This is a genomic window from Paenibacillus sp. Root444D2 (assembly GCF_001426375.1).
Classification (GTDB): Bacteria; Bacillota; Bacilli; order Paenibacillales; family NBRC-103111; genus Paenibacillus_E.
In genome coordinates this window covers 1-45,910 of the sequence record NZ_LMEO01000028.1, presented here as the reverse complement: position 1 = coordinate 45,910, position 45,910 = coordinate 1, and the positions used below count along the sequence as shown (strand labels likewise).

The window sequence follows — 45,910 nt, the reverse complement described above, 5'->3', positions numbered from 1 at the left end:
AATCGAATTAATCAAGCCATGAATACCCCTCAACTTTCAGCTTAGTTTTTTAAAAAAGAACCTACTCAAATTGGTGAAGTAACTTCTCAAATAAATTACATTGTGAAACGTACTCCGAAAGGCTTCTATTTTGATCAAAAGGGATGAAAATAGAGAAATAGCAGTCTCTGGAGGCTCTTATTTCGCCGAAGGTGATATGGTGGAGTAAAGAAGTAGAAAAGCGGAGAAATTGGGTGGTACAAGAGGAAATGGAGAAGTAGAAGGATGGAGGGATGTAGCTGTACTAGAGAAGTGGAAAAGTAGTTGTGTGCAGAAATGTGTAGCTGCAGTGTGGGTTTAGAGAAGTAGAAGAGTGGAGCAATGGGTGGTACAAGAGGGGGTAGAGCTGTAGAGGATGGAGGGGTATAGCGGTATTAGTGAAGTTAAGAAATAGGGGTGCAGAAGTGAGTAGTTCAATGTAGAGAAGTAAAAGTGTGGAGGAATGAGCGGTATTGAGGAAGTAAGGAAGTAAGCAAGTAAAAGGCGGAAGAATGCAGCTGTACTAGAAAAGTGGAAAAGTAGTTATATGTGGAATTGAGTAGAGCATAATGAAGTAGAGCAGTGAAGTTTGGAAAAGGGGTGCTTAACGAGGTGGAGCAAAAAATGGGTTGTACAAATGTGGAAAATGGAGTAGCTAAAGCACTCATCTGGTCAAGGATTACAGCAGTATTCACTCAGCCTCATCAACCTAAAATCCCCAAAAAAGAGCTCTTCCTCGGTCTCATAGACCAGCAGGAAAAGCTCTTTTTGCAGTGCTTTATACTTATCTAACGATGTTAATTCTTAATCATCTAAAATGATTTGCAACGGATTACTCCTGTGAGGACGTTTCTTCATTAGCGCTGGAGTTTGTTGCTGTACCTTGAAGCAAGGAGTTTAATTCCTCCACTTTTTGTTTAGATTCGCTATCTTCCGCGTTGGCCTGTGCGGCATTAATGCCATGGCTCACCACATCATCACTGCTGTTGGTCGTTGACATTTGAAATCACCTCCTCTAAGTTTCAGTTGATTAGTAAGTATAAGTTAACGTTGAACTTAAACTTAAGGCATCAACCCTGATAAACGCACTCGTCCTAAAGGACAGCGTAAGCCGTTTATCTTTGACTAACTAAGTATGTCTCTATTTTCCAGTAAACATACAGGCAGTTTATTTGATATTAGAATGTAACCGCTATTAATCATAGGTAAAGACTATAAAGAATGTCTATTTTAACTATTTCACAAATATCGTAAGGGAGAGCATAATAGAAGAAAATGGAAAGGTGATGATTCGCGTATGGGGAAATCATTTGAAGCGCTGCTGCCGGAGCATGAAGCATTTATCGAGAAGCAGCACATCTTCTTTGTGGGATCGGCACCGCTATCGGCGGAAGGGCATGTTAATCTTTCTCCGAAGGGTCATGATGTGCTGCGTATTTTATCTGCGAATGAAGTGGCCTATTTGGACTTAACGGGGAGCGGGAATGAGACAAGCGCGCATCTGGAGGAGAATGGACGAATTACGTTGATGTTCACAGCCGTGGAAGGACCTCCGATGATACTGCGCCTGTATGGGAAGGGGCAAGTTGTTTTGCCAGGTACCCCAGAGTGGGAGAAACTGTCTCCGCGGTTTACGTTGCTGCCAGGAGCTCGGCAAATCATCGTCGTCCAAGTCCATGAGGTCAAAACATCATGCGGTTACAGTGTTCCCTTTTACACGTATGAAGGAGAGCGGAAAACCCTGCAGAATTGGGCGACGAAACAAGGCGAGCAAGGGTTGAATGACTATTGGCAAGCAAAAAACGTGACAAGCATGGACGGACTGCTGACGACACTCGGTCAAAAGTTATCCACAGACACTGTATAAGATCGCATTTTTTTAGTCAAAATGTTTCCGCAACGCCTCCGGCGCTTCTCGGCTTTTACGCGTCGCGCTATCCATCGTTACGCTGGTGACAAGGGCATCAGCACATAGCTCGCCTTGCTTGTTGAAAATCTCTTGCTTCAGCACATAGCTGGAGCGTCCCATTTTGTCAGGGCGGCAGGTGACCGTTAATTGATCTCCTTGTTTGCATTCTTTTTTATAATTGATGGTGATGTTCACGGTAACAGTTTGAATCCCCATCGCGCCAAAGGTTTCATAGGATAGCTGGGACTGCTCATACCATTCCTCGCGCCCCCATTCTAGGTACTCCAAATATTTGGCATTATTGACGTGTCCATTCACATCAATTTCCGTTGATCTGACGATAATATCAAGTTTGGATTCCATGAAAATGAGCTCCTTCTTTTACACCTGGCATGGGCAGGTGTTTTTGTTCATTATAGCTCTCCTACGGGTGTGAAAACCAGTAAAAGGCTCATACTGCTCCATAATGTGGGCAAACTATGCCTTGCGTGTTTGGTGATGTCAGTAGATTGGTTAACTTATTTTATCTGTATATAAAGCTAGGTTCAGGAGGCGGTGCAAAATGGCGCAAGATTATCGCGTTGAAAAGGATACGATGGGTGAAATCAGAGTACCTGTGGATAAGTTATGGGGGGCTCAGACACAGCGCAGCTATGAGAATTTTAAGATTGGCACGGAACGGATGCCGGTGCGGTTGATTGGGGCTTTTGCTTTGTTGAAAAAGGCCGCCGCGCAGGTGAACCGCGAGCTAGCCGGGTTATCTCCAGAGAAGGCGGAGGCGATTGCGCAGGCTGCCGATGAAATCGTGGAGGGCCGCTGGAACGACGAGTTCCCGCTCGTCGTCTGGCAGACGGGCAGCGGGACGCAGTCAAACATGAACGTCAATGAGGTGATTGCTCATCGAGGCAGCGAATTGCTGGGGGATGGGGGGGAACGCATTCATCCCAACGATGATGTGAATCGTTCGCAAAGTTCGAACGATACGTTCCCCACCGCGATGCATGTCGCTGGCGTCATCGCGGTGGAGGAAGAGCTTTTGCCTGCGATGGAGCTTCTGCAGGCTACGCTCCAGAGCAAGATGACGGCCTTCGCCGACATCGTGAAGATCGGCCGCACCCACCTGCAGGACGCCACCCCGCTGACACTGGGGCAGGAGATCAGCGGCTGGTGGGCGATGCTGGAGCAGACGGCGCGCATGGTGCGCAGCAGCGTCGATACGATGCGCGAGCTGGCTATCGGCGGCACCGCCGTCGGCACGGGGCTGAACGCGCATCCCGAGTTCGGCGCGCGCGTCGCCGAAGCTTTGTCTCGCGAGACGGGCACGCGCTTCGTCTCGGCCGCGAACAAGTATCATGCGCTGACCAGCCATGATCAGATCGTTTACGCCCACGGCGCGCTGAAGGCGCTGGCGGCGAACTTGATGAAGATAGCCAACGATGTGCGGTGGCTATCGAGCGGTCCCCGCTGCGGGATCGGTGAAATCACGATCCCGGAGAACGAGCCCGGCAGCTCGATCATGCCGGGCAAGGTCAACCCCACGCAGAGCGAAGCGATGACGATGGTCGTTTGCCAGGTGATGGGCAACGATGCGGCCATCGGCTTCGCCGCCAGCCAGGGCAACTTCGAGCTGAACGTGTTCAAGCCCGTAATTATTCACAACTTCCTGCAGTCCGTGCGGCTGCTGGCTGATAGTATGCGCTCGTTCAATGACAACTGTCTCGTTGGCATGGAGCCGAATCGCGAGGTCATTCAGCGCAATCTCGAGCAATCCCTTATGCTGGTTACAGCGCTCAACCCGTATATCGGGTATGAGAAAGCGGCCAGCATCGCGAAGCAAGCCCACAAAGAAGGGCTGACGCTGAAGGAGTCAGCCGTGCGCAGCGGCTACTTAACCGCTGAGCAGTTTGACAGCTACGTGCGTCCGGAAGACATGGTGCATCCGAAGGCAACGTGATGATGAGCTACGGGGGAGCGGAGGGAGTGTCTCCACCACAAAAGAGGTTGGGCCGCAGTTAAAGACTGCAGCTCAACCTCTTTTTGTGCAAGTCCCACCCGCACCCAACTGCAAAAAGTGCAGCAAATTCGAGTGAATTGCTCATACAATTAAGATGCAAAAAATACATCAAATTCAACCCAATTGGTCAACTTCGACTGTTTTCGGGTAAATATACTGTACTAAATGCATCAAAATCCTCAGCCGCAGGCTGCAGCAGATCTGATATTGTTCACAGGGTTTCAGCAATCTTCGAAATCGGCTTCCAATGTAGTTCACAGGTCCTAACCTGTCTATCGAAGACAGCTCCATCCTCCCCACCCACCTTTTCCCTTCACATGTAGTTATGCATGTTTAATTTTCGTTATATAACGGAATATAAGAATCAAGTACTCTTAGATATGTAAGCACATACATTTCAGATTACCTGGGAGGTCACATATCAGATGAAAAAATCATTGAAACAATGGGTCGGTGTTGGCACGACAGTTATTATGGCAGCAACGTTTGTTGCAGGATGCGGGAGCACGCCGGAGGCGGCGAAACAACCAGCAGCTTCAGCAGGAGCAACCGCAGCGAATGCAAAGCCTTTTGCAGGAAAGACGATCTCTTTAGTGGCAGCGAACCATCCTTGGGCTGAGGCGATTAAGCCTTTGCTTCCAGACTTCGAGAAGGAAACGGGCATCAAGGTCAACGTTGAGAGCTTCTTCGAGGATCAGCTGACACAAAAATTAACGGTACAATTTACATCCGGTTCTGCAACACCAGACGTTTTCATGTATCGTCCGCTTCAAGAGGGCAAATTATTCTATAAAAACGGTTGGCTTCAACCGCTCGATGATTACGCTCAAAAAGCAAAGAACTATGACTTTGCCGACTTTGCTAAATCCGCAGTTGGCTCCACAACGGTAGATGCGAAGCTAGCTGGTATTCCGATTATCACGGAACAAGAAATTTTGTACTACCGTAAAGATTTGCTGCAAAAAGCCGGCATTGCGGTACCTAAAACATTAGATGAACTGCAAGCTGCGGTGAAGAAGCTGCATGATCCTAAAAGCGAGATGTACGGCTTTGTGGCAAGGGGCCAACGTTCACCGCTAGTTACGCAAGTATCTTCCTACCTATATTCAGAAGGTGCTGACTTCACGAATGGCGATAAAGCGACGATTAACACGCCAGAAGCGATTAAAGCATTTACAACGTACGGCACGCTTCTTAAAGATTATGCGCCTCCAGGCGTACTTAATATGTCTTGGCCGCAAGCTTTCGGTATTTTCGCTCAAGGGAAAGTTGCTTTCCTAACGGATGCAAACTCACTGTACCAAAATGCGATAGATCCAGCGAAGTCCCAAGTCGCCGATAAAGTTGGTTTTGCCGTTATGCCAGGTGGTAAAGCTGGTTCTAAGCCTTATAGTATTACATCTTGGGGTCTAGCGATGAATGCCAAATCAGGTAACAAAGATGCGACTTGGGCATTCATTGAATGGGCAACAAGCAAAGATATCGTGCTGAAAACGCAGCAAAAAGGGAACCCAGGCGCCCGTACATCGGTTTGGGATAAACCAGAAGGTACGACAGGCTTCCCAGCTGATCTTGTTCCTATCATTAAAGAAAGCTCCAAAAACGGTGTTGACCACGACCGTCCGACGGTAATTAGTGTAGGTGAAGCTCGTGATGCCGTTGGTGAAATCGTACAAAAATTAATGACCGGTGAAACGAACATTCAGCCGGTAGCAGACAAAGCCAATGCAGCTTTGCAAGCGATTATGGATAAAGATAAAACGAAATAAATACAGCGTGAAAGCAATAAATGAGGGTCATCTCAAGTGGCCCTCTTCACCCTTTGCATAAGGGTACAATTTCATCAGGAAGGGTGAATGAAGTCATGCAATACAGTTGGTTTAACCGCAATCTCAAATGGATTTATACGCTTCCGGCGGTCATCTTCGTCTTGTTGATGATGTTGTTTCCAATCATCTATACATTCCGAATTAGCTTCTATGAGTGGAGCATGTCCGCAACAACTCCGCCACTCTTTGTAGGGTTGTCAAATTATATCGCCTTATTCAAAGATGAGCGCTTTTGGCATGCAACAGGTTCAACGTTCTATTTCACGATCATGGCCCTTGGGCTTGAAATTATCCTGGGGATCGCGATTGCCTTGCTGCTGTCTAGGGAATTCAAAGGCAAAAACCTCGTAAAAACGGTATTCTTGCTGCCCATGGTAGCAACACCGGTAGCTATGGGCTTGGTGTGGATGCTCATCTATGAGCCGACAATCGGGATAGCCAATATGATGCTCAAATCGATGGGATTAAAGCCTTTACTATGGCTAGCTTCACCTAATCAGGTTATACCTTCCCTTGTTATTGTAGATGTCTGGCAATGGACACCGATGATTGCTCTCATTATTATGGCAGGCTTAGCTACACTGCCAACGGATCCTTATGAGGCGGCAGATGTGGACGGAGCAACGGCATGGAGAAAATTCGTTTCCATAACGCTGCCCTTGCTGAAACCTACGATCATTGTAGCGGCGATGCTGCGCTTAATCGATGTGCTCAAAACGTTCGATATTATTTATGCGACAACACAAGGCGGACCGAATTTTGCTTCAGAGACATTGAACTTGTATGGCTATGTGCTCGGTTTCCAATACTTTAAGCTGGGTATGGCTTCATCGTTACTTGTAATCTTCTTTGCTCTGGTGATGGGACTAACTTTATTTATGATATGGATGCGCAAACGATTGGAGGGAACCTCATCATGAAGCCAAAGAAGGGCTTAAAATTTATACTAACGCTGCTAACGTTCCTAGTCCTAATCGCCTTTGGTTTTCCATTTATCTGGATGTTATTGGCTTCTTTTAAGACACAATCACAGATTTTATCGACGGGCAATATCTTCTTTTTCAAACCGACTTTTCATAACTATGTCAGTGTATTCAAAGAGTACAATTTCCTGAAGTTTATTTGGAATAGTTTCCTTGTTGCAGCTGGTTCAACGCTTTTATCTCTCATTCTAGGTCTTCCTGCAGCATATGCCATTGCAAGACATCACCTTCACAAGCTGGGGCTTCTCATCTTAGTTGCGAGAATTATTCCGGGAATCACATTCTTGATTCCTTGGTTCATCCTGTTCTCCAAGATCCATTTGGTGGACACGTATACAGCGTTAATTCTTAGTCATATGCTCGTTGGATTACCGTTTATTATTTGGATTATGATCTCCTTTTTTGAGGCGCTTCCTACGGAAATTGAAGAATCTGGTCTTATCGATGGATGTACGCATCATCAAGTGTTTCTACGCATTATTTTGCCTATCTCAGGACCAGGTGTCATCACTGCATCGCTGCTTTCCTTCATATTTTCGTGGAACAATTTTATGTTCTCCGTTATTTTGGCAGGGGACAAAACAAAAACATTGCCGATCGCTGTGTTTAACTTTATGTCCTATTCCGAAATCAACTGGGGTGCGCTGATGGCTGCGGCCTGCATCATTACACTTCCAGTTCTGATCATTGCTTTAGTGTCCCAACGCTACGTGGTAAGCGGACTTTCTGCTGGTGCAGTTAAAGGCTAATAACGAAGACATAACAATAAGAGGGTAGTCGTCGCCTTTTCTTTGGATGACTTCTCTCGTATAGTTAACTCTAAGTTAGAAAGCTTAGCAGAAGCATGGAAGGTGAACCCAGCGTGCCGTATAAACTTAATATTTTCAGCAAAATTCTCATCCTATTGGTCCTACTTCTTATCCCAATCGTGCTGCTCTACAGCTATACGAATCGGATAACGAATAACGTTGTTCAAGACCAGATTCAGTCATCGAATTTAAATCAACTGTCTTTCTTCATGCACCAACTGGATGTGGACGTGGAGCGATTAGCAATGTCACCGGTCATTCTCGGCAGCGATCCTTACATAAGGGAGTTTATCGACAGGAATGAGTCGCCCGATTATGACATGCTGAAAGAACAGTCACGTATTATACAAAAGCTTAGCCTCCAAAGTGTCTCCAGCGGATGGGTGAATGAACTTACTATTGCCATTCCACATGGGAAGCAAGTGTTATCTTCCAGTATTTTTGTGAATGGGACGGATGCTTGGCCTTGGGACAGCCCAATTAAGCGAACCTGGACGTATGAGGAACGCAAGGGCGACAATGGGATAGGGTCGTTCGTTAGGGAAATCAGTGAGCCGATTCGTGCCCAAATTGCCAGTCAAGCTAATGTGCTGTATCAAGTAAGGTTCAGCGTGCAGAATATGATTCAATTGTTGGATGTGTACAAACAAGATAAACGAAGCGATCCTTTTTTAATTGATGGACAGAATAGGGCGATTTTCAACAGCTCATCTAATCCGTCGATTACGCATACGATCCATGAAAGATTGGCTGGTCAAGGCTTACCGCTTACCGGCCAAGTTCAATTTGATATCGCGAATCAGCAATATTTGATCAGCATTGTCAAATCGGAACAGTTGGATTGGTACTTGGTTGATTATGTACCTGTACAGAAGATACTTTCTCCTATTACGATGACGCGTAAATTGTTTTACGTTTCTATTGCTCTGCTGCTTGTGATGAGTATTCTGGCTTCTTTCTTGCTGTATCGCAACGTGCAAATCCCGATTGGCAAGATGATTCAAAGTGTACAGCAAGTGAAACGAGGCGATTTATCGGCTCGGATCGCGTATAAAGCCAAAAATGAATTTGATTTTCTCATCCAGCGATTTAATGAGATGGCCGAGCAAATTCAAGTGCTTGTAGAGGATGTTTATGCGGAGAAAATACGTTCACGTGAAGCGACTCTGAAGCAGCTGCAATCGCAGATTCACCCGCATTTTCTGTATAATTCCTTGTTCTTCATTATCAATTCAGCAGAGATGGAAGACAAAGAATCGGTCGTAGCGATGTCGCAAAATTTAGCTGAGTTTTACCGTTACACCACTAGAGTGGAAAAACAAAGCGTACGGTTGCGAGAAGAGCTGGATTTGGTAGGCCATTATTTAACGATTCAGAATCTCCGTATACACCGGTTAAAATATGAGATATCTGTGCCGGAAGAGATGCTCAGCGAATGGGTTCCCCGACTTATCTTACAGCCGTTAGTAGAGAATGCCATTGTCCATGGGATTGAGCGCAGCGCAGAAGGTGATCGAATTACGATTACCGGTGAGCAAAAAGACGGCTGGAACCGACTGATTGTTGAAGATAACGGCGGAGGGTTGGATGAAGCGGGATTAGATAAGCTGCTAAAACAGCTAGAGGCTCCAATGTCCGATGAGATTGGCTGTGGAACATGGAATGTCCACCACCGTTTGTATTATCAATTCGGGGAAGGCTCCGGACTTACTTTTGAGCGATTAATTAACGGCGGTTTAAGGGCAGTGCTGACTTGGAAACATAATTCGCAGGAGAGTGATCTAGCCACAGAGGTGATAAAACGATGATTCAACTGTTGATTGTCGATGACGAAGCGCATGTCGTGGATCGGCTTCAGTCTACGATTGACTGGGCATCTATCGGGATTGAACAGGTTTTTAAGGCTTATTCCGGTAAAGAAGCGCTGGAGCTGCTCGAGCAAATGTCGATTGATATCGTGATTACGGACATTCAGATGCCAGGGATCTCCGGCTTGCAATTAATTGCTGAGATCAACCGTCGTTGGGCGAAGACCAAGTGTATTCTTTTATCCGGCTACTCCGATTTCAACTATGCCAAAGAAGCGATTCTACAGGGCTCGGAGGATTATTTGCTGAAGCCTGTCACTGAACAAGCTCTACTGGCTACTGTCAGCCGAGTGATGGAGAAGCTGCAGAAGGAATGGGAGGCCGTCATCTCTACGCAGCGTCTTACGTATACATTCAAGGAAAACCTCCCTTTACTTCGAGGAAACTTATTAAATGATTTACTTCAAGGGCACAAAATATCGGAGCAGTCACTTCGAGAGAAAATGCAGATTCTGGAGCTCCCTGATTATCATGAGCATGCATGCGTATTGATGATGGTTCGGTTGGAATCGAATTTCCTGGAATATGATACTGGTCATTTATCGTTAATGGAATATGCGATTAGCAATATGGCCCACGAACTATTTTCTGAAAAATTCGATAGCTGGCATACGAAGGATGCTCACGATTATTTGGTATTTGTGATGAAGCATAAGCAGGAAACACCTGACAAGGAAGATGCTGCATGGCTGGAACGTACGGCTTCTGTGCTTCAATCGGCCGTAAAGAATTATTTGAAAGGCAAGATATCCATCCTCCTGAGCAGTTGGGGCGAGTTCCCGGTCGAAATCAATGCGCTCTACAATAGCTCGCTTAGTGCCTTTCGCAAACGCATCGGGAGTGAGCACGAGCTGTTCATGCGGCTGGGTGATGAATCTGTTCAGGCCGAACTGTCAGCCCTGCAAAGGCTATATGAACCGCCAACGCTCAATCATTTGCTGGAAGCAGCAAGATGGGAAGATACGGAGGAGAAGCTGTCTCAGATTTTTGATGAAATGGAAGTCAGATTTTCCGAATCTCAGGAACATCTATTAGAGGTTTATTTCTCGATCGCATCCGCTTTTGCTTACATTGCGCATAAGAATGGCAGGCAGCTGCATCAGCTCATTGGCGGTGATTATGAACGGATGATGGAAGGTATACCGTTTCGTACGGTGAACCAGCTGCGCGAATGGTCGATCCGTTCTTTGAGGCGCATGAAGGAAGATATGGATCAAGAAAGGCAAGATAGCCGTGCAACGCTGATCAAGGATATCAGGTCTTTCATCGATCAGCATCTAGCTAGCGACGTCTCCTTACAATCGATTGCCGAGCATGTGTACATGCATCCGGTGTATGTATCGAAGATCTACAAACTTGAAACGGGTGAAAATTTAAGCGACTACGTCAATCATGCACGGATGGATAAAGCCGCTTATTTGCTGAAGAATGGTCAGGATAAGATTTATGAAATCGCGACACAGCTTGGCTATCAACGCCCGCATTCCTTTAACCATGCGTTCAAGAAGCATTATGGCATGACTCCGCAAGAGTACCGAGATCAATATTCGTAGAGAACAAATTAACCGCTGACGGGTGAGAGGAGTTTGGTCTTGCCCAGCGAATTCAACATGGGATAGAGGAGGACGATGATCATGAAAATTACGAAATTGGAACTGTTTAAGGTGCCGCCAAGATGGTTATTTCTGAAAATCGAAACGGATGAAGGCATTACGGGTTGGGGAGAGCCCGTTGTAGAGGGCAAGGCGGATACCGTTGCAGCCGCGGTGATGGAAATGAGCGACCATATCATTGGCAGGGATCCGATGCGGATCGAGGATATGTTCCAAGTGCTGTACCGCGGCGGCTTCTACCGCGGAGGACCGATCTTAACCAGCGCAATCTCAGGCATTGAGCAAGCGCTCTGGGACATTAAGGGCAAATTCTATAATGCGCCCGTCTATGATCTGCTTGGCGGCGCTTGCCGCGACAAGACGCGTGTCTATTCGTGGATCGGCGGGGACCGCCCGAGCGACGTAGGTCAAGCGGCCAAACAGCAGGTCGCGGCTGGATTTACGGCGGTGAAAATGAACGCTACGGAGGAAATGCACTACATCGACTCCATCAGCAAAGTCGATGAAGCTATTGTTCGCATTGCCGCGGTACGCGAAGCCGTCGGCAAAGACGTTGGCATCGGCATCGATTTCCACGGCCGTGTTCACAAGTCGATGGCCAAAATCATCGTCAAGGAACTAGAGCAGTACCGGCCTATGTTCATTGAAGAGCCTGTTTTGCCTGAAAATAATGAAGCGCTTAAAGAGATCGCTCGCTACACCTCGTGTCCGATTGCGACTGGTGAGCGGATGTATACGCGCTGGGGCTTCAAAGAGCTGCTTGCCCAAGGCATCGTGGACATTATCCAACCCGATCTTTCCCATGCCGGAGGCATCTTGGAAACACGCAAAATTGCCGCGATGGCGGAAGCTTACGATATTGCAATTGCACCGCACTGTCCGTTAGGTCCTATCGCTTTGGCAGCATGCTTACAGCTGGATACGTGCTCTCCGAATGCCTTCATTCAGGAGCAGAGTCTCGGCATTCACTACAATCAAGGCAGTGATTTGCTCGACTATTTGAAAGATCCTTCTGTGTTTAAGTATGAAGAAGGCTTCGTAGCCAATCTAACTGCGCCTGGTCTTGGCATCGAGATCAATGAAGATAAAGTAAGAGAGATGGCTGCAATTGGTCATAGTTGGAAAAATCCCGTTTGGCGTCAAGCCGATGGTACCGTAGCCGAGTGGTAAATGAAATAGCAGGAAAGAGCAAGAAAGAGCATGAAAGAGCAAAAAAGAGCAAGAAAGAGCAAGGAAGAGCAAAAAAGAGCCTCAATTCCATGGAAATGGAGTTGAGGCTCTTCTTGTTTTTGTGTAGGAATTTAGCAGTTTGAGGATATGGTGCTTAATCTGCATGGACGAGCGGGATGATCTGCCTGAGAAGTCGATTTCCGACTTCTCGGACTCAGTTAGCGTGCTTCGGCTCGCATAGCTCTGGCTGTAAGCGCGGTTTTCGCGCTTATTTGCTCTGGCGCTCCAGATTAAGCGCGTTTTCCGCGCTTAATCTGCTTTGATGCACGAGATGATCTGCCTGAGAAGTCGATTTCCGACTTCTCGGACTCAGTTAGCGTGCTTCGGCTCGCATAGCTCTGGCTGTAAGCGCGGTTTTCGCGCTAATTTGCTCTGGCGCTCCAGATTAAGCGCGTTTTCCGCGCTTAATCTGCTTTGATGCGCGAGATGATCTGCCTGAGAAGTCGATTTCCGACTTCTCGGACTCAGTTAGCGTGCTTCGGCTCGCATAGCTCCGGCAATAAGCGCGGTTTTCGCGCTTATTTGCTCTGGCGCTCCAGATTAAGCGCGTTTTCCGCGCTTAATCTGCTTTGATGCGCGAGATGATCAGCCTGAGAAGTCGATTTCCGACTTCTCAGACTCAGTTGGCGGGCTTCGGCTCGCATGGCTCTGGCTGTAAGCGCGGTTTTCGCGCTTATTTGCTCTGGCGCTCCAGATTAAGCACGGTTTCCGCGCTCTTTCGTTTATCCTTGAGTTACTGAATCGGATCAGGAATCATATTCTTTTCCAGCAGTTCGCTATTCGTCTTCATATATTTCATTTCATTACCCAGCTTCTTCATCTCACCCATATCCTGTGCCATGGAGCCATTGTTGGCTTCTGCCAAGGTTTTGCCTGCTGAACCGTTACAGATCCGCTCTAATTCAATTAGTTTGTCCAACGCCGTCCGGCGAACTTGCAGAGGAACGAATTCGTTCTCTTGAAAGTCGGCTTCATGAAAATGAACGGTTGTATTCCCATGCTCAGAGGTGTATGTGGTTAATGTTAGCGGATAGGCGGCTGATGTGGCATCGTGATAAATATCGAATTTATAGACCGATTTCTCTGTGTATTCGATACGATCTAGCCCTAAATCGGTTAACTGTTGATGCAGAGTGCTTTTATCCATTGTAATTCCTCCATTCAAGCATACGTCCAATCGTACGAAGTCCTTACGAATCTATGTGATACCTTAATGTTGATTGTTTTGGTAATTCGTTTTGGCAGCCTGCAAAGATTCAGCTACAAGCTGTTTGCTTTCTTTGGCCTTATCAGCGGCTTCTGAAGCTTGATGGCTAACGGAGGCTGCCATATCCTTTGTTTTCTCACTGACTGCTGAAGCAACTTCCTGAGTCTTCTCATTAACAGCTGACGCGATATCCTGTGTTTTGTCGCTTACGGTCGAGACAATATCCTGTGTTTTCTGACCTACAGCGGAAGCCAATTGGCTTGTTTTATCATTGAATGTGCGATACGTATTCGACAGGTCTTCACGCAGCTCCGACCCGGCTTTAGGGGCTAATAACAATGAGGTTATCGCGCCAACAGCGCCGCCGATTACTAAACCTAACAATAGTCCGCCTTTGTTATTTGTTCCGACTGCTTCACTCATGAGTCATCTCTCCTTTAGTTTGGGTGTTGTGGTGTTGCCATGCTTCATACCAGGATGTAACCTTCTTTCTTTCATTTGAAACACCAAAGCTCATTTTTATTTCCGTTTCATTATATAAGCAAGGTGGCCAAGCATCTTCGTGATTGAATTTTTTTCAAATGGGTAGTAGATAAAATAAACGATCAACATGTTTGATAATAAATTATGGTAAACTACGTTGAGGGTTTCCGTAAACTTTTACCCGAAAGGGGTTTGAGCAATGAGTATTGTAATAGTAGACGATAACGCGACAAATTTACTTATTATTGAAAAAATCCTGCTGAAAGCCGGTTACACCGATTTAGTCATGGTGTCCTCTGCCCGAGAGCTGTATCAATTATTAGATATGGATTCACCAAGCACGGTTGAAGTGCCGGTTGATTTGATTCTCATGGATATGATGATGCCGGAAATTGATGGGGTGGAAGCTTGTCGAACAGTTCAAGCCGACGAAAGGTTCCGGGATATTCCGATTATTTTCGTGACGGCGATGGGGGATTCCAATAAGCTGGCTGAAGCATTGGATGCCGGGGCACTCGATTATGTGATGAAGCCGATTAATAAGGTGGAGCTGCTTGCGCGTATTCGTTCTACGCTCCGCTTGAAATATGAGAAGGATTGGCACAAAGAGCGGGACAAGCGGATTAAGTATGAGCTTGATTTGGCCAAACAAGTGCAGCTTAGTGTACTGAGCAGCCCCATTAAGGATGAGCGTATTCAGATTTCGGCAGTCTATAAACCCTCTTCTGAGCTCGCGGGTGACTTCTATGCCTGGTATCCGATTGGGCCGAATCGGCATGGGATTATTTTGCTGGATATGATGGGACATGGCATTTCGTCTTCGCTTGTCTGCATGTACATTTATTCGGCTTTGAAGGATACCATCACGAACATTTGTGATCCGGAAGGCGTGATGCGTGAGCTGAACGGACGGATGAATCAGCTGCATCAATCTGATAATCTGATTAATTACTATTTTACGGCGATTTATATGGTTTTGGATACGGAACAGCGCACGATTGAGTATGTGAATGCCGGACATCCTGCTGGCATTGCCCTTCTGGATGGTGAAGTGGAATTGCTGTCAGAAGGATGTTGTGCACTCGGCTTTTTTGAGGGGATTGAGATTACCAAAGGTGTGATCCCCTATGAGAAGGAAGCCCGGATTGTCTTGTTCACAGACGGCCTGTCGGAGTGGCTCGATGATGAACAGGAGGACGGCATCACCAAAATCTTGGGAAGCTTGAAGGAGACGACGACGCACGATCCCGATGGCTTGGTTGAGCGTATTTATCCTTATGTCAAAACGGGTTCTCCGCAAGACGATATGTGCTTGGTTATGATAACAACGTAGTCGTTAGCGATGAAAAACATGGTACCAAACAGCGGATAGGCGAAGAGTGGTTTATAACTATAACGAACGCACAAATTTTATCCCAAATGGGGAATAAAACTTGTGCGTTTTTTGTTTCAATAGACCCGAAGGCGTGTAATAAGGAGTATCAGTCCAACACGTTGGGAGGAATTGGGATGACGACATTGGCATCGGAAGCCAGTTCAGACGCTTTATATTTGTTGCATGAAGGTACACAGTATCAAAGTTACCATTTTCTGGGTTCCCATGTGGAAGAACGCAGTGGTCAGATGGGGGTTAACTTCGCAGTTTGGGCGCCAAATGCCAAGCAGGTTAACGTTTCAGGCAGCTTCAATGGATGGAATGGCAGCAATCACCAGATGTCGCTAGCAGATGGCGTATGGACGCTGTTCATTCCGGAACTCGGTGAAGGCACGCTATATAAATATGAAATCGTCACTTTGGACGATGAATGCTATCTAAAGTCAGATCCTTATGCGTTTCATTCTGAGCTTCGGCCCGGAACCGCTTCGATTGTCACCTCATTGGATGGTTATGAATGGCGGGATGAGGATTGGCTGACGAACAACACGTCAAATCAATTTCTACAACAGCCGCTCCTTATCTACGAGGTGCATTTGGGCAGTTGGAAACGCAAGGAAGACGGCGGATTCTACAGTTATGTGGAATTAGCTGACGAGCTGGTCGATTATGTACACGAACGCGGTTATACCCATATTGAGCTGATGCCGTTAGAGGAACATCCTCTGGATGCGTCATGGGGCTATCAGGTAACCAGCTATTTCTCGGTGACGAGTCGGTTTGGATCGCCGAAGGACTTCATGTACTTCGTAGACCGCTGCCACCAGAAGGGGATTGGCGTCATTATGGATTGGGTGCCCGCACATTTCTGCAAAGATGCTCACGGCTTGACCCGATTCGATGGGACACCGCTTTATGAATATGCAGACAGCCGAAAAGGTGAACATCCTACTTGGGGGACACAGGTATTCGATTATGCGAAGCCCGAGGTTCTTAGTTTCTTAATCTCCAATGCCCTATTTTGGATGGATGTTTATCATATTGATGGGTTAAGAGTGGATGCGGTTTATAGCATATTATCGCTGAATTTTGATCGAGAAGAAGAGGACCGTATTGTGAATGAACAGGGCGGCGATGAGAATCTCGAAGGCATTGCCTTCCTCCAGAAACTGAATGCCGTCGTATTCTCTAGGTATCCCAATGCACTGATGATGGCGGAGGATACGAGCTCTTATCCAGGCGTAACCGCTCCCGTCGAGAATGGCGGACTAGGCTTTAATTACAAATGGAACTTAGGCTTTACGTGGAACACGCTTGGGTATATGAAGAAAAATCAGGAAGAACGCAGCAGTCAGGAAGATCAATTGACGAATTCGCTGCTAAATGCTTGGGATGAGAATTATATTCTCACCTACGCGCATGATGAAGTGGTTCATTCCAGCAAATCCCTTCTCGGTAAAATGTCAGGTGACGACCATTGGCAGCGATTCGCTAATTTGCGAGTGCTGTACGCCTATATGATGGGACATCCGGGCAAAAAGCTGCTTTTTATGGGGAACGAATTCGGTCAGATGGATGATTGGAATTCGGAAGCTTCGCTGGAATGGGATTTATTGAAATTCGAAGAACATCAGCAATTTGAGCATTTTGTGAGAACGATGAATCACTTCTACATAGCGGAGAGAGCTTTATGGGAGTTGGATTATGAACCGAGCGGTTTCGAACCGATTAACGCGGAGGATAAAAGCGACGGTCTGGTGACTTTCATTCGGAACTCGGAAAACGGCGATGAACAGCTCATCGTTGTCTGTAATTTTAAGCCTGAGGCTCATGAGGGATATCGACTAGGGGTGATGAGGCCAGGGCGTTATCAGGAGGTTTTTAATAGCGATAAGCAAGAATTCGGCGGATCCGGCGTGACGAACGGCAGTACGCTAGTCTCTGAAGAGTGGACATGCCAAGATTGTCCGCACAGCATAACGGTATCGATACCTCCCCTTGCAGCAATCGTAATTAAATATATTCCAAAGGAAGGATGAGATGACTATGAAGAAACAGGAATGTGTAGCCATGCTATTAGCCGGCGGTCAAGGTACTAGATTGGGTCCTTTAACTAAAAATATCGCTAAACCAGCTGTTCATTTTGGCGGGAAATATAGAATCATCGACTTTACCTTGAGCAATTGCCGTAATTCTGGGATTGATACAGTTGGTGTGCTCACGCAATACAAACCTGCTGTCTTGCATGCTCATATTGGCAATGGGGAAGCCTGGGACATGACGAGCGAAAGCGGCGGTATCTCCATTCTGGAAAGGCAGGTTGGCGCACCTGATGCTTATTCGGGGACAGCGGATGCCATTTATCAAAATATATCCTACCTTCGTTCGTATGATCCAAGCTACGTGTTAATTATTTCTGGCGATCATATTTATAATATGGATTACAGAGCTTTGCTCGAACATCATAAAGCTTCTGGAGCTGATGCAACGCTTTCGGTTATTCCAGTGAGATGGGAAGAGGCAAGCCGGTTCGGCATTATGAACACGGACGAGCATCACCGGATTACCGGATTTGCTGAGAAACCGCTCAAACCTATTAGTAATCTGGCTTCCATGGGCGTGTATATATTTAATTGGAATGTGCTGAAGGCATGCCTCGAACAAGATGCGAAAGATATGACGTCTAGTCATGATTTTGGTCATGATATTATTCCTGGACTGCTGGCGGCAGGGGCCTATTTATCTGCGTATCCTTTTGAAGGGTATTGGAAAGATGTCGGTACGATTGAAAGCCTATGGGAATCCCATATGGATTTACTTGGTTATACGCCAAGGCTGCAATTGGATCACGATACATGGCCTGTGCTTACCCAAGAGAGTGATCTTCCGAAAAGCCATGTCTCACTAAGTGCCAGAGTGAACAATGCGGTGATAGGAGACGGTGCAGCCATTCATGGTAATGTAAGTCATTCAGTTCTATTTGATGGCGTTAGGGTTGGAGAAAATAGTAGAGTCCTGAACAGTGTCATCATGCCGGGTGTTCAGATTGGAAAGAATGCACTTATTCTTAATGCTGTTATTGGAGAAGGATCCATTATTAAAGATGGAGCTATTGTAGGTAAGCCAGGAGGTACAGAGATTACTGCCGTAGGTGAGAAAACAGTGGTAGGACGCCATTATCCAGCTGTGATACCTGCTAAGCTGACGGATACGAGGCTGAATTTCGGTTAATCGAGGTAGTAAATGCTTACGATGCAAGTTTTGCTAACACAAAACTTTTAGGAGGAGTGTATGATGAAAAATGTTCTTGGCATGATCAATCTCATGAATGAACAGGATGATTTATCAACGCTTACACGCAATCGTTGTGTCGCTGCTGTGCCTTTTGCCGGTCGGTATCGACTGGTCGATTTCGCACTTTCCAATATGAGCAATTCGGGGATTCAGAAAGTCATCGTTCTGGCCAATTCGAAGGCGGATTCACTGCTTGAACATGTGGGCGACGGGCATCACTGGGGTTTAGACGCTTCGGAAGAAGGAGGGGTCTCTATTCTCCCGCCTTTCTCCCTATGGATTGATCCCGCGAGTGATACGCGAACTGTCGACCATGGCGACCTCCTACATTTGTACAGTCATCTCGATTACTTAAAGTCATGCACTGAAACCTATATTTTGCTTGCGCCTAGCAGTGTTATTTATCGCTCTAATTTTGAAAATATGGTCGACTATCACCTCAGCAGCGGCGCGGAAATTACGGTCCTTTTTAAACATTTGACAGAGATTGACCGTCATGCTCATATTGGTCACGCTTACAACTTGGAGATGAATGATCAAGGCCGCGTGATCAGCGCCTCTCCCACCTATCACGCTCTGCCGTGCTTAACACCGCAGAATATTGATTTGGACACGATGGTTATGGAGCGGAAACTACTGATTGATCTCATTGAGAGGAGCTTGAGGCGCGGGAGCGAGATCTATCTGAAAGAGGTTATCTGGGCTCATCTGGCCGATATTCATGTACAAGGCTATGCCAATCATGGGTATATGGCGATTATGGATTCCGTAGACAGTTACTATGTGCACAGTATGGATCTCCTGCAACCGCAAGGCTGGCAGCAATTCATGATTAATCAAGAGTTTATCTATACGCGGAAAGAGGAAGAACAAGAAACGGCTTGTAACCATGACGCGCTGATCCGCAATTCGTTCGTCGCTCATGGCTGCCGGATTGAAGGCTATGTGGAGAACAGTATCTTGTTTCCAGGTGTGACGGTTAGTAAAGGCGCCAGTGTTAAGAATAGTGTCATTATGCATGATTGTGCAATTGAAGCGAGCGTGTATTTGGACCGGGTTATTTTGGACAAGCAGGTCGTAGTAGAGCAAGGGGCCGTGTTATGCGGTCAGTATGCACATCCTTTTGTGGCGGAGAAAAGTGAAGTGATCTAATCCAAAGGTGAGAGTAGGAGGATCAGATATGAACGTAATGTTACGTGATAAAGGTGCTAAGCTGCTAACACACATGACGGGCTACCGCAGCCGTGTCTATAAGCTAGCTATGTTCTTTCTAGTCGTAATTCTAGCGATGATTATCGTCAGGTGGACAACTTCTGAACAAATCGGTGAACCGGAGATCATCCTTACACCGCGGATCATCACTCTGAATCCGGAAGGATCCAATAATACTTTCCTACCCGTTCTGCCGCCTACTCTTGCCGCTGCCCAAGCAGAATCTAGCAGTGATATAGGTGCTAATTTCCAGGTAGCTGATGCTAACTCATTGGTGCCTATGCTCAATAGCCTAGAGGGAATCTCACTTTATGATGATACAGAGTCAGTCATTGCCAAGAAAGGGTATCCACTAACGTTTGTCCAGGATCCCCAATTTGCAGAAGCCTTTACGTATGAATACCCGGATATGAATATTGGTTTCCAAGATGGTATCGTGACTTTTGTTCAAATTCCAGCCAAGGTGGGGCACGTTCAAATCAATGATAAACGGATTCCGTTGACGATAACCGACGTGAAGCGGCTGCTAGGAGAACCCGATTATGTGGCGGAAGATGGAATCGTCTTTCAGCGGGGGGAAGGACTAATTAAGCTTTTTATTGAATCGAAAACGCAAGAATTGATATCCATCGATTATTATCATCTTTCAAGCACCTAATGTCTGCAGCTGGCCTCTATGGTCAGCTTGAAGACATGTGCGGGAGATCTTCCTATTTTAGGCAAAGCTTGTGTAAAAGGTAGAGGCTTGTTACTATTTAGAGAAAGAATAACGCAAGGGAGTGTGGCTAATGTCAGCAGAGAAGTTCCAAGTTGATCAAGAAGAATTGGAGAAATCTATACAGCTTCGTATCAGTGGGGAGCTCGATTTGGCTGCGGCCTTAACGTTTCGGCATGCGCTCGAAGCAGTTGTTCATCGGGCGGATAAGGCGTTAATCCTCGATGTGGAGCAGTTGCGGTATATTGATAGCACAGGGATCGGTATTGTGGTCTCGGCCTTGAAAATTCGGGATGAGCTGAAAGCACCGTTCACGGTCCGCAATATCCCGGCCGGCATCAAACGGCTGTTTGATCTTACGGGAATCTCAGGATTCCTGAACGAAGGGATCGAAGGAAGCGCATGAATGTCATTCGTTTACAAATACCCGCAGCAGCGGAATACTTGGATATCGTAAGACTCAGTCTCTATGGGGTTGCTACCAAGTTAGGTTTCTCTTATGAAGATATCGAGGACATGAAGGTAGCGGTGTCGGAGGCTTGCAACAATGCTGTACTTCACGGGGAACCGCAGAGTGGCAGTGGGCAAATCGAAATTAGCTATGAGCCCGGAGACGACAGATTGACTGTGAAAGTGAAAGATGATGGCACAGGCTTTAATTATCAAGAACGCGACGAGCATACGGTGCCTTTGTCCGGGGCTTCGCCCAGCGAATTACAGTCTGGAGGCCTTGGCATTTATCTCATGCAAGCGCTGATGGATGAGGTTATCGTGAACACAGACGGGGGAACCGAAGTCACGCTCATCAAATATGTTCAAAACAAAACCACGGATTGACGGGGAAACCGCCAGTCCGTGGTTTTTTTGTGGATTAGAGGTAAGCAGAGCTTGCCCCTATTAAGGATGGTTAGTTGGGATTTTGCTAAGCTAAGTGAGATTGTGGATACATCATCTTCGGTAAGAGACTGTGTTTTCCTAGATTTTTGTTTTCTGGTTCTTGGAAAATGGATTATTACAAGGCAAGTTGTACAGCGTACAACAATTTCCTTGATTTCTTCTTAAAAGACTCAAGATGTTGTATGTTATACAACAATCTAGCCCTTTTTTAGGCTATAGAGCTACTTTAGGCTGGAATTGTTGTATTTTTTGCAACAATCGTGTGAAAAACGCGGATTAGCCTGCTTATTGTTGTACGAAGTACAACACGTAACGGGTCAGCTTGCTTAATGTTGTACAAAACAACATGTACGCGGATTAGCTTGCTTATTGTTGTACGAAGTACAACAAATAACGGGTCAGCTTGCTTAATGTTGTACAAAGAACAACATGTATGGGTCAGCCTGCTTAATGTTGTACGCGAAGTACAACACGTAACGGGTCAGCCTGCCTTTAGGCGGCATAACTCGCTCGCCAAAGGACGGCGTAAGCCGTTTTGTCTTTACAAACTATTTGCCAAGGTACGCATCCAGCATCCAGCTGTGCTTCTCTAGCGATGAGCGAATCCCGATGAGCAGGTCAGCTGTTGGTTGATCCTTTTGCTCTTCAGCAAGTTCGATTCCCTCTGTCAGCTCCGAGCAGATGCGGGTGAAATCACTCACCAGCTGCTTCACCATTTGCTCAGCCGTCTCCTCATTTTTAGCTTCCTTAATGGACGCTGTTGCCAAATGCTCCTGCAAAGTCGCTGTCGGAATGGTGCGAAGAGATAGCATTCTCTCCGCGATAACGTCTAGATGCAAGGCGGCCTCTGTATACAATTCTTCGAATTTGATATGTAGGGTAAAGAAATTTTCGCCTTTCACATACCAATGATAGTTATGCAGCTTCATATAAAGAATCGAAAAGTTAGCGACCTGCTTGTCAAGAATCTCTGTAATCGGACTTGCTTTCGTTGCAGTTTTAACCATTGTGAAATCCCTCCACTTAATTAGTATGGTTGTGCATACGTATAAGTACCCTGCCAGATTCCGCCTGAAACAGAAAGGAAAGAAAATCGGAAATTTCTGCCTAAATTGTTTCAGATGCCAAGAACAGGGGTAAGCAATAAGTAATTAAGCAGATAGGGGTGATTGAAATGTTAGTACAAATTAGTGCGATCATAGCAGCCGTTGCGTTTGTGTTCCTTGTCTTCTATTTGATTCAAACTTTGAAATCACTGAAAACTTCATTAGATGAGATCACATTAACGATGGGTCAAATGAAGAATGAAGTCACACAGATCAGTTCGGAAGTACAGGACGTTATTCTCAATACCAATGAGATGGCCATAGATGTGCGTGTGAAGCTGTCCAAGCTTAATCATCTGTTCAGCTCGGTTAATGATGTAGGACAAGTGATTCACGAGTTAACATCGTCTGTGAAACAATCAGCCACGAGTTTAATCTCAGCCGTTAAACAAACGAATCTAACCCAACAAACTCAGCCGCTCAGTGCGAAATGGAAGACGATCTTGCAAGGAGCTGCCATCTCATATGAGTTGTTGCAAAAAATGAAATCTAAGAAATCACCGCAAGCCGGTGTTACGAAATAGAAAGGGGTCATCTTGTGAACGCTATACGTAAATTTACTGTCTACAAACAATCGAATGGGAAAGAAAATATCATATACTTAAGTGGGGAACTTGATTTATCTGCTGCATCGGAGCTAGCCACCGCGCTTGACTCGGTCGTTCATAAAGGAAATGAGATTCTAACGTTGGATTTAAAAGAGCTGCGTTATATTGACAGTACCGGAATTGGTATGATTGTCTCCGTGCTAAAAGTGAGAGCTGCGATGAAGGCAGCCTTCCGTATACATCACATCCCTGCCAAAATCCAGCGACTATTCGAACTAACTGGCATAGCCCGCTATTTGGTAGGTCGTGAAGACCAAAGTCAAAACAAAGGTGTAACAGAAAGGAAAGAAGAAATCATATGAGCCCATACATTGGCCTTACGATACCGGCAAAGGCGGAATATCTAGATATTGTTCGACTCACTTTATATGGCGTTGCCACCAAAGCGGGCTTTTCCTTCGAAGATATTGAAGATATGAAGGTCGCTGTGGCAGAAGCTTGCAATAATGCGATCCTGCATGCTTACTCTCATGACCAGTCAGGAACCGTGGAGGTTCAATTTGAACACAGCAGCGGATTTTTGAGGATTTCTGTGAAGGATGAAGGCAATAGCTTTAATTATGTTCAAACAGATGCCGACGCAGCCTCGCTGCACCATAAATCCATCAGTGAAGCGACGGTGGGGGGACTAGGTTTGTTCCTGATGCAAGCTTTAATGGATGATGTACAAGTACTGACGCATAGCGGCAAAGGAACCGAGGTTATTCTGACGAAGCAACTGGCAAGCCAGCTGAATAGAAAAGAGGAAATGGTATGAATGCGAATGCATCATCCTCGAAACCGTTATATGAAATGTACTCGAAAATGAAGATCTATAAGGAAACCGCTTGTCAAGAGACGGCTACGGCGCTGCTGCTGCATTATGAACCCATTGTTCGTATGGCAGTAGGTAAGATGTCGCGGAGCCGTCCTGATTTATATGAGGATTTATTTCAAGTTGGACAGATGTCGATGCTGCGGCTTTTTGTACAGTATGACAGCACCATGGAGATTCCGTTTGAAGCCTATGCAATGAAAAGCTTAATTGGTCACCTGAAAAATTATTTGCGTGACAAGTCATGGTACATACAGGTTCCAAGACGAATTAAGGAGAAAGGTTCGCTTGTCCAGCGTGCTCTGGATGAGCTGACCGTGAAGTTGGAACGTTCGCCGAGTATCGAGGAGATTGCGGCTTATTTAGAGCTCGGTCCGGAAGAAACGATTGAGATTCTGGCAGGCCGCGATTATTATAATTACACTTCACTGGATACTCCGCTCACGAGTGATGGGGATAGTGCGACGATTGGCGATATGATCGCTGGCCCAACGGATGACTATCAAATCCTAGAGAGACGTATGGATCTTGAAGAGGCGATGACTTGTTTGAAAGAAGAAGAACGTACGGTTATTGGTCTCATCTATCATGAAGGACAATCGCAACGTCACATTGCTGACCTTTTAGGAATTTCTCAGATGAGTGTATCCCGGATTCAGAAGCGGGCGATTGATAAGCTGAAGACTGTCTTAAACCAGAGCACGTAAGGAGGCTACCCGATGCCGGGCAACCATTTTCAATTGGAATATGGGAAGAAAATACGCTTAGAAAGCATTGATCCTAATGAAACCGGAGCTCTCCACGATCGTGAAGAGGCCGAACCGAATATAGAGCGTCTGAGTGAACGATTAGAAGCCTTGCAAAATATCCTGTACGCCGAGAAGAAGCAGTCTGTTCTTTTTGTGATTCAGGGCATGGATTGCAGCGGCAAAGACGGCGTCGTTAAGCGTGCGCTCGGAAGACTGCATCCACAGGGCTTTCAAGTAAGCAGCTTCAGAACGCCTACCGAAGAGGAAGCCGCTCATGATTTCTTGTGGCGCGCTCATCAGGTTGTGCCTGCGAAAGGAATGATCGGGGCCTTCATTCGGTCTTATTATGAAGATGTGCTGATAACCCGAGTGCACAACTCGATTAGTGATTCAGAAGCGAAGAAACGATTCAAGCACATTAACCGATTTGAGAAATTGCTGGAGAGCAGCGGTGTGAAAATCGTTAAGATTTTCCTGCATATTTCGAAGGATTTCCAACTTGCAAAGCTGCGAAATCGGCTAACGGATCCAACGAAACGTTGGAAATTCGATAAGAATGATCTCGTGGAGCGAGAATCCTGGGACGAATACCAGAAGGCTTATGAGGATGTGTTTAAGCAGTGCAGCTCGGCTTCCGCACCGTGGTATGTCGTGCCTGCTAATCATCGCTGGTACCGGGATTGGGCCGTTCTGCAAATTGCTGTAGAAGCATTGGAAAGCATGAATTTAGCCTATCCAGAATCCGATCCGGAGCTCGATCAGTTGCTTGATCAATTATAGAAGCAAGCTCAAACTATCTCTCTAGCTCTCTTAATGTGGTATAGTGAGAATAGTAGGATGTTAACATAACATTCTCTACGAACTGTACTAGGAGGCAAACATGTTTAAATCTATTCCTGTCAGCATAAAGGCTAAAATTACGTTGGGATATGTCTGTATTATTCTATGTTTAGGGGCTGCCCTCTTAGTTGTGAGTGATCGAATAACCTCTCTTCAGAAGGAAGTAGACTATATATCCACGCATGATATTGAAGTGCGTGATCTCCTCAACGTCATACAAAAAAATATGATCGATATGGAAACGGGGATGCGTGGCTACGTCATTACAGGGGATGAGCAGTACCTGGATCCCTATGAGGCCGGCAGCCGAGCATGGCTCGATAATTATAATAAGCTTCATCTTTTGATAAGTGATAATCCTGCACAACAGAAAAGTTTGGAACAGATCAAGCCAACGATTCAGAACTGGATCAAGAATGGTGGCGATAACGTTGTTAAGTTGAAAAAAGAAAACAATACAGCAGCCATTAATGACTTTTTCAAACAAAATTCAGGGAAAAAATTGATGGATCAGCTGCGCACGCAGTTTGATTCCTTTCTTAGGGTTGAACAGCAGTTAACGGCTGCAAGAGTCGATCAGTTAGCAAAAAGCAACTATAATCTGAGAGTTGTTCTTTTTAGCGTTTTGGGCATTACATCAATTTTTGCAGTTCTGGTGGCTTTATTTTTGTCCAATTCGATTACTAGCACGATTAATCGAGTCATTAAGACAATTCGAGATATTACAGCTGCTGAAGGAAATCTTGATGCAAGAATTGAAGTGAGAACCAATGACGAGATAAGAGTGCTGGCAGAAGCAACGAATGATTTGCTGGCAAGCTTAGACAAGCAAAACTGGATACAAACCAATATAACCGAAGTTTCAACCTTGTATCAGGGGATTGGTGATATCACGGAATTGAGTGAAATCTTTGTAAGTAAGTTAGCTCCTATGCTGGATGCCGTCTATGGTGTTGTATACCTCCGTAATAACGTTGGGGGCGAGATTCGATATGTGAAAATAGCAGGATATGCGGCATCCGGGGTAGATCCCTCATCTGCTAGCTTTCGTTTAGGGGAAGGCTTAGTCGGGCAATGTGCCGTAGATAAGCGGATTTTCCTGATGGATAATCTTCCGGAGAACCATGTTAAATTAACGTCAGGTTTAGGCGTCTCCTCGCCACGAAGCTTACTGGTTGCTCCTATCATGGTGAATGGCAAAGCAGAGGCTGTTATTGAGTTAGCTTCCCTTCTGCCTTTCCAATCGAAGCATCTTACGTTAGTCGATTCGCTGCAAGAGAAATTCGGAACGGCGATTACGAGTGTTCGAAGCCGAATGGAAGTAGAGCGTCTGCTTTCAGAGTCACAGATGTTGACGGAAGAGCTGCAGTCACAATCGGAAGAGCTGCAGACACAGTCTGAAGAACTCCAGATGCAGCAAGAACAGCTGCGGATGACGAATGAGTTTCTAGAGGAACAAAACCATTTCGCGGAGCAGAAAGCATTAGAATTGAAGAAAGCCAAAGATGAGCTGGAAGAGTTCTCGCTGAAGCTTCAGACGAGTTCGCGGTACAAATCCGATTTTCTGGCGAACATGTCCCATGAGCTGCGAACACCGCTCAATAGCATTATGATTTTGTCGCAAATGCTTGCGGAAAATAACGGTGACATGCAAATGTCGGAGGTTGTGGATTATTCACGTGTCGTGTATGCCGCAGGCAATGATCTGCTCGCACTGATTGACGATATTCTTGATTTATCCAAAGTAGAAGCGGGTAAAATAGAAATTATGACGGACGAGGTCAATGTGACCGAAATTCCGCAATTAATGAAGCTGATGTTTGATCCCGTAGCGGATAAGAAGGGGCTGGATTTCGAGGTCATTTTGGAGCCGAATGTGCCTAATGTGATTTTGACAGATGGCCAACGCATGCAGCAAATCGTGAAAAATCTGTTGTCTAACGCTTTTAAATTTACCGAGCAAGGCTCTGTAACCATGAAAATTGCGCTTGCTGACCCTTCTCGAGTCAAAGAGCTCCTTCATAGAGATCCGAAAGAAACCGTACTGGCTATTTCGATTACGGATACCGGAATAGGTATCCCGATCGATAAGCAGCAGGTTATTTTCGAAGCATTCCAGCAGGTGGACGGTACAACAAATCGTCAATACGGCGGAACAGGACTGGGTTTATCGATATGCCGCGAGTTTACGCGTTTGCTTGGTGGTTCCATTGTCGTAAAAAGCGAGCTCCATAAGGGCAGCACGTTCACCCTCTATGTACCTAATGCTAGTGAATCGGAACCTGAGGCCAAAGCGAGCGATCATCCGCGGGAGGAAATTGCAGCAGCTAGCGAGAAATTGAAATTAGATACTACTGTAGCCGTTTCGACGGAACCTAGTGCCTTAATAGCGGAGCAGCAAATGGCTGAGCCTATAAGCTCAGATTTGCAATTGTTTCACGGTAAAAGAGTGCTTCTCGTAGACGATGATGCGCGTAATGTTTTCGCGCTTGTCACGGCGCTTGAGACGAAGGGAGTTACCGTGGAGATTGCTGATCATGGTAAGCATGCCCTGGAGCTTTTATCCGTAGATTCCGACTACGACCTTGTGTTAATGGACATTATGATGCCTGTCATGGGGGGCTATGATGCGATGAAAGCGATTCGCGGTCAGCTGCAGCTGCACGATGTACCCATCATTGCACTAACGGCGAAAGCAATGAAGAGTGAAAAAGAGAAATGTCTGGAGTCCGGCGCTTCCGACTATATCACCAAGCCGCTGAATATGGATCAACTATTCTCGCTTATGCGGGTATGGTTGACGAAGCAGGTGAAGAAACATTGATTCGCCAGCCCTTAGATCATTACTCCGAATTAGAGGAACTGCCCTACGATGAGCTTCAAAATATCGAGATTAATCTGCTCTTGGAAGGCTTATATCAAATGTATGGGTTCGATTTCCGCCATTATGTGCGCTCATCCTTACGCAGGCGAATTCTCAATCGCATGAAAGCAGAGAAATTGCCATCCATTACAGCGCTGCTAGAAAAAGTCCTTCACAAACCCGGCTTCGTGGAACAATTACTGAACGACATGTCGATCCGAGTGACAGAAATGTTCAGAGATCCCAGCTTTTTCAGCGCTATTCGTAATCAGGTAGTTCCCCAGCTTAGGAAGTATCCTGAGATTCGGATTTGGCATGCAGGCTGTGCCACTGGAGAAGAAGTGTACGCAATGGCGATCCTGATGCAGGAAGAAGGCTTGGCTGAGAGGACTAAGATTTACGCGACGGATATGAATGAGAAAGCGATTGAGAGCGCGCAAAAAGGCGCTTTCCCCCTGAAGCAGATGCAAGTCTATACGAAGAACTACTTGGAATCTGGCGGGACCAAAGCCTTCTCCGAGTACTATACAACAGACCATCAATATGCTTATTTTCAGCCTTTGATGAAAGAAAATCTGATGTTTGCGCAGCACAATCTCGTAACGGACGGCTCCTTTAATGAATTCCACGTCATCCTGTGCCGCAATGTCATGATCTATTTCGATACGAAGCTGCAGCAGCAAGTGCACAGCCTATTTCATGGCAGTTTAATTCCAGGTGGATATCTAGGCTTAGGAAAAAAAGAATCCATCCTTTTCGTGCCCGAAGGGGTGCAATATGATGACTTCGTACCGCAGGAACGAATTTATCGTAAGAGATGATTGCTGAACACTCTCCGTTGGAGAGTGTTTTTTTGTTTTGAATATGGGAGGAGGCGGAGCCTACTCTACGCAAGCTAGAATTGGGGGATTTCTGCGGCGAGTACAACTAGTTAGATTAAGTTTGCTGCACTTTACGCATCTTTCTGTTCTTCAACAGTCGCGTAAGATCAATGCCCGTACTTGTAATTGCGTAGCCACAACCCTTGCGGAACGTAGATACCTTATTTTACTCGAAACCGCGTTTTTCATGGTTTCGCGGAACGAGGATCCGCTATTTCACGTTTTAGAGGTGTAAAAACTGCAAAAACACTAAAATAGCGTACATACGTTCCGCATGTGGGCCCGATATAGACATATGAACCGAAATAGGGGATCCTCGTTCCCTGCGAGCCTCAGATCAGCAGCTTAGTATCGAACATTCTACTTTTTACTACAACCTCGGATAACGGTGCACGGCCCATGGCCTATAAGGGTTGTTTCATCAGCAGCGAGGAACGTTTAAATACAAAGTAGGATTGTACTTTAGACGCAGAAAGAAGGGAAATGCATGGAAGATGAATTCAATGAGAACAAATCCACAGACGAATGCACGCCTGAGAAATTGTTTCAGGAACTGGATAATGATCCAAGTACCAAGCTGGACAACGACCAGTTAGATCGCATAACGGCCATGGTGAACGAATATCAAGGGAATATTAAGTCCCATTTGATTGAACAGCAGGAGAAGAAGTCTTCAAGGGCTGATCGCCTTGCTGATCATATTGCTTCTTTTGGAGGCAGTTGGACATTTATAGTGCTGTTTTGTGCTTTTTTGGGGGTTTGGATGATCATTAATCTGATGGGCTTCGCTTTCGATAAACCGCCGTTTATCCTGCTTAATTTGATTCTATCTTGTGTATCGGCCCTGCAGGCCCCTGTTATTCTGATGAGTCAGAATCGTCAAGCGGCGCGAGATAAACAGGAGGCGATCCTTGATTTCGCGATCAATTACCGAGCCGAGCAAGAGAATATGGAGCTAAAGGCATTGCTCGAACGACTAGATAAAAGGCTGGATAGAATGGAAGAGGTGGGCTTAATACAGCAAGCTGAAAAAAGAGTATAACAGATGATATTACATGACCTAAGCAATTTTATGTAATTGACTAGTTGCTTAGATGTTGATCATATCATCTGGAATTCTCCCATTCATTTCGAGCAGCTTTTTCTTCGGAATCATTAAAAAAGGTTGTTGCTGCGGTAGGTTTTCGTTCTAATCGTGCTTTTCCATTTAAATTATTTTTAACGGACACCAGAGACCTTATTAGCTTGATTAACCGCTGTTTCTCAATTCTTACGGACACAGTGGACCTTATTTCATTATATTCTTCCAATTGGATGCCATTACGGGCAAATAAGTGCTACTATGTCCGTTAGAAAGCGATTTGCTCCTATAATTCACCGAATAAGGGCTTCTATGTCCGTTAGGGTAAAGCCTAAGCACCTCAGGAACTAAGAATGCCCATTCAGATCATGGATACTGATCTTCCAGTGGCTCCAATGGTTCAAGGTTATTTACAGAAATTCATTTCAACTGCATTGGTTATCTAATGCTCTTTGGGTTACCGCATCTACCAACTCTTACCACAAGGGGCATAGGTCATGTGATATTAAATAGATGAGAATATATTTTCCAGCTAGGAATGTTTCATTACTAGGCGATGTGGTTAATAGATAGCATAGCAAGAACAACCAATAATCGATGAGAAGAAAGGGTGTTTCCTATGTTAGGTTGGGCAATTATGTTTCTGATCATTGCGCTTGTAGCCGGTGTTTTTGGATTTTTCGGGATTGTCTCGGCAGCGGTAGGGATTGCCAAAGTCTTATTCTTCGTATTCCTGATTATGTTCGTCGTATCCTTGATTTTCGGAAGACGAAAAGGCTTTTAGCAAAAGTTTAATACAGCTCTAACCCAATAAATAATAGCCAAAGAGGAGGATTACCATGAATACTTATACCAGAGTGAGTGTCACATCGAATCTCCAAGAGGCACAAAGTAAAGTGCAGCAATTGTACAGAGAAGGCTTTGAACGAGAGCATATTTATGTGCTGACTCACAGTGCTGAGGGTACTGATTACGTCGCTAACTATACGGGCGCAGAACAGATCACCATGGCAGAAGAGGGAGTTCTGACGTCGATCGCTAATTTGTTCCGTTCTCGCGGCGATGAGCTGCGGGCTAAGATGAGAGCACTCGGTGTGCCTGAAGTGGAGGCCGGTCGTTTGGAAAGCGAGCTGGATAAAGGGAAAATCCTTGTTCTGGCTACCCCTTCAACTGAGGTTAGAGCATATAATGGTGAAGACTTTCAACGTACTATTTTATGATAAAACCTTAAAAAAGGGACTCCTCCCTCCGAGGAGTCTCTTTTCTGTGTAGAAAAGAAAGTATAAGTTGTATACTTTTGCTTTGCATCTACCTTGACAAACGCGCTCGTCCCTAGGACGATGGAGTCGTTTATCCTTGCCTTATGTAACAGTAAAAACAAAAACCCCTAAACGCCTCCATTCGGAGACGCAAGGGTTCTCGTGAAATCAATTGCTACCTTCTTGCATTCATCGCCTGCTGCTTGTGTTCGATAAGGTTGGGAGCATCTTTAAATCCTTGACCATGGATGAATTGCAAATTGGACATGCAGGACTATCAGCGAATGAAAAATTATCTCTCATCCAGCAGGAGCACTGTTCTGTGCTGCACGTCCAGATGCTAGTTTGCTCCTCGGGGACAGGTTCCAACGATTTCTTTGAAAAGTACAATCGAACTCCTCCTTGTCATAGTAGACTCAGACTCGCAAGCAGTTAAAGCAATATGTGGTGAAGGACTACAGCTTGACTACATTTTCAGCTTGCGGTCCGCGGTTACCTTGAACAACTTCAAACTGTACGCTTTGGCCTTCATCCAAGCTTTTGAAGCCTTCCCCAGTAATAGCGCTGAAGTGAACGAAGACATCCTTGCCGCCTTCCATTTCAATGAAACCAAAACCTTTTTCTGCATTAAACCATTTAACCGTGCCTGTTTCCATGTATACAAAAACCTCCAACAATAATTTGTGCCTGCGCCCTGTTTCGGAAGATCACGTAGATCCCGATAGCTTGTTAACGCAGCTTTGATAATATATCCATTTATAGGGGAGCTTATTCCATTTTTACTAAAAATTCATTTATCAATAAATCTATCATAAAGTCGTTTGGTCAATAAGTATTGACTAACCGCCATTCTCCGCTTTATACTGATGCTAATTGTAAGCTGCAAGACACAACTTTATAGTTCGTATAACCTCGATAATTCGGTTCGGGGGCTCTACTGGGAACCTAAATCCTAACTACGAACACAATATATGCTCATATATTGTGTTTGTTGTTAGGATTTTTTTGGTTTCCTCATTTACGTTGAGGAGGAAGATGGAATGGGTTCATTGTTGATTCGCAATGCCAAAGCAATTGTAACGGTGGATGCGGAGGATCGTGTTCTGGAAAAGGTGAATATCCTGATTGAGGACAATCGGATAGTGAAGATGGGGAAGGACTTGTGTGAGGCTGACCAGGTTATTGATGCGTCTCAGATGTTCGTGTATCCCGGACTCATTAACGTGCATCATCATTTGTATCAAACTTTCACACGCAATCTGCCGCAGGTGCAGAAGTTGGAGTTATTCGAATGGCTGCGTTATCTCTACGAAATTTGGAAAGGGATTACGCCGGACGCCGTGTACCATAGCTCGCTTACAGGGATCGCTGATCTGATGAAGAATGGCTGTACGACGGTTTTCGATCATCATTATGTATTTCCGCAGCAAAATAGTGCCCATTTTATAGATAAACAGTTCGAAGCAGCGGAGCGACTTGGTATCCGATTCGTTGCTTCGAGAGGATCCATGACACTTGGCAAGGATCAGGGAGGGCTTCCTCCCATGAGCGTTGTTCAGGACATAGATACGATTCTAGCCGATAGTGAAAGGCTAATTGATCTCTACCACGATGCCAATGTAGGCTCCATGCGACAGGTAGTGCTCGCTCCGTGTTCACCGTTCAGCGTATCCGCGGATATCATGCTGGAATCGGCGAAGCTAGCCAGGTCCAAGGGTGTGCGGCTGCATACGCATCTAGCTGAGACGAAGAACGAGGAAGCCTACACGCTCGAACGTTTCGGCATGAGGCCATTGGCATACATGGAAAGTCTGGGTTGGTTAGGCCCCGATGTGTGGTATGCGCATGGAATACATTTTAACGATGACGAAATGAAGCTGCTTGCATATACCAAGACAGGAATCGCACATTGTCCGATATCGAACATGAAGCTTTCGTCTGGCATAGCCAGGGTACCCGAGATGCTTGCGATGGGGATTCCCGTAGGCTTAGCCGTTGATGGGAGCGCCTCTAACGATGGCTCGAACCTGCTAGAGGAGCTCCGAGTCTCGTATCTCTTGCACAGGCTTCAGTCAAGCAGTCAGGCTCCGACTGGCTATGATCTCCTAAAGGTTGCAACCAGAGGCGGAGCAGATATATTGGGAAGAAGCGACATAGGCTCGCTGGAAATTGGCAAGGCTGCTGACTTGTTCATGGTGCGTGTAGATCAAATTGACGCGGTGGGAACTCTGACAGATCCGAAGTCGTGGCTAGGCACGGTTGGACTCAAACGTCCGGTTGATTATACCATTGTGAATGGGAAGGTTGTCGTCGAGAACGGCAGACTGGTCGGAACTGATGAGGAGAAATTAGCTAGAGATTGTCAGGATTCATTCGAAAGATTCATTCAGCAATGAGAAAAGCTCGCTCCACACCGGTCATATAGACCGAATGAGAGCGAGCTTTTGGCTTAGGAGCAGGCTATTCTCTTGTAATAGTAACACTACTTGTTTTAGTATCGAAATCAACCTTACAGCCAAGCTGCTCGGCAATAAAACGAAGCGGAACAAAAGTGGAGCCATGCTTCAGAATCGGAGTGCTATCCAATTGAACAGGAGATCCGTTAACGCTCGCTGTTTTACTGTTAAGGGTCAGGATAATCGTTTTGTCGCTAAGTTCGTCTCTCACTGTGATTTGCTTTGAGTCCGCGTTCCACTTCACTTGCGCACCAAGCCTCTCCGAAATGAATCGAACCGGCACCATGGATACTTGATCCTCATTGATAAAAGGATGGGAGGAATCGAACTCATAGTTATCATCGCTTCCCTGACTCATCAGCAAGTGAATGTCTTTTTTGGCTATTTTCAAATCATCTCTCAGAAATGAATAGAACGTAGATTCCTTATTGAAATATTTTAGAAAGGAATCATTGTTGGTTGATATCCCGCTCAGGTTAAATACCCCGCCGGAGGTATCAATTACACTCGCTGTAACAGGCTTATTAATATTCCATATTTCACTAGTGTAAGTGAATTTAAGCGAACTGATTCCCGCGCTAACCTCTGTGATGGGGAGCGTAAGCTCTGCATTTACTTTGCGAATCTGTTTATCGGTATCGATGAAGAAGTCTGTTTTAAGTACGGTTTTATCACTCAGGAATGCTTTCACTTGAGAGTCGGAAACGGAAGAAAGAGTCTCCTGCATGTTCTTATCCCACTCGTCGAGAGCTTTCTTAAGAAATTGCTGAATGGTTGTGTAAACAAACTCAACAGCTAGTGTCTTGTTATCAAGGTAAGCCATCATCAGGTCTGGCAATTCAGAACTTAACCCACTCTTAGAAGGGGAAGCTTTCATTTCTTCTTTAATAATAGGCACCAATGCATCATAGAGCTGACCAAGCAATTCCTTCATTCCATTTTCATCAGCGAGGATGTTCGTTAGGAATGCTTTCAGAAGGCCTACGAGCTCATTACCTTTAATCTCTATGTGGGCCTTTTGCATGGAAAGTGTTTCACTATTCACAGGCTCGGACACGGAAGATACAGAGAAATGTTCCGGATTAGGAGCATTGGTTAAGAAGAATTTGAGCAATGCAGGCAATAATTCTTCTGCTTTCTTGAGAAGCTTCTGCTGCATGTCGGAAGATAGCGCAGTAGAAGATGCGCCAGACAAGCCAGCTTGCGCCGCCATCAGATCAAAGATAAGCGGTTTCTTGGCACCTTCAATCTGTATAGTTAGTTTGGTCCCATTTAAGTTGAGCTGGAAGGGGATAGATCCCTTGCTGTAAAGAGTAAGAGCGCCGTCTACAGAGATGTGCTGTTTATCTTGCATTTTGACACTCTTCAGCTCTAAATTCACATGATGCAAGACATCAATCAGCCGTTTTTCGTCAGCGGTCAAGCCGTCGGTGTTACCTGTGATGATGTCCATTTGAAGCGAGCCTTTGGATTCAGCCGATTGAATGGAGGCACTATTTTGAATAGCTTGTCCCAAATCTAGCCCTTGAACAGCCTGACACCCCGTTAACGCCAAAAGCATAATAACTAATGCGGTGGAAATCAACCAAGTAAATCTCTTTCTTTGCATCTACAAATCTACTCCTTAGATATAATAGCTAGTAAAAAATAGCAGTGATAGATTATACGCATAAAAAGAGGGAAAGGTGCGCTTGGATTAGAAAAATTTTACAACCTTTTAACATACACCTAATAGAAAAGCTCGTTCTTAGAGGCCGTAACGACCTGATGAGAACGAGCTTTGTCTTAGGCAAGCAGTACAATAACCAATAGTTCGAAAAGGACAAGCGTCATGATTTGGTTGTATTGAGCTGGCGTGTAAATGGGTCTATGCTGACCATGAGGATGCCCATGCGGATTCACTTGAAGGTAAGCGTGGTGTCCATCCACGTTAACCAAAACACCTTCATGCGTATGTCCTTCTAACGTTGTGACACGAATGGTGCGACCGATATGAGGGTGGAGTGCACCTACGATCATATCTCTTTTCTGCCTTAACATGTGCTGCCAATTTGGATCTGCCTGGAAGAGAACATGAGGCCCTTGATGACCAGGATGACTAGGATGACCAGGATGACTAGGGTAATGCGATGGATTCGTATACATATGATATCGCTCCTTTTTCGTGCGGCTGCGCTTAGCAGTAGGCTGATTGCCTAGGTTCACTACTAGACTATTCAGCCGCCTAGAAAAGGTGCAATCGACTACTCATGTCAATTCAACAGGTTAGTCGCGTTTAATCGTAACTACACGGGTATCGTCATTGAAGGAAACTTTGCTGCCGAGCTGCTCCGCGATGAATCGAATCGGCACGAAGGTGGAGCCGTTATGGAGCGTAGCCGCACTTTCCAACTCGATAGATGCGCCGTTGACACTTGCGATCTTACTGTCTAACTTCAGAATGATCGTTGCACCTGACAACAGGTCTTTGATGGTAACCTGCTGAAGATCTCCGTTCCAGCCAACCTCAGCGCCAAGCTTTTCAGAAATAAATCTTACAGGCACCATCGTTTTGTTATCTGAATTAATAAAAGGCTGCGGGGTATCGGATTCAGCACCTGAAGCACCTTCGTTCAACTTCAGATTGATTTCTTTTTTCGTCACTTTCAAATCTTCCTTGAGCAGCTTGTAAAAGAGAGACTGCTTATCTAGGTTAGTCAATAAGCTGTAGATGGATGAGGCTTCCATGCCTACATTAAGCGCGCCGCCAGAAATGTTGATGGTATTCGCCGTGACCGGCTTATTAATATTCCACGTCTCACTTACATAAGACAGCTTGAGAGTAGCGACGCCTGAGCTTGTATTCGTTAGAGGAACATTGAGCGCAAGGCTTTGCTTGCGAACTTGCTTATCAGCGTCTGTGTAAATATCTGCTTGAAGGGCTGATTTGCTGTTAAACAAATCCTGAATCGGCAGAATGCCCGGCTCGCCCGAAGCATCTCCGGCAATCAATTTATCCAAGGACGCAGCTGTTTTCTTCAAGAAATCTTGAACAGGTGGATAGACAAGTCCAACAGCTAACTGTTTATTACTTAAAATCTTTAGAGAAAAGTCGGTAGATCCGCCCTTGATTTGCTCCTCAATAATAGGTGAGAGGGCATCATACAGTTGGCTGATCAGTTCTTTCAATCCAGCTTCATCAGCGAGAACATTACTCAGCAGCTTTTTGAGAAGGGAAGCCAATTCCGTGCCGCTAAGCTCGATATGCGTTTTTTGCAGAGAAAGGGATTCGCCATTCACTTTGTCTGTGACAGGTGTGACGGATATGTTAGACGGATTAGGCGTATTAGCTAAAATAAGTCCAATAATTGCAGATTTAATATCCGCAATTTTGTTCCCAAACTGTTCTTGCACAGCTGCGGGTAACAGCTTCGTAAACGATAAATTAGAACCTCCTAAGACATCGAAAACAATCGGTTTCTTCGCGCCTTCGACACTCAAAATAAACTTGGTGCCCTCAGTTGCAAGTTTGAAAGGAATTGTGCCTTTACTGTATGTAATCGTACCATCTGCCGAAAGGTGCTGTGCATCTTGTGTTTTCACATTGGTGAGATCGATTTTCACGTTTTGCAGAGCCGTTAATGCCTTCTGCTCCTCAGCGGATAGCATCGAAGTGTCGCCGGGCACAAACTCAAGTTGCAGGGTGCCTTTGGATTCTGAGGACTTCACAGCCCAGTCATTCTGAATGGCCCCAGCAAGGTCCAATCCTTGCACAGCCTGGCAGCCTGATAAAGTAAACATCAATAGAACCATTGCGGCGGAGATCCACCAAGTCAATTTCTTTTTGTACATGTGATAATCTACTCCTTAGGTTTAATAGAATAAGCGATAAAGTCGTCGAAAGATTATACGCTGGAAGTAGCAGAAGGATGCGCGGTGTAGTGAATTTTCCTAGGAAGTGGGAATGTCAGCTGATGCACGCTCCCATTTTTCGAGCTCGCTTTGAATGTCTGCCCGAAAAGGAAACTGATTTTTAAGTTTCTGGAGTTCTAACTTTGCGCTTTTTCTTTTTCCTTGTGCGTAATCGATTTGACATCGTAGAAATAAAACATGAATATCTCGTGGGTTCATCGACAAAGCGTTGTTTATTTCGGTAGCTGCGCGGTTAAGACTCGTTGAATTGTTTGTTTCAAGGTAATCTTTTAATAAGAGATAGGCCACTATAGTATGCTGGTCTGCTGATATGAAGGCGAGAGATGTACTACGTTCAAGTAGTTGAATCGCTTGTGGATTGTTTTTCGCATAACTAGATACTTGTTCTGCCTGTGAGATTAAAGATTCTGAAATGCTTAGACGGATAGAGATATAAGATAAGATGACAAGAGCCAATGAAAATAGTATTCGAAGAGGCTGTCTGATGTTCAATGATTCTTTTTTTGGTGTACGTTCATTCAAATGTACAGGGATAATCAATCCCAAGAGAACCCAAAGACCAAATAGAATGGAATAATTAAACGTAAAATCAACTGCACTATGGGCAAGAAGACAGCCGAAAGCGGATAGACAACCTACGACCCATATCTTTGTAGAGTTTTCTGCTATTCTGTATGCGGAAATGCCTTTCCATATAAACATTAAAACAAGAGTTAAGAATAGCAGTACGCCAACTACACCTGTTTCAATCCAGATTTCTAACCAGTGATTATGTAAGTAACGGACAGAGTAGGCAGCAGTTTGATACTGATATTGCAAAATGTTCCATGCTCCCCCGCCGTACCCGAATAAAGGGGAATCCTTAATCATTAACCAAGCGTCCTGGTAGTATCCTAAGCGAGCACTCCATTCGGATGCCCGGGGAGTAATATGAATCAAACGTTGTAAAAGTGTAGAGTCGATGGAGTATAAGATAACCGCAGTCAACACTAAAAGGACGGGAATTATTGTAATGGATAATAATCTAGCTTGTATTTTTTGAGTGAATGAAATAAGAAACGCAACGATGAGAACAGAGCAAATAAAAGCCCACTTAGACCATGAATAGGTTAGGGCACTGATCATTCCTGCACTAATTGCTATAGATACTTGAGGAAGATTTTTTCTATTTCCTTTTCCGAATGCCCAATATTGAACAGGTATAGTGACTATTAGAAGTACCAGAACTGTGCGAGATCCACTTAATATGACTCCTGATGTTAATAAGGAGCATAGCCAGATGTAATGGATCTTGTTTTCTAATGCTGATAGCATCAAGGATAATATCAAAGCAGTTAAAAGCAATATTCCCCATGTATTAGCATATTCAAGTGATCCTTCGAAACGACCCTCTCTGAATTGGTTAAAGAGTACTCCGAAAATAACCCAACCTGAACAAATATAGACTAACATTCGCACCAATGCCTGTGCGTGTTCTTTCGTAAGCTGCACAGCTATAAATAATAGAGGCAGTACAATCGCAACACGAAAGGATGTGGAGAGTGATTCTTGCTGATTAATAGCATTTATAGTAACCAAAAAATATAAACAGACAAAGGCAACTAAGACATAGAATGCAGGATGAGAGGGTATTCGTCCTCCCAAAAAGATAATAGCAGCTATTGTATACAAGGTGCCGCCAAACGTCAAATACTCCTCTTTAAAAAGCAGCCCATGCTGGAAAAGAGCTATACAGAAAAAAAAGGTAAGCGCGACAAACGAAGCAAGAGATATCCAATATTCTGAATTTTTGTGTATATTTTGGGTCTTTACGAGGTGCGCAATAGGTATAATCACTCCGTTTAACAAAATTTAAGTAAAATTTGATTCTATGTTCCTATTTTTCATTATAATACATAGGCCTCAAGTATTGTTGAAATTTCTGATATCTCTTATTATTAGTAGGTATTTACATAGGGATTATCAACCTGAGGAGGAATTTTCTTGCAATTGCAACGAGATTTAACTAGACGGCTCACAAAAAGGGCCTCTGCAGCACTTGTTTTATTTTTGCTATTAAATGTATTTACCCCCATTCTAGCATCGGCAGCAAGCTTGTTTAATCTACAGTTTGATCCAGTGTCTGGGAAAGTATATGGTTACATTTATTCGGACAAGCCATCTCTTTCCGTTAGTGTAAATGATGCTACTTACGGGACGAAGTCGGTTAAAAGTAATATAAATTTTACGAAGACTTTTAATACGGGATATTACTATGATTTGAATGAATTGGGGGGCAATGAGCTTAAAGGTCTCAAGCCTGTTACAGCGGTTGTTTATGAAGGTAGTACCCCTGTTTACTCAACAGTAAACAATGTTACTGGTGATGTTTACAGTTATAGTAGTAAAAGTAATCCTACTCTTAGTCCGCCTACAGGTCTGGTTGCAACTTTAGATCATGGGAGCTGGAGGATTAACTGGGGCTCACTCAATCAGACATTTCAATATGGCATAAGAGAATACAGAGATGGCCAATTACGTTCTGAAGGTTGGGGAAACTCATGGAGTAATGAATGGAGAACATCTTATGAATTTAATAGAGCACCAATAGATCTTCAATTGAGTATAGTTGATGTACTTGGCAACGAATCACCACTGAGTGAAAAGGTTTCTCTCATCTCGGCAGCAGAGCCTGACGGTTATCACTATCAAGGTAGAGTGTTCTTAAATGGGTATTCTGTAAAAGGTACGAAGTTTGATATCAAGAATAAATTAGGGGAGATAGTGGAAAGTTTCACTTATAATGATCAGGCAATTAAGGGTCAATCTGATCTAGGTCGTTATTGGATAAACTATAATTCACCTGGTTTTGCTGGTAAGTTTTTAGATTATTATTTTGATTTGCCCGATAAAGATTATTCTATTACTGTAACAAATATTGAAAATATGATTTTCCAACCGAAATCATATCCTACTGATTTTGCTGCGTATGTTGATTACGATGGTAAATTTGCAAATGTATTTCATTCCGAGATTTTTATGTTTGGTCATTTTAAAACAACACCGACATTATTCTTTAATAATAAAGAGGCCGGTCACTGGTTTGGACCAAATGAAGAAATTGCAAAGTTTACTCCTTCACGAGGAGAAGGGAATTTTTTGAACATACAGTTCCCTCATGATATTTGGCCCGTAAATGGATTGGGGGCGCACAATGTTACTAGCATACAGCGTGAAAATTTGTCAGTTTCAGATTTCCAATTAATAAAAGTTTCAGATCAATCAGTGGTTGGTATCCAGAATTGGTATTCAGGTGACATTCTCTTACGACAGGGTATAGTAGCTCTTATGCTTGATAAAGGCTTAGAACCTAATGAGCAATATGTTCTTAAAATGTCGCCAACTAGTGGAGCGAATGAGATAAGGCTACCTCTTTGGTCGGGAGATAAATTTAGTGCATCTGTTTCAACAACTGCAGATAATCATAATAATTATCTCTTAGATCAATATGTCTATGATGGAACGCTAATTGACACCTTTTTAGAACAGCAAACAGTTAAGCTTATTACAACCAGCGTAGCAGATGCCAATGCAGCAGCAACAGTAACAGCAAAAATCACAGCTCTACCAGCGGTAGTGAGTGTAACGTTAGCCAATGAAACAGCTGTCAATGAAGCGAAAACCGCCTTTGATCTACTAACAACTGTTCAAAAAGCTTTGGTAGGCACAGCAAATCAAACAAAATTGGCTGATACCGTAGCCAAGATTGCGGAATTAAAAGCAGCTCCAAGACCCCCAGGTAACGCCGGTGGAGGAGGGGGCTTTATAGATAACTCTCCTAAGCCTACAGAAGATGGTGTCAAATTGGATTCTGGCTTATTGAATGTTACAAAAGAAGCTGGTTCAGACGGCAAACAAGTTTCGCGTGTAAAACTTGATGCTGATGCACTGAGTAAAGCTCTTGATGCAGTGAAGAGTAAAGATAAAGATCATCAAACAATCTCAGTGGAAGTAACCGATTCAGAAGCTGGGGCTAAAATTGATATTCCAGCCGCTTCTTTGGTAGATGCGTTTAAGTCGAATTCGGATATTATTATTTCTATTCAATTGGATACAGGTTCTTATCAGGTGCCAGTTAGCATTTTTAAAGATTTAGCTGGTAAGTTAAATGCGGATCTTAAAGATGTAAAAGTGACGATTTCCGTGACGCAGGCATCAGAGATGTCATACCAAGCACTCCAACAAGCCAATCCCTCTGTTAAGACATTGATTGCAAACCCTATCGAATTTACGATAACAGCAGAGACAGGATCCGGTAAAGTTGAAATCAATGATTTTTCAGGAATCTATGTTAAAAGAAAAATAATAGTACCATCAATTGTAGATGGCGATAAGTCAACTGTGGTTTCATTTGATCCGATAACTGGAAAAATGAGTTTCATTCCTGCCGTTGTGAAGCATGTAAATGGGAAAACTGAGATTACTATTAAATCGCCGCATAATAGCATATATACGCTTGTTGAGTTGAATAAATCATTTAGTGATATCAGCACTCACTGGGCTAAAGCTGACATTGAATTGTTAGCTTCGAAGTTTGTCGTACAAGGGATGAATGAAACAATTTTTTCACCTGATCAACATGTGACGCGCGCGCAATTTGCTGCAATGCTTGTTTCATCACTAGCCCTAAATACCGATTCTAAATCAGCTGTTTTCCGTGATGTGAAAGCTGAAGATTGGTTTTCAGGTGCAGTAAACACTGCTGCTAAATTAGGACTTGTTGAAGGAAACTCTGCTGAAGAATTTGCTCCAAATGCAAATATTTCAAGAGAGCAAATGGCCATGATGATTTCCCGTGCTTTGAAACTTTCTGGTAAAGAAGTGCGATCATCTACGTCTCAAGATAAGCTTTCCCGCTTTACGGATAGCAGTTTAATAAGTGACTGGGCTAAGTCGGCAGTAGCTCAGACAATAGAAGCTAATATTGTAAATGGTCTAACTAACCAATCGTTCTCACCTAAAGAAAATGCGACAAGAGCACAAGCAACGGTGATGTTGAAACGATTCCTGCAATACGTACAATTTATTAATTAACATAAGAAAAAGCCTCAACTGAACCACCCAAAACTTTCCTCCTACTTTCGTAGGAGGTTTTTTCTATTCTTCGGTTTGCAAGAAGTTCCTTTTCACAAGGAGTGAAAAGAGGCCGTGAAACTTTTTTCTTTTATTCGCGTCTATAAAGTGTATGTGATGTTAAATTATGGAACAAAATTGATGTTCTTAGATTTATGCTTTAAGAAATAAAATATACTGAATATTACGTCTGTAAGAGGGTGACAAAATTGATGACGTTGTTTGCCATATGTTTCTTTGTAGGCCTTGTACTTACCGTACTTGTTACGTTTTTTGGCGGCGATTTCTTTGAGTTTCATGCGGATCACGGGGCTGCCCATGGCCATGGTGGACCGTCTTTTTTTAACTTATCTTCCATTTTAGCTAGTTTGACGGTGTTTGGCGGCATGGGGTATATGCTGAATAAGGTTGGGATGACAAGTAGTTTGCTCATTCTTCTTATCGCGATCGGTGCCGGTCTCTTCGTAGGATGGCTCTTCTTCCTTCTCTACGCCAAGGTTATTTATAAGCATGACCACAGTATGAAAGAGAGCGATTTTGATCTGAGTGGTCAGTTAGGGAAGCTGTCTGTTCCGATTAACGGGAAGGGGATGGGCGAAATGATGTTTGTGATGCATGGCACTACGCGTTCCATCAGTGTTCGTTCTGAGAATGGGGAATCCATTCCGAAAGGGACGAAGGTCGTCGTTCTGCACATGAATAAAGGGATTGCGACGGTAACTAGGTTTAACCAATAATAGCAGCTGCAATTAACTACTGGGAGGTTATGCGTTTATGTTGGGAATTTTGTATACGGTTGTTGCGATTGTTGTTGTCGTTTTCATCTTACTGGCTTCTATTGTGAGAGCGTACAAGAAAGTGCCGCCGAATGAAGCGATGATTGTGTATGGTTTAGGTGGTAAAAGGGTCGTACAAGGCGGAGGGACGTTCGTCATCCCTGGTTTTCAAAGCTTTAAAACGATCTCCATGATGCTCATGAGCTTCGATGTGAAGCCGGATCAACCTATGTTTTCTCAGCAGGGCATACGGCTCAAGATTGAGGCGGTGGCTCAGATCAAAATTCAAAGTGATCCCATCGCGATCGGCACAGCCTCGGAGCAGTTTCTTGACCACACACTGTTAGAGCGGGAAATGATGATTTTGCATTCCGTAGAAGGGCATCTTCGTGGGTTGGTTGGGCAGCTGCCGGTTGAATCTATTCTCAAAAATCCGGATGAACTGAACAGCAAGATGAGGGAAACGTGCTCGGAGGATTTGGATAAAATGGGGCTGAGCCTCATCTCCTTTGTGCTCAAACGAGTGGCCGATGATCAAGGATACATTGAGAACCTGGGCGTGCCGGAAGTGGAGCGTATCCGCAAAAGTGCTAGTATTGCCAGAGCTGAAGTGGAGCGGGATATCCAAATTCGTCAGGCAGATACGGAAAAGGAATCCGCGATACGTCGAGCGGAAGCCCATCAGTTAAAGATTGAGGCAGAGAGCGCCGCTTCGGCGAAGGAAGCGCAGTACCGCAAAGAGCTCAGCATGAAGGAAGCGGAGTTCAAGCAGGAAACGACGAGCCGACAGGCTGAAGCGGATTTGGCTTATGAATTGAAGCAGAAGCAGATTCAACAGTCGCTCGTAACGGAACAGGTGAAGATCAGACAGATGGAAGCAGAGGCGAACAAGACAGTTCGCCAGATTGAAGTCGAGCTGAAGGAGAAAGAGCTCGAAGCGTCGGTCATTAAGCCGGCTGAAGCGGAGAAGCTAGCGGCCATTATGCGTGCCGAAGTCAATAAGCAGAGGCAAATTCTCGAAGCCGAGGCGGATGCGGAGTCGACGCGAAAACGCGGCGAAGCGACGGCAGAAGCGGAGCTCGCCAAAGGGAAGGCGAACGCGGAAGTCGTCCGCTTGGCGGGTCTTGCGGAAGCTGAAGCGCTGGAGAAGAAAGCGGAGGCTTACAAGCAGTATACGCAGGCGGCGGTTACGGTGGAGATTCTTAGGATACTGCCGGAATTGGCTGAGAAAATTGCGGCTCCGCTGAGCAATGTCGATAAAATTACGGTGATTTCACAAGATGGAACGACGTCAGGCGTGAATCGGATTACAGGCGATATTGCCAAAATGATCGCGCAAGTGCCGGAAATTACACAGACGTTAACGGGTAAAAGCGTGACAGATCTTGCGCGTGCATTTCTAGGCAAGGATAATGAACTTATTTTAAATAAAGAGTCGGAATAACGTGAAAGAACCATGTATATGAACAATGTAAATGAGCAAGTCCTTAGCTTCCAGGCTGAGGACTTTTTTTTGTATAGGAAATTATGCAAGCTGCTGATCTGTGGATAAGCGGTGTAAAAGGAACTGGGGGGATGGGAAGATGAATGAGTACTGGCGGTTATTTGGCATGCCCAGAATGTAATGGAACGATGGTAAGAAAGGTAAAGCTGAGGGTTAGATGAACCTTCGGCTAGAAGTGTTTAATCACCCGAAGGGAGATTCTGTGCTTCCAGAACAGCTTGGAGGTCTCGCGTTTGCTTGAACCATTGGATTTTATCCACTGATTTTCCTATTTAGGCCTAACAATGACATCTAACATTGGATTATTTCCAATTGAATTGCCTCAAAATGCTATTATTCATGGAAAATGGAATTAAACTAATTAGTAGACACACTGTAATGGAAGACCTGTATACTAAAAATATAAATAAGGTCGAGGTGTGGCATGGGAGAAACGAGAGAAAAACGCAAACATAGGTGTGGCATGGGAGAAACGAGAGAAAAACGCAAACAT

41 protein-coding genes and 1 riboswitch are annotated in these 45,910 nt (G+C 44.8%); of the genes, 30 read left to right on the top strand and 11 right to left on the bottom strand.

The window, feature by feature from the left end:
* Positions 1–630: 630 nt before the first annotated feature.
* Positions 631–810 carry a hypothetical protein gene (locus ASD40_RS37235; protein ID WP_156390059.1) on the top strand — a complete coding sequence of 60 codons (180 nt, stop codon included), beginning with the start codon at positions 631–633 and terminating at the stop codon, positions 808–810.
* A 40-nt stretch (positions 811–850) separates the two neighbouring features.
* Here ASD40_RS37235 and ASD40_RS37230 read toward each other — a convergent pair whose 3' ends face one another.
* Entirely contained in the window at positions 851–1,018 is a 168-nt protein-coding gene (locus ASD40_RS37230; RefSeq protein WP_156390057.1) for a hypothetical protein, read from the bottom strand.
* 297 nt (positions 1,019–1,315) lie between these two features.
* On the opposite strand from ASD40_RS37230, the gene ASD40_RS17370 reads away from it, so the two are divergent.
* Positions 1,316–1,885, top strand: a complete 570-nt coding sequence (locus ASD40_RS17370) for a pyridoxamine 5'-phosphate oxidase family protein (protein ID WP_057304454.1) — start codon at positions 1,316–1,318, stop codon at positions 1,883–1,885.
* 12 nt (positions 1,886–1,897) lie between these two features.
* Here the strand turns inward: ASD40_RS17370 and ASD40_RS17365 are convergent, their stop codons facing one another.
* Complete coding sequence (locus ASD40_RS17365) at positions 1,898–2,290, bottom strand: acyl-CoA thioesterase (protein WP_057304453.1); 393 nt, start codon at positions 2,288–2,290, stop codon at positions 1,898–1,900.
* A 199-nt stretch (positions 2,291–2,489) separates the two neighbouring features.
* On the opposite strand from ASD40_RS17365, the gene fumC reads away from it, so the two are divergent.
* The 7 genes from fumC (at position 2,490) to dgoD (ending at position 12,213) form a co-directional block, all read left to right on the top strand.
* Positions 2,490–3,881, top strand: coding sequence for a class II fumarate hydratase (gene fumC / locus ASD40_RS17360; RefSeq protein ID WP_057304452.1), 1,392 nt, complete (start codon positions 2,490–2,492; stop codon positions 3,879–3,881).
* A gap of 485 nt (positions 3,882–4,366) precedes the next feature.
* Positions 4,367–5,710: an ABC transporter substrate-binding protein gene (locus ASD40_RS17355; protein ID WP_057304451.1), complete on the top strand. Its 1,344-nt coding sequence runs from the start codon at positions 4,367–4,369 to the stop codon at positions 5,708–5,710.
* A 95-nt stretch (positions 5,711–5,805) separates the two neighbouring features.
* Positions 5,806–6,690 carry a carbohydrate ABC transporter permease gene (locus ASD40_RS17350; RefSeq protein WP_057304450.1) on the top strand — a complete coding sequence of 295 codons (885 nt, stop codon included), beginning with the start codon at positions 5,806–5,808 and terminating at the stop codon, positions 6,688–6,690.
* The gene (locus ASD40_RS17345) at positions 6,687–7,502 is read left to right on the top strand and encodes a carbohydrate ABC transporter permease (RefSeq protein ID WP_029196223.1); all 816 of its coding nucleotides are present in this window, start codon (positions 6,687–6,689) and stop codon (positions 7,500–7,502) included. The genes ASD40_RS17350 and ASD40_RS17345 overlap by 4 nt, the downstream gene beginning before the upstream one ends.
* 113 nt (positions 7,503–7,615) lie before the next feature.
* Positions 7,616–9,370, top strand: a complete 1,755-nt coding sequence (locus ASD40_RS17340; protein WP_235549287.1) for a sensor histidine kinase — start codon at positions 7,616–7,618, stop codon at positions 9,368–9,370.
* On the top strand, positions 9,367–10,983 hold the full coding sequence (locus tag ASD40_RS17335) for a response regulator (protein ID WP_057304448.1): 1,617 nt from the start codon (positions 9,367–9,369) through the stop codon (positions 10,981–10,983). The genes ASD40_RS17340 and ASD40_RS17335 overlap by 4 nt, the downstream gene beginning before the upstream one ends.
* A gap of 81 nt (positions 10,984–11,064) precedes the next feature.
* Entirely contained in the window at positions 11,065–12,213 is a 1,149-nt protein-coding gene (dgoD, locus tag ASD40_RS17330; RefSeq protein ID WP_057304447.1) for a galactonate dehydratase, read from the top strand.
* A 793-nt stretch (positions 12,214–13,006) separates the two neighbouring features.
* Here the strand turns inward: dgoD and ASD40_RS17325 are convergent.
* Both ASD40_RS17325 and ASD40_RS17320 read right to left on the bottom strand, forming a co-directional pair.
* A complete protein-coding gene (locus ASD40_RS17325; RefSeq protein ID WP_057304446.1) occupies positions 13,007–13,420 on the bottom strand; it encodes a hypothetical protein in 414 nt (137 codons plus the stop codon).
* Between the two features lie 63 nt (positions 13,421–13,483).
* On the bottom strand, positions 13,484–13,903 hold the full coding sequence (locus tag ASD40_RS17320; RefSeq protein ID WP_057304445.1) for a YtxH domain-containing protein: 420 nt from the start codon (positions 13,901–13,903) through the stop codon (positions 13,484–13,486).
* Between the two features lie 259 nt (positions 13,904–14,162).
* Here ASD40_RS17320 and ASD40_RS17315 point away from each other — a divergent pair, with 259 nt between their 5' ends.
* The 7 genes from ASD40_RS17315 (at position 14,163) to rsbW (ASD40_RS17285) (ending at position 21,396) form a co-directional block, all read left to right on the top strand.
* Positions 14,163–15,296, top strand: coding sequence for a PP2C family protein-serine/threonine phosphatase (locus tag ASD40_RS17315; RefSeq protein WP_057304444.1), 1,134 nt, complete (start codon positions 14,163–14,165; stop codon positions 15,294–15,296).
* A 176-nt stretch (positions 15,297–15,472) separates the two neighbouring features.
* Positions 15,473–17,377 (top strand): 1,4-alpha-glucan branching protein GlgB, encoded by a 1,905-nt coding sequence (glgB, locus tag ASD40_RS17310; RefSeq protein WP_057304443.1) that lies wholly within the window; start codon positions 15,473–15,475, stop codon positions 17,375–17,377.
* 7 nt (positions 17,378–17,384) lie between these two features.
* Complete coding sequence (locus tag ASD40_RS17305; protein ID WP_057304456.1) at positions 17,385–18,569, top strand: glucose-1-phosphate adenylyltransferase; 1,185 nt, start codon at positions 17,385–17,387, stop codon at positions 18,567–18,569.
* 60 nt (positions 18,570–18,629) lie between these two features.
* A complete protein-coding gene (gene glgD / locus ASD40_RS17300) occupies positions 18,630–19,784 on the top strand; it encodes a glucose-1-phosphate adenylyltransferase subunit GlgD (protein WP_082562265.1) in 1,155 nt (384 codons plus the stop codon).
* A gap of 28 nt (positions 19,785–19,812) precedes the next feature.
* Positions 19,813–20,502 carry a hypothetical protein gene (locus tag ASD40_RS17295; RefSeq protein ID WP_057304441.1) on the top strand — a complete coding sequence of 230 codons (690 nt, stop codon included), beginning with the start codon at positions 19,813–19,815 and terminating at the stop codon, positions 20,500–20,502.
* Between the two features lie 130 nt (positions 20,503–20,632).
* Entirely contained in the window at positions 20,633–20,965 is a 333-nt protein-coding gene (locus ASD40_RS17290) for an STAS domain-containing protein (protein ID WP_057304440.1), read from the top strand.
* The gene (gene rsbW / locus ASD40_RS17285) at positions 20,962–21,396 is read left to right on the top strand and encodes an anti-sigma B factor RsbW (RefSeq protein ID WP_057304439.1); all 435 of its coding nucleotides are present in this window, start codon (positions 20,962–20,964) and stop codon (positions 21,394–21,396) included. Before ASD40_RS17290 ends, rsbW (ASD40_RS17285) begins: the two co-directional genes overlap by 4 nt.
* A gap of 608 nt (positions 21,397–22,004) precedes the next feature.
* Here rsbW (ASD40_RS17285) and ASD40_RS17280 read toward each other — a convergent pair.
* On the bottom strand, positions 22,005–22,463 hold the full coding sequence (locus tag ASD40_RS17280) for a Dps family protein (RefSeq protein ID WP_057304438.1): 459 nt from the start codon (positions 22,461–22,463) through the stop codon (positions 22,005–22,007).
* A gap of 167 nt (positions 22,464–22,630) precedes the next feature.
* On the opposite strand from ASD40_RS17280, the gene ASD40_RS17275 reads away from it, so the two are divergent.
* The 10 genes from ASD40_RS17275 (at position 22,631) to ASD40_RS17235 (ending at position 31,618) form a co-directional block, all read left to right on the top strand.
* On the top strand, positions 22,631–23,086 hold the full coding sequence (locus tag ASD40_RS17275) for a DUF948 domain-containing protein (protein ID WP_057304437.1): 456 nt from the start codon (positions 22,631–22,633) through the stop codon (positions 23,084–23,086).
* Between the two features lie 14 nt (positions 23,087–23,100).
* The gene (locus tag ASD40_RS17270) at positions 23,101–23,472 is read left to right on the top strand and encodes an STAS domain-containing protein (RefSeq protein ID WP_057304436.1); all 372 of its coding nucleotides are present in this window, start codon (positions 23,101–23,103) and stop codon (positions 23,470–23,472) included.
* Positions 23,469–23,927 (top strand): anti-sigma B factor RsbW, encoded by a 459-nt coding sequence (gene rsbW, locus ASD40_RS17265; RefSeq protein ID WP_057304435.1) that lies wholly within the window; start codon positions 23,469–23,471, stop codon positions 23,925–23,927. The genes ASD40_RS17270 and rsbW (ASD40_RS17265) overlap by 4 nt, the downstream gene beginning before the upstream one ends.
* Positions 23,924–24,691, top strand: coding sequence for a sigma-70 family RNA polymerase sigma factor (locus ASD40_RS17260; RefSeq protein WP_057304434.1), 768 nt, complete (start codon positions 23,924–23,926; stop codon positions 24,689–24,691). Before rsbW (ASD40_RS17265) ends, ASD40_RS17260 begins: the two co-directional genes overlap by 4 nt.
* Positions 24,692–24,703: 12 nt before the next feature.
* Positions 24,704–25,513, top strand: a complete 810-nt coding sequence (locus tag ASD40_RS17255; protein WP_057304433.1) for a PPK2 family polyphosphate kinase — start codon at positions 24,704–24,706, stop codon at positions 25,511–25,513.
* A 100-nt stretch (positions 25,514–25,613) separates the two neighbouring features.
* Complete coding sequence (locus ASD40_RS17250) at positions 25,614–28,397, top strand: CHASE3 domain-containing protein (protein WP_057304432.1); 2,784 nt, start codon at positions 25,614–25,616, stop codon at positions 28,395–28,397.
* Complete coding sequence (locus ASD40_RS17245) at positions 28,367–29,257, top strand: CheR family methyltransferase (protein ID WP_082562264.1); 891 nt, start codon at positions 28,367–28,369, stop codon at positions 29,255–29,257. Before ASD40_RS17250 ends, ASD40_RS17245 begins: the two co-directional genes overlap by 31 nt.
* 547 nt (positions 29,258–29,804) lie before the next feature.
* On the top strand, positions 29,805–30,359 hold the full coding sequence (locus ASD40_RS17240) for a DUF1003 domain-containing protein (protein ID WP_057304431.1): 555 nt from the start codon (positions 29,805–29,807) through the stop codon (positions 30,357–30,359).
* A 658-nt stretch (positions 30,360–31,017) separates the two neighbouring features.
* Positions 31,018–31,182 carry a DUF1328 domain-containing protein gene (locus ASD40_RS36445; RefSeq protein ID WP_082562263.1) on the top strand — a complete coding sequence of 55 codons (165 nt, stop codon included), beginning with the start codon at positions 31,018–31,020 and terminating at the stop codon, positions 31,180–31,182.
* Between the two features lie 55 nt (positions 31,183–31,237).
* Positions 31,238–31,618, top strand: a complete 381-nt coding sequence (locus ASD40_RS17235; RefSeq protein WP_057304430.1) for a general stress protein — start codon at positions 31,238–31,240, stop codon at positions 31,616–31,618.
* Positions 31,619–31,846: 228 nt separating this feature from the next.
* Here the strand turns inward: ASD40_RS17235 and ASD40_RS36440 are convergent, their stop codons facing one another.
* On the bottom strand, positions 31,847–32,047 hold the full coding sequence (locus ASD40_RS36440; RefSeq protein WP_082562262.1) for a cold-shock protein: 201 nt from the start codon (positions 32,045–32,047) through the stop codon (positions 31,847–31,849).
* 65 nt (positions 32,048–32,112) lie between these two features.
* Entirely contained in the window at positions 32,113–32,313 is a 201-nt protein-coding gene (locus tag ASD40_RS17230; protein WP_029196201.1) for a cold-shock protein, read from the bottom strand.
* Between the two features lie 226 nt (positions 32,314–32,539).
* Positions 32,540–32,636, top strand: a riboswitch (purine riboswitch).
* Between the two features lie 61 nt (positions 32,637–32,697).
* On the opposite strand from ASD40_RS17230, the gene ASD40_RS17225 reads away from it, so the two are divergent.
* Complete coding sequence (locus ASD40_RS17225) at positions 32,698–34,053, top strand: 8-oxoguanine deaminase (RefSeq protein WP_057304429.1); 1,356 nt, start codon at positions 32,698–32,700, stop codon at positions 34,051–34,053.
* A 64-nt stretch (positions 34,054–34,117) separates the two neighbouring features.
* Here the strand turns inward: ASD40_RS17225 and ASD40_RS17220 are convergent, their stop codons facing one another.
* The 4 genes from ASD40_RS17220 to ASD40_RS17205 all read right to left on the bottom strand — a co-directional run bounded on the left by ASD40_RS17220 (position 34,118) and on the right by ASD40_RS17205 (position 39,714).
* Positions 34,118–35,722, bottom strand: coding sequence for a copper amine oxidase N-terminal domain-containing protein (locus tag ASD40_RS17220; protein WP_057304428.1), 1,605 nt, complete (start codon positions 35,720–35,722; stop codon positions 34,118–34,120).
* Positions 35,723–35,898: 176 nt separating this feature from the next.
* Positions 35,899–36,258: a hypothetical protein gene (locus ASD40_RS17215; RefSeq protein ID WP_057304427.1), complete on the bottom strand. Its 360-nt coding sequence runs from the start codon at positions 36,256–36,258 to the stop codon at positions 35,899–35,901.
* 120 nt (positions 36,259–36,378) lie between these two features.
* A complete protein-coding gene (locus ASD40_RS17210) occupies positions 36,379–37,944 on the bottom strand; it encodes a copper amine oxidase N-terminal domain-containing protein (RefSeq protein WP_057304426.1) in 1,566 nt (521 codons plus the stop codon).
* Between the two features lie 99 nt (positions 37,945–38,043).
* Positions 38,044–39,714, bottom strand: a complete 1,671-nt coding sequence (locus ASD40_RS17205) for an O-antigen ligase family protein (protein ID WP_156390055.1) — start codon at positions 39,712–39,714, stop codon at positions 38,044–38,046.
* Between the two features lie 294 nt (positions 39,715–40,008).
* On the opposite strand from ASD40_RS17205, the gene ASD40_RS17200 reads away from it, so the two are divergent.
* From ASD40_RS17200 to ASD40_RS17190, 3 genes are all read left to right on the top strand, one after another.
* Positions 40,009–43,098: an S-layer homology domain-containing protein gene (locus ASD40_RS17200; RefSeq protein ID WP_057304424.1), complete on the top strand. Its 3,090-nt coding sequence runs from the start codon at positions 40,009–40,011 to the stop codon at positions 43,096–43,098.
* Positions 43,099–43,346: 248 nt separating this feature from the next.
* On the top strand, positions 43,347–43,874 hold the full coding sequence (locus ASD40_RS17195) for an NfeD family protein (RefSeq protein ID WP_156390053.1): 528 nt from the start codon (positions 43,347–43,349) through the stop codon (positions 43,872–43,874).
* 37 nt (positions 43,875–43,911) lie between these two features.
* Positions 43,912–45,357, top strand: a complete 1,446-nt coding sequence (locus ASD40_RS17190; protein ID WP_057304422.1) for a flotillin family protein — start codon at positions 43,912–43,914, stop codon at positions 45,355–45,357.
* The last annotated feature ends 553 nt before the right edge of the window (positions 45,358–45,910 follow it).

Bases quoted from the DNA above. Each gene is read 5' to 3' on its own strand.
- ASD40_RS17280 (WP_057304438.1), bottom strand. From the start codon at position 22,463: ATGGTTAAAACTGCAACGAAAGCAAGTCCGATTACAGAGATTCTTGAC.
- rsbW (WP_057304435.1), top strand. From the start codon at position 23,469: ATGAGCCCATACATTGGCCTTACGATACCGGCAAAGGCGGAATATCTA.
- ASD40_RS36445 (WP_082562263.1), top strand. From the start codon at position 31,018: ATGTTAGGTTGGGCAATTATGTTTCTGATCATTGCGCTTGTAGCCGGT.
- fumC (WP_057304452.1), top strand. From the start codon at position 2,490: ATGGCGCAAGATTATCGCGTTGAAAAGGATACGATGGGTGAAATCAGA.
- ASD40_RS17255 (WP_057304433.1), top strand. From the start codon at position 24,704: ATGCCGGGCAACCATTTTCAATTGGAATATGGGAAGAAAATACGCTTA.
- ASD40_RS17260 (WP_057304434.1), top strand. From the start codon at position 23,924: ATGAATGCGAATGCATCATCCTCGAAACCGTTATATGAAATGTACTCG.
- ASD40_RS17190 (WP_057304422.1), top strand. From the start codon at position 43,912: ATGTTGGGAATTTTGTATACGGTTGTTGCGATTGTTGTTGTCGTTTTC.
- ASD40_RS17355 (WP_057304451.1), top strand. From the start codon at position 4,367: ATGAAAAAATCATTGAAACAATGGGTCGGTGTTGGCACGACAGTTATT.
- ASD40_RS17230 (WP_029196201.1), bottom strand. From the start codon at position 32,313: ATGGAAACAGGCACGGTTAAATGGTTTAATGCAGAAAAAGGTTTTGGT.
- ASD40_RS17275 (WP_057304437.1), top strand. From the start codon at position 22,631: ATGTTAGTACAAATTAGTGCGATCATAGCAGCCGTTGCGTTTGTGTTC.
- glgB (WP_057304443.1), top strand. From the start codon at position 15,473: ATGACGACATTGGCATCGGAAGCCAGTTCAGACGCTTTATATTTGTTG.
- ASD40_RS17345 (WP_029196223.1), top strand. From the start codon at position 6,687: ATGAAGCCAAAGAAGGGCTTAAAATTTATACTAACGCTGCTAACGTTC.
- ASD40_RS17370 (WP_057304454.1), top strand. From the start codon at position 1,316: ATGGGGAAATCATTTGAAGCGCTGCTGCCGGAGCATGAAGCATTTATC.
- rsbW (WP_057304439.1), top strand. From the start codon at position 20,962: ATGAATGTCATTCGTTTACAAATACCCGCAGCAGCGGAATACTTGGAT.
- ASD40_RS17245 (WP_082562264.1), top strand. From the start codon at position 28,367: ATGGTTGACGAAGCAGGTGAAGAAACATTGATTCGCCAGCCCTTAGAT.
- ASD40_RS17350 (WP_057304450.1), top strand. From the start codon at position 5,806: ATGCAATACAGTTGGTTTAACCGCAATCTCAAATGGATTTATACGCTT.
- dgoD (WP_057304447.1), top strand. From the start codon at position 11,065: ATGAAAATTACGAAATTGGAACTGTTTAAGGTGCCGCCAAGATGGTTA.
- ASD40_RS17240 (WP_057304431.1), top strand. From the start codon at position 29,805: ATGGAAGATGAATTCAATGAGAACAAATCCACAGACGAATGCACGCCT.
- ASD40_RS17210 (WP_057304426.1), bottom strand. From the start codon at position 37,944: ATGTACAAAAAGAAATTGACTTGGTGGATCTCCGCCGCAATGGTTCTA.
- ASD40_RS17305 (WP_057304456.1), top strand. From the start codon at position 17,385: ATGAAGAAACAGGAATGTGTAGCCATGCTATTAGCCGGCGGTCAAGGT.
- ASD40_RS17225 (WP_057304429.1), top strand. From the start codon at position 32,698: ATGGGTTCATTGTTGATTCGCAATGCCAAAGCAATTGTAACGGTGGAT.
- ASD40_RS17315 (WP_057304444.1), top strand. From the start codon at position 14,163: ATGAGTATTGTAATAGTAGACGATAACGCGACAAATTTACTTATTATT.
- ASD40_RS17295 (WP_057304441.1), top strand. From the start codon at position 19,813: ATGAACGTAATGTTACGTGATAAAGGTGCTAAGCTGCTAACACACATG.
- ASD40_RS17335 (WP_057304448.1), top strand. From the start codon at position 9,367: ATGATTCAACTGTTGATTGTCGATGACGAAGCGCATGTCGTGGATCGG.
- ASD40_RS17215 (WP_057304427.1), bottom strand. From the start codon at position 36,258: ATGTATACGAATCCATCGCATTACCCTAGTCATCCTGGTCATCCTAGT.
- ASD40_RS17290 (WP_057304440.1), top strand. From the start codon at position 20,633: ATGTCAGCAGAGAAGTTCCAAGTTGATCAAGAAGAATTGGAGAAATCT.
- ASD40_RS17320 (WP_057304445.1), bottom strand. From the start codon at position 13,903: ATGAGTGAAGCAGTCGGAACAAATAACAAAGGCGGACTATTGTTAGGT.
- ASD40_RS17365 (WP_057304453.1), bottom strand. From the start codon at position 2,290: ATGGAATCCAAACTTGATATTATCGTCAGATCAACGGAAATTGATGTG.
- ASD40_RS17325 (WP_057304446.1), bottom strand. From the start codon at position 13,420: ATGGATAAAAGCACTCTGCATCAACAGTTAACCGATTTAGGGCTAGAT.
- ASD40_RS17250 (WP_057304432.1), top strand. From the start codon at position 25,614: ATGTTTAAATCTATTCCTGTCAGCATAAAGGCTAAAATTACGTTGGGA.
- ASD40_RS17235 (WP_057304430.1), top strand. From the start codon at position 31,238: ATGAATACTTATACCAGAGTGAGTGTCACATCGAATCTCCAAGAGGCA.
- ASD40_RS17220 (WP_057304428.1), bottom strand. From the start codon at position 35,722: ATGCAAAGAAAGAGATTTACTTGGTTGATTTCCACCGCATTAGTTATT.
- glgD (WP_082562265.1), top strand. From the start codon at position 18,630: ATGATGAAAAATGTTCTTGGCATGATCAATCTCATGAATGAACAGGAT.
- ASD40_RS37230 (WP_156390057.1), bottom strand. From the start codon at position 1,018: ATGTCAACGACCAACAGCAGTGATGATGTGGTGAGCCATGGCATTAAT.